General features: G+C 63.7%; 48 protein-coding genes, 1 tRNA gene and 1 pseudogene (1 of these 50 cut by a window edge). 25 read left to right on the forward strand and 25 right to left on the reverse strand.

Going from position 1 to position 57483, the window contains the following annotated elements:
• Nucleotides 1-863, forward strand: the 3' portion of a protein-coding gene (locus BLR13_RS13015) for an LLM class flavin-dependent oxidoreductase (protein WP_074823539.1). Its footprint begins 526 nt before the window's first position; only the last 863 of its 1389 coding nucleotides appear in the window; its start codon lies beyond the left edge, outside the window; its stop codon occupies nucleotides 861-863.
• An 878-nt stretch (nucleotides 864-1741) separates the two neighbouring features.
• On the opposite strand, the gene BLR13_RS13020 is transcribed toward BLR13_RS13015, so the two are convergent.
• The 3 genes from BLR13_RS13020 to BLR13_RS13030 all read right to left on the reverse strand — a co-directional run bounded on the left by BLR13_RS13020 (nucleotide 1742) and on the right by BLR13_RS13030 (nucleotide 5379).
• On the reverse strand, nucleotides 1742-3406 hold the full coding sequence (locus tag BLR13_RS13020) for a thiamine pyrophosphate-binding protein (RefSeq protein ID WP_074823536.1): 1665 nt from the start codon (nucleotides 3404-3406) through the stop codon (nucleotides 1742-1744).
• Nucleotides 3407-3543: 137 nt separating this feature from the next.
• The gene (locus tag BLR13_RS13025; RefSeq protein WP_074823533.1) at nucleotides 3544-4062 is read right to left on the reverse strand and encodes a GFA family protein; all 519 of its coding nucleotides are present in this window, start codon (nucleotides 4060-4062) and stop codon (nucleotides 3544-3546) included.
• A 192-nt stretch (nucleotides 4063-4254) separates the two neighbouring features.
• Nucleotides 4255-5379: an alkene reductase gene (locus BLR13_RS13030; protein ID WP_074823531.1), complete on the reverse strand. Its 1125-nt coding sequence runs from the start codon at nucleotides 5377-5379 to the stop codon at nucleotides 4255-4257.
• Between the two features lie 107 nt (nucleotides 5380-5486).
• Here BLR13_RS13030 and BLR13_RS13035 point away from each other — a divergent pair, with 107 nt between their 5' ends.
• Complete coding sequence (locus tag BLR13_RS13035; protein WP_074823529.1) at nucleotides 5487-5870, forward strand: winged helix-turn-helix domain-containing protein; 384 nt, start codon at nucleotides 5487-5489, stop codon at nucleotides 5868-5870.
• Between the two features lie 172 nt (nucleotides 5871-6042).
• Here BLR13_RS13035 and BLR13_RS13040 read toward each other — a convergent pair whose 3' ends face one another.
• The gene (locus tag BLR13_RS13040; protein WP_074823527.1) at nucleotides 6043-7515 is read right to left on the reverse strand and encodes an aldehyde dehydrogenase family protein; all 1473 of its coding nucleotides are present in this window, start codon (nucleotides 7513-7515) and stop codon (nucleotides 6043-6045) included.
• Nucleotides 7516-7720: 205 nt separating this feature from the next.
• Here BLR13_RS13040 and BLR13_RS13045 point away from each other — a divergent pair, with 205 nt between their 5' ends.
• The gene (locus BLR13_RS13045; RefSeq protein WP_074823524.1) at nucleotides 7721-8572 is read left to right on the forward strand and encodes an SDR family NAD(P)-dependent oxidoreductase; all 852 of its coding nucleotides are present in this window, start codon (nucleotides 7721-7723) and stop codon (nucleotides 8570-8572) included.
• 161 nt (nucleotides 8573-8733) lie between these two features.
• Here the strand turns inward: BLR13_RS13045 and BLR13_RS13050 are convergent, their stop codons facing one another.
• From BLR13_RS13050 to BLR13_RS13070, 5 genes are all read right to left on the reverse strand, one after another.
• On the reverse strand, nucleotides 8734-8940 hold the full coding sequence (locus BLR13_RS13050) for a hypothetical protein (RefSeq protein WP_074823522.1): 207 nt from the start codon (nucleotides 8938-8940) through the stop codon (nucleotides 8734-8736).
• Nucleotides 8941-9083: 143 nt separating this feature from the next.
• Nucleotides 9084-10058: a quinone oxidoreductase family protein gene (locus BLR13_RS13055; protein ID WP_074823518.1), complete on the reverse strand. Its 975-nt coding sequence runs from the start codon at nucleotides 10056-10058 to the stop codon at nucleotides 9084-9086.
• A 65-nt stretch (nucleotides 10059-10123) separates the two neighbouring features.
• The gene (locus BLR13_RS13060; RefSeq protein ID WP_074823515.1) at nucleotides 10124-10537 is read right to left on the reverse strand and encodes a Rieske (2Fe-2S) protein; all 414 of its coding nucleotides are present in this window, start codon (nucleotides 10535-10537) and stop codon (nucleotides 10124-10126) included.
• A 19-nt stretch (nucleotides 10538-10556) separates the two neighbouring features.
• A complete protein-coding gene (locus BLR13_RS13065; RefSeq protein WP_079586371.1) occupies nucleotides 10557-11669 on the reverse strand; it encodes an amidohydrolase family protein in 1113 nt (370 codons plus the stop codon).
• Between the two features lie 83 nt (nucleotides 11670-11752).
• Nucleotides 11753-12814 (reverse strand): amidohydrolase family protein, encoded by a 1062-nt coding sequence (locus BLR13_RS13070; protein ID WP_074823511.1) that lies wholly within the window; start codon nucleotides 12812-12814, stop codon nucleotides 11753-11755.
• A gap of 226 nt (nucleotides 12815-13040) precedes the next feature.
• Here BLR13_RS13070 and BLR13_RS13075 point away from each other — a divergent pair, with 226 nt between their 5' ends.
• The 6 genes from BLR13_RS13075 (at nucleotide 13041) to mmsB (ending at nucleotide 20557) form a co-directional block, all read left to right on the forward strand.
• Nucleotides 13041-13526 carry a hypothetical protein gene (locus tag BLR13_RS13075; RefSeq protein ID WP_074823507.1) on the forward strand — a complete coding sequence of 162 codons (486 nt, stop codon included), beginning with the start codon at nucleotides 13041-13043 and terminating at the stop codon, nucleotides 13524-13526.
• Between the two features lie 179 nt (nucleotides 13527-13705).
• Nucleotides 13706-14908, forward strand: a complete 1203-nt coding sequence (locus BLR13_RS13080; RefSeq protein WP_074823503.1) for an ABC transporter substrate-binding protein — start codon at nucleotides 13706-13708, stop codon at nucleotides 14906-14908.
• 9 nt (nucleotides 14909-14917) lie between these two features.
• A complete protein-coding gene (locus tag BLR13_RS13085) occupies nucleotides 14918-16624 on the forward strand; it encodes an FAD-dependent oxidoreductase (RefSeq protein WP_074823501.1) in 1707 nt (568 codons plus the stop codon).
• Between the two features lie 71 nt (nucleotides 16625-16695).
• Nucleotides 16696-17760 carry a multiple monosaccharide ABC transporter substrate-binding protein gene (gene chvE, locus BLR13_RS13090; RefSeq protein ID WP_074823497.1) on the forward strand — a complete coding sequence of 355 codons (1065 nt, stop codon included), beginning with the start codon at nucleotides 16696-16698 and terminating at the stop codon, nucleotides 17758-17760.
• A gap of 44 nt (nucleotides 17761-17804) precedes the next feature.
• The gene (gene mmsA, locus BLR13_RS13095) at nucleotides 17805-19340 is read left to right on the forward strand and encodes a multiple monosaccharide ABC transporter ATP-binding protein (protein ID WP_074823496.1); all 1536 of its coding nucleotides are present in this window, start codon (nucleotides 17805-17807) and stop codon (nucleotides 19338-19340) included.
• Nucleotides 19337-20557 (forward strand): multiple monosaccharide ABC transporter permease, encoded by a 1221-nt coding sequence (gene mmsB / locus BLR13_RS13100; RefSeq protein WP_074823492.1) that lies wholly within the window; start codon nucleotides 19337-19339, stop codon nucleotides 20555-20557. The genes mmsA and mmsB overlap by 4 nt, the downstream gene beginning before the upstream one ends.
• 277 nt (nucleotides 20558-20834) lie before the next feature.
• On the opposite strand, the gene BLR13_RS13105 is transcribed toward mmsB, so the two are convergent.
• Together BLR13_RS13105 and cpdR are read right to left on the reverse strand one after the other, a co-directional pair.
• A tRNA-Val gene (locus BLR13_RS13105) sits at nucleotides 20835-20909 on the reverse strand.
• A gap of 137 nt (nucleotides 20910-21046) precedes the next feature.
• A complete protein-coding gene (gene cpdR / locus BLR13_RS13110) occupies nucleotides 21047-21406 on the reverse strand; it encodes a cell cycle two-component system response regulator CpdR (RefSeq protein WP_074823489.1) in 360 nt (119 codons plus the stop codon).
• Between the two features lie 325 nt (nucleotides 21407-21731).
• Here cpdR and BLR13_RS13115 point away from each other — a divergent pair, with 325 nt between their 5' ends.
• The 3 genes from BLR13_RS13115 (at nucleotide 21732) to BLR13_RS13125 (ending at nucleotide 24997) form a co-directional block, all read left to right on the forward strand.
• The gene (locus BLR13_RS13115) at nucleotides 21732-22619 is read left to right on the forward strand and encodes an N-formylglutamate amidohydrolase (RefSeq protein ID WP_074823487.1); all 888 of its coding nucleotides are present in this window, start codon (nucleotides 21732-21734) and stop codon (nucleotides 22617-22619) included.
• 497 nt (nucleotides 22620-23116) lie between these two features.
• Nucleotides 23117-23905, forward strand: coding sequence for a histidinol-phosphatase (hisN, locus tag BLR13_RS13120; protein ID WP_074831573.1), 789 nt, complete (start codon nucleotides 23117-23119; stop codon nucleotides 23903-23905).
• Nucleotides 23906-24028: 123 nt separating this feature from the next.
• Entirely contained in the window at nucleotides 24029-24997 is a 969-nt protein-coding gene (locus BLR13_RS13125) for a Bug family tripartite tricarboxylate transporter substrate binding protein (RefSeq protein ID WP_074823484.1), read from the forward strand.
• 3 nt (nucleotides 24998-25000) lie between these two features.
• Here BLR13_RS13125 and BLR13_RS13130 read toward each other — a convergent pair whose 3' ends face one another.
• Nucleotides 25001-25891, reverse strand: coding sequence for a LysR family transcriptional regulator (locus BLR13_RS13130; RefSeq protein ID WP_074831571.1), 891 nt, complete (start codon nucleotides 25889-25891; stop codon nucleotides 25001-25003).
• 146 nt (nucleotides 25892-26037) lie between these two features.
• Here BLR13_RS13130 and BLR13_RS13135 point away from each other — a divergent pair, with 146 nt between their 5' ends.
• Nucleotides 26038-26790: a sulfite exporter TauE/SafE family protein gene (locus BLR13_RS13135; protein WP_074823481.1), complete on the forward strand. Its 753-nt coding sequence runs from the start codon at nucleotides 26038-26040 to the stop codon at nucleotides 26788-26790.
• Between the two features lie 35 nt (nucleotides 26791-26825).
• Here the strand turns inward: BLR13_RS13135 and BLR13_RS13140 are convergent, their stop codons facing one another.
• Nucleotides 26826-27470, reverse strand: coding sequence for a LysE family translocator (locus BLR13_RS13140; protein WP_074823476.1), 645 nt, complete (start codon nucleotides 27468-27470; stop codon nucleotides 26826-26828).
• 195 nt (nucleotides 27471-27665) lie between these two features.
• Here BLR13_RS13140 and BLR13_RS13145 point away from each other — a divergent pair, with 195 nt between their 5' ends.
• On the forward strand, nucleotides 27666-29477 hold the full coding sequence (locus BLR13_RS13145) for an adenylate/guanylate cyclase domain-containing protein (RefSeq protein ID WP_079586359.1): 1812 nt from the start codon (nucleotides 27666-27668) through the stop codon (nucleotides 29475-29477).
• Between the two features lie 221 nt (nucleotides 29478-29698).
• Nucleotides 29699-30313: pseudogene (locus BLR13_RS13150) on the forward strand (di-heme-cytochrome C peroxidase); the annotation flags it as partial.
• 62 nt (nucleotides 30314-30375) lie between these two features.
• On the opposite strand, the gene BLR13_RS13155 reads toward BLR13_RS13150, so the two are convergent.
• On the reverse strand, nucleotides 30376-31323 hold the full coding sequence (locus tag BLR13_RS13155; RefSeq protein WP_074823469.1) for an alpha/beta fold hydrolase: 948 nt from the start codon (nucleotides 31321-31323) through the stop codon (nucleotides 30376-30378).
• 219 nt (nucleotides 31324-31542) lie between these two features.
• Here BLR13_RS13155 and BLR13_RS13160 point away from each other — a divergent pair, with 219 nt between their 5' ends.
• On the forward strand, nucleotides 31543-32010 hold the full coding sequence (locus BLR13_RS13160) for an Hsp20 family protein (RefSeq protein WP_074823466.1): 468 nt from the start codon (nucleotides 31543-31545) through the stop codon (nucleotides 32008-32010).
• A gap of 200 nt (nucleotides 32011-32210) precedes the next feature.
• Here the strand turns inward: BLR13_RS13160 and BLR13_RS13165 are convergent, their stop codons facing one another.
• Nucleotides 32211-32879, reverse strand: a complete 669-nt coding sequence (locus BLR13_RS13165; RefSeq protein WP_074823463.1) for a hypothetical protein — start codon at nucleotides 32877-32879, stop codon at nucleotides 32211-32213.
• 501 nt (nucleotides 32880-33380) lie between these two features.
• On the opposite strand from BLR13_RS13165, the gene gltB reads away from it, so the two are divergent.
• From gltB to BLR13_RS13190, 5 genes are all read left to right on the forward strand, one after another.
• Nucleotides 33381-38129: a glutamate synthase large subunit gene (gene gltB, locus BLR13_RS13170; protein WP_074823457.1), complete on the forward strand. Its 4749-nt coding sequence runs from the start codon at nucleotides 33381-33383 to the stop codon at nucleotides 38127-38129.
• A 140-nt stretch (nucleotides 38130-38269) separates the two neighbouring features.
• A complete protein-coding gene (locus BLR13_RS13175; protein WP_074823454.1) occupies nucleotides 38270-39727 on the forward strand; it encodes a glutamate synthase subunit beta in 1458 nt (485 codons plus the stop codon).
• A gap of 219 nt (nucleotides 39728-39946) precedes the next feature.
• The gene (locus tag BLR13_RS13180; protein ID WP_074823451.1) at nucleotides 39947-40960 is read left to right on the forward strand and encodes an ABC transporter substrate-binding protein; all 1014 of its coding nucleotides are present in this window, start codon (nucleotides 39947-39949) and stop codon (nucleotides 40958-40960) included.
• A gap of 150 nt (nucleotides 40961-41110) precedes the next feature.
• Nucleotides 41111-41914: an ABC transporter ATP-binding protein gene (locus BLR13_RS13185; protein WP_074823447.1), complete on the forward strand. Its 804-nt coding sequence runs from the start codon at nucleotides 41111-41113 to the stop codon at nucleotides 41912-41914.
• Nucleotides 41915-41917: 3 nt separating this feature from the next.
• Nucleotides 41918-42769: an ABC transporter permease gene (locus BLR13_RS13190; RefSeq protein WP_074823444.1), complete on the forward strand. Its 852-nt coding sequence runs from the start codon at nucleotides 41918-41920 to the stop codon at nucleotides 42767-42769.
• Here the strand turns inward: BLR13_RS13190 and BLR13_RS13195 are convergent, their stop codons facing one another.
• Entirely contained in the window at nucleotides 42770-44485 is a 1716-nt protein-coding gene (locus BLR13_RS13195; protein WP_074823441.1) for an outer membrane beta-barrel protein, read from the reverse strand.
• A gap of 194 nt (nucleotides 44486-44679) precedes the next feature.
• Between BLR13_RS13195 and BLR13_RS13200 the strand changes: the two genes are divergently transcribed.
• Nucleotides 44680-45693: a KpsF/GutQ family sugar-phosphate isomerase gene (locus BLR13_RS13200; RefSeq protein WP_074823439.1), complete on the forward strand. Its 1014-nt coding sequence runs from the start codon at nucleotides 44680-44682 to the stop codon at nucleotides 45691-45693.
• A 95-nt stretch (nucleotides 45694-45788) separates the two neighbouring features.
• On the opposite strand, the gene BLR13_RS13205 is transcribed toward BLR13_RS13200, so the two are convergent.
• The gene (locus tag BLR13_RS13205; RefSeq protein WP_074823434.1) at nucleotides 45789-46349 is read right to left on the reverse strand and encodes a carboxymuconolactone decarboxylase family protein; all 561 of its coding nucleotides are present in this window, start codon (nucleotides 46347-46349) and stop codon (nucleotides 45789-45791) included.
• A gap of 72 nt (nucleotides 46350-46421) precedes the next feature.
• Between BLR13_RS13205 and BLR13_RS13210 the strand changes: the two genes are divergently transcribed.
• A complete protein-coding gene (locus BLR13_RS13210; RefSeq protein ID WP_074823431.1) occupies nucleotides 46422-46769 on the forward strand; it encodes a winged helix-turn-helix transcriptional regulator in 348 nt (115 codons plus the stop codon).
• Here BLR13_RS13210 and BLR13_RS13215 read toward each other — a convergent pair.
• The 3 genes from BLR13_RS13215 to hemH form a co-directional block, all read right to left on the reverse strand.
• The gene (locus tag BLR13_RS13215) at nucleotides 46766-47212 is read right to left on the reverse strand and encodes an NfeD family protein (protein ID WP_074823428.1); all 447 of its coding nucleotides are present in this window, start codon (nucleotides 47210-47212) and stop codon (nucleotides 46766-46768) included. The genes BLR13_RS13210 and BLR13_RS13215 overlap by 4 nt on opposite strands.
• Nucleotides 47213-47431: 219 nt before the next feature.
• On the reverse strand, nucleotides 47432-48433 hold the full coding sequence (locus BLR13_RS13220; protein ID WP_074823425.1) for an SPFH domain-containing protein: 1002 nt from the start codon (nucleotides 48431-48433) through the stop codon (nucleotides 47432-47434).
• Nucleotides 48434-48739: 306 nt separating this feature from the next.
• A complete protein-coding gene (gene hemH / locus BLR13_RS13225; RefSeq protein WP_074823423.1) occupies nucleotides 48740-49777 on the reverse strand; it encodes a ferrochelatase in 1038 nt (345 codons plus the stop codon).
• Between the two features lie 89 nt (nucleotides 49778-49866).
• On the opposite strand from hemH, the gene BLR13_RS13230 reads away from it, so the two are divergent.
• Nucleotides 49867-50265 carry an MAPEG family protein gene (locus BLR13_RS13230; protein ID WP_074823422.1) on the forward strand — a complete coding sequence of 133 codons (399 nt, stop codon included), beginning with the start codon at nucleotides 49867-49869 and terminating at the stop codon, nucleotides 50263-50265.
• Between the two features lie 780 nt (nucleotides 50266-51045).
• Here the strand turns inward: BLR13_RS13230 and tenA are convergent.
• The 5 genes from tenA to BLR13_RS13255 all read right to left on the reverse strand — a co-directional run bounded on the left by tenA (nucleotide 51046) and on the right by BLR13_RS13255 (nucleotide 56387).
• Entirely contained in the window at nucleotides 51046-51711 is a 666-nt protein-coding gene (gene tenA / locus BLR13_RS13235; protein WP_074823420.1) for a thiaminase II, read from the reverse strand.
• Nucleotides 51708-52139 (reverse strand): acyl-CoA thioesterase, encoded by a 432-nt coding sequence (locus BLR13_RS13240; protein ID WP_074823417.1) that lies wholly within the window; start codon nucleotides 52137-52139, stop codon nucleotides 51708-51710. The genes tenA and BLR13_RS13240 overlap by 4 nt, the downstream gene beginning before the upstream one ends.
• 254 nt (nucleotides 52140-52393) lie before the next feature.
• Nucleotides 52394-53527 (reverse strand): nickel/cobalt transporter, encoded by a 1134-nt coding sequence (locus BLR13_RS13245; protein ID WP_091976477.1) that lies wholly within the window; start codon nucleotides 53525-53527, stop codon nucleotides 52394-52396.
• Nucleotides 53524-54162, reverse strand: a complete 639-nt coding sequence (locus BLR13_RS13250; RefSeq protein ID WP_074831570.1) for a DUF1007 family protein — start codon at nucleotides 54160-54162, stop codon at nucleotides 53524-53526. The genes BLR13_RS13245 and BLR13_RS13250 overlap by 4 nt, the downstream gene beginning before the upstream one ends.
• A 140-nt stretch (nucleotides 54163-54302) precedes the next feature.
• Complete coding sequence (locus tag BLR13_RS13255) at nucleotides 54303-56387, reverse strand: M3 family metallopeptidase (RefSeq protein WP_074823412.1); 2085 nt, start codon at nucleotides 56385-56387, stop codon at nucleotides 54303-54305.
• Nucleotides 56388-56572: 185 nt separating this feature from the next.
• Between BLR13_RS13255 and BLR13_RS13260 the strand changes: the two genes are divergently transcribed.
• Entirely contained in the window at nucleotides 56573-56833 is a 261-nt protein-coding gene (locus BLR13_RS13260) for a hypothetical protein (RefSeq protein WP_074823409.1), read from the forward strand.
• The last annotated feature ends 650 nt before the right edge of the window (nucleotides 56834-57483 follow it).

Here is a 57483-nt window from a genome sequence, read left to right on the forward strand (position 1 = left end):
GGGAGGACGACGCCGTGCTGCGCGACCGCGCGCGCGGGATTTTCGCCGATCCGTCGAAGGTGCATCGCATCGAACACGAGGGCAATCATTACAAGCTCAATGCCATTCACCTGAGCGAGCCATCGCCGCAGCGGACGCCGGTGCTGTACCAGGCCGGAACTTCGCCGCGCGGGCGGCAATTCGCCGGCCAGCATGCCGAATGCGTGTTCATGTCGGGGCCGTCGGCCAAGATCATCGGCCCACGTGTCGCGGCGATCCGCGCGCAGGCCAAGGAGAACGGCCGGAATCCGGCCGAGATCCTGATGTTCAGCATGATGACGATCATTCTCGGCCGCACCGATGCCGAGGCAAAGGCGAAATACGCCGACTATCGCCGCCACATCAATCCCGAGGGCGCATTGGCGCTGATGTCGGGTTGGACCGGCGTCGATTTCTCCGGCTACGACCTCGACCAGGAGGTGCGTCACGTCCAGAACGACGCCGGCCGCAGCGCGATGGACAACGTCACCCGCGGCGATCCGGACCGGGTCTGGACCGTGCGCGAGGTCATCGAGCATGTCGGCATCGGCGGCGCCGGACCGGTCGTGGTCGGCACCCCCGAGAAGGTCGCCGACGATATCGAGGCCTGGTTCGAGCAGACCGACGTCGACGGCCTCAACGTGCCGTTCGCGGTCTCGCCCGGCGACTTCGAGGACATCACCGACATGCTGGTCCCGGAACTGACCCGGCGAGGAATCTACAAGGAGAACTACGCCAAGGGCACGCTGCGCGAGAAGCTGTTCGGTGCCGGACGGGCGAGGCTAACGGATCAACATCCGGCGAGCCGGTACCGGCCGCAGGTATCGGCGAAGGCGGCGGAGTGAGTTTTCGCACTTCGTAGGGTGGGCAAAGCGAAGCGTGCCCACCATTGGCATTATTGCGCGAGGATGGTGGGCACGGCGCAAACGCGCCTTTGCGCACCCTACGAAGCTGCCAAAGCCGTCATTGCGGGCGAAGCGAAGCAATCCATCTTGCAGCATCAAGAAAGAATGGATTGCTTCGTCGCCTCGCTCCTCGCAATGACGTTGATAGGTCTGAATACAGCTTCACGATCCCGCGGCGCGTTGCGCCCGAAGTTTTGCAAGAGAACCTTACCCTCCAAGTCAGAGGGCGCGGGGAAGACCGGGTGCGCGCTGCACCCGCGGTCTCGCGTGCGTAATGCACAAACAAATGCTGCACACGAGCATACAGGTTCAGCGGAGAACACCCGGCCTTCCCTGCGCAATGGCTTTACGGCTTATACGAGATCGTCCTGGTGACCGGCTTTCTTGCCACCATCATCAGCTTCAGCTTTCGCTTCCACCGACTTGACGCCAGCACCGGGGCCTCGGACCCAAACGATTTCGCCGTACGCAACGACAGCGTTCGTCTTCGCCGCCATCGCGTCCACCGCTACCCGCCCCAACGTCTGCGACGATGGCCTACGCCCCTCTGGTGGGACAGGATGGCGGGAGTTAGACTTCTGATTTGCCCGACGCTGCAACGGAAATATTTTTATCCGAAGGGCTGGACATACTTTTGGTGATTTGCCCGTCGGATCAGTTTGCCGCAGGCATTTTTGTTGCAAGCGCAGGCGAAGCAGTGCATGCGCGAAAAAGACCGTAGCCTTGTAGGATGGGTGGAGCGAAGCGATACCCATCACCTTCGTGCACCGGGATTTGATGGGTATCGCTTCGCTCCACCCATCCTACGAAAGCGGAGCTCAATTCACCGCGTTGTTCACCATGACCTCGATCAGCTTGGCGCCGGGGCGGCTGAAGGCTGATGACAGCACCGACTTGAGCTGCGTGGGATCGGTGACCCGTGTCGCCTCAAGTCCCATCGACTTCGCCAACGCGGTGAAATCGACCGGCGGGTCCTTGAAATCCATGCCGACGTAGTGATCGTCGCCGTGGAAGGCGAGCAGCCGCTGCTTGATGATGCGATAGCCGCCGTTGTTGACGATCACAAATGTCAGCGGCAGGTTTTGATTTGCCGCCGTCCACAGCGACTGGATCGAATACATCGAGGAGCCGTCGCCGGAATAGCACACCACCGGTCGGTCGGGGTTGGCGAGGCTGACGCCGACCGAGGCCGGCAATCCCCAGCCGATGCCGCCGGACGCCAGCGCGTGATAGCCGTAGCGGTCGCGGTGCGGGCGCAGCGCGATGATCTGCCGCGACGAGGTCAGGCCCTCGTCGACCAGGATGGCGTTGTCGGGCATTGACTCGATGACCTGCAGCGCCAGCCAGTCCGGATCGATCGGCGTGGTGGTGGCGGACTTCGAGATGTGATCGACCACCATCTTGCGCTTGGCGGTCCAATTTTTTGAGGCGAGCTCCGCCAATCCCTGCTTCGCGCGCTTCTCCAGCGCGCTGCCGCCGGCGGCCTTCAACGCCGGGATCAGCGCACGCAGGGTTTCCTTCACATCCGCCTTCAGCGCGATGTCGACACTGTAGTTCTTGGCCAGGTCGTGATCGACGAGACCGACCTGCACGATCGATAGGCCATCGGGCAACGGATCGACCTCGCTATAGACAGACATCCGCAAGGGATCGCCGCCAACGGCAATGATGAGGTCGTAAGGCGTCAGGGCATCGCGGGCCAGTTTCTGGATCCGCGCCAGCGCGCCCATGAAGCACGGGCTTTCGGACAGGAAATGCGCGCCGAACGGCGTCGACGACTGGTAGGCCGGGCAGCCCAGCGTTTCCGCAAACTCGGCGGCTTCCTTCAGCGCATCGCGTTTCACCACCTCGTCACCGACGATGATCACCGGCCGCTCGGCTTTCAGGATGCGCGCCGCGAACGCGTTGAGCGATTCGTCCGACGGTCGGACGCGGGTATCGATCCGGGTCGAACGGCCGAGTTCGATGCCGGCCTCGGCGTTGAGAATGTCGCCCGGCAGCGAGATGAACACCGGACCGGTCGGCGGCGTCATCGCGATCTTGGCGGCGCGGCGCACGATGCGCGGCAGATCCTCCAGCCGCGTCACCTCGACCGCCCATTTCACCAGCGGCTCGGCCATCTGCACCAGTGGCCCGTACAGCACCGGCTCCTGCAGGCCGTGGCCCTGCTCCTGCTGGCCCGCAGTGAGGATCATCGGCGTGCCCGTAAAACTCGCATTGAACAGCGAGCCCATCGCATTGCCGAGACCGGGCGCGACATGGACGTTGCAGGCGACGAGTTTTCCCGAGGCGCGGCTGAAACCGTCGGCCATCGCAACCACCAGGCTTTCCTGCATCGCCATCACATAGGTGAGGTCGGGATGGTCCTTCAGCGCGTGCATGATCGGCAGTTCGGTGGTGCCGGGGTTGCCGAACAGATGGGTAATGCCCTCGTCCTTCAGCAACGCAAGGAATGCCGAGCGCCCGGTGATCTTGTTTTTCATGTTTCCTCCAACCCGCCGATACGTTGACCTGCGGCACCCCGGCACATGACCAAACTTGAAGGGGATGCGCAATGGAGCCGGTCATGCCTGCCCTGCATGGGGGCACGCGTGTCCGGATGCGCTACGGAAACGAGCAGCTAGAACATGCCTTCGCGGTCGGCCGCCTTCTTCTTTTTCGAGCGCTGCCAGACCACGCCGGGAAAACCTTTCAGCGGCACCAGCGGTTCGCCGGTCCAGGCCCATTCCTGCAGTTGCTCGATCGCAATGTGATAGAGCGGCTGGCGGCCGGTGCGGCCGGAGAACAGCGCGCGGGGAATGTTGACCATGTGCGGTGAACGGCCGCGCTCGTAGATAACGGGCGTGCCGCACTGCGCGCAGAAACTGCGCGCGGTCTTGGTGGCCTTGTCCTCGTAACGTGTAAGGCTGTTTTCGCCCCTGGTGATGCGAAAGCGCTTGCGCCAGCTGCCGACATAGGTCGCGTAAACCGCACCGTGCGCACGGCGGCTCGACGGCGAGTGATCGTGCCAGGCCCAGCGCGCCGGCACGTCGATCTCGAAGACGACCTTGCCGCACAGGCATTGCCCGGCCGCGGGCTTGCCGGGGGAGACGGCCTTGGATTTCTTTTTGGCGGGTTCGTGTTCGTCTTCGGGAAACATGGTTGGACCTCACGTTTCGTCATTGCGAGCGAAGCAATCCAGCAGCCGCAGGGGAAGTCCGGATTGCTCCGTCGCTTCACTGCTCGCAATGACGCTGGGCGTAGCTTGTAGCCCGGATGAGCGAAGCGACATCCGGGAATACTGGTGAGATCGTTCCCGGATTTCGCTTCGCTCATCCGGGCTACGAATTAGTTACGCCTCCTCCAACTCGCCATGGTCGGGATAATCCGTATACCCCGCTACGTCGCCGCCATAGAACGTCGCGCGGTTATAGGGCGTCAGCGGGAAACCGCGCTGCAGCCGGCGCGGCAGATCGGGGTTGGAGATGAAGATGCGGCCGAACGCGATCGCATCGGCGTGTCCGTCGCGGATCGCAGCATCCGCGGTTTCGCCGGTGAAACCGCCGGCGGTGATCAGCACGCCTTTCCAGATCGGGCGGAACAGCACCATCGCCGACGGCACGTTCTGGTGATTGACCTCGGCGCGCCCGGCGCCGGAGGAGCGCGGCTCGATGAAATGCAGATACGCCAGACCGAGCGGATTGAGGCGCTCGACCACGTGCGTGTACAGCGGCATCGGATCGGGCTCGCCCGAGCCGTTCGCAACGCCATACGGCGACAGCCGCACGCCGACCTTATCGGCGCCCCAGACCTCGACCACGGCCTTCGTTACTTCCATCAAGAACCGCGCGCGGTTCTCGATCGAGCCGCCATATTGATCGGTGCGCAGGTTGGTGTGCGACTGCAGGAACTGCTCGATCAGGTAGCCGTTGGCGCCGTGAATCTCGACGCCGTCGAAGCCGGCTTTCAGCGCGTTCTTCGCCGCCTGCCGGTAGGCGTCGATCACGCCTGGAATTTCCGAGGTCTCCAGCGCGCGCGGGGTTTCGTAAGCCGCCGACTTGCCATCCGCGGTTCCGGTCTTGAGATCGGCAATCGCGACCGCCGAGGGCGCGACCGGCAGCACGCCGCCGGGCTGGAACGAGGAATGCGAAACGCGGCCGACATGCCAGAGCTGCAGGAAGATCACCCCGCCCTTGGCGTGAACGGCATCGACCACCTCGCGCCAGCCCGCGATCTGCGATTCCGTATAGATGCCGGGCACGCCGGGGCTGCCGAACCCGGTCGCCATGACCGGCGAGGCCTCGGCGATCAGCAAACCGCCCGGCGTCGCGCGCTGGGCGTAATATTCCGCGTTCAGCGGCCGCGGCGTCAGCGAAGGTTTTGCCGCCCGCATCCGCGTCAACGGCGCCAGCGCCAGACGATGCTGGAGCTGATAGGGACCGACCTTGAGTGGTGAAAACAACGCTGGAAAATTCATGACTGGCCCGGAACTCCCGTGATTGTACGGATATGTAACCGGTTCACCTTGTTCGTAAAAGGCGTGAGTGGCAATCTCGTATGCCAAGGCCAGAGAGCACGTCATCCATGCAGAAATCGAGCGCCCGACCGCTTCCCTCCCTCAGCGTCCGCATCGATCTCGATACCGAGGGCCGGATCGGGCCGGGCAAGATCGCGTTGCTGGAGAATATCCGCGAGCACGGCTCGATTTCTGCCGCGGGCCGCGCCATGGACATGTCCTACAAGCGGGCGTGGGACCTGGTCGATGAAATCAACCGCATCTGCCGGCAGGCCGCAGTGGAGCGGCAGACCGGCGGCAAGAACGGCGGCGGCGCGGTGCTGACACCGTTCGGCCTCTCGCTGGTCGCGCGCTATCGCAAGATCGAGCGTGATGCGGCCAGCGCCGTGCGCAAGGAATTGCAGGCGCTGCGCAGCGAGATCGGCGGCGCGAAGAAGCGGGCGAGAAGGTAAAACAATAGATCCAAACGGGCTGGGCTGCCCGGGGCTTCATCCTTCGAGACGGCGCTTCGCGCCTCCTCAGGATGAGGTCATTCTATACCGTAGGGTCGATCTGTCCCCTCATGGTGAGGAGCGCGGCAATGCCGCGCGTCTCGAACCATGAGGCCGCAGATGTATAGATCACCTAACCGGTCTTGATCCAGACCGCCTTGACGTTGAGATACTCTTCGACGTGCTGCTTGCCGGACTCGCGGCCATAGCCGCTCATCTTGTAGCCGCCGAACGGCACCGCCGGGTCCATCGCCTGGTAGCAATTGACCCAGACCGAGCCGGCGCGCAGCGATTTGGCGACCTGGTGCGCCTTGCTGACATTGGTGGTCCAGACGCCGCTGCCGAGCCCGAAGGTGGTGGCGTTGGCACGCTTGATCAGGTCGTCACTGTCCTTGAACGAGATCGCCGAGATCACCGGGCCGAAGATTTCCTCCTGCGCGATCCGCATATTGTCCTGCACGTTGGCGAACACCGTCGGCGCCACGAAGTAACCCTTCGACAGCGCGCCTTCGGTCAGCGGCGCACCGCCGGCCAGCGCCTTGGCGCCTTCCTTCTGGCCGATCGACAGGTAACCCGAGACGCGCTCCATCTGCTGCTGCGACACCAGCGGGCCGATCTGGGTGTTCGGATCGAGGCCGTTGCCGACCTGCAGCTTTTTGCCGAACTCCGCGACGCGGCCGACGAATTCGTCATAGATCTTGTGCTCGACGAACAGCCGCGTGCCGGCGCTGCAGATCTGCCCGGAATTGGCGAATACCGCCATCGCCGCCCCCGGCACCGCGGCATCGAGATCCGCATCGGCGAACACGATGTCGGGCGATTTGCCGCCGAGTTCGAGCGAGACGCGCTTGAGATTGCCGGCCGACGCCCGGACGATGGATTGCCCGGTCATATGCGAGCCGGTGAACGCGACCTTGTCGACATCCGGATGCGACGCCAGCGCGGCACCGGCGGTCTCGCCGTAGCCCGGCACCACGTTGACGACGCCGGGCGGGATGCCGGCTTCCATGCAGAGTTCCGCCAGCCGCAGCGAGGTCAGCGGCGCTTCTTCGGCGGGCTTCAGCACCACGGTGCAGCCGGTGGCAACGGCGGGGCCGATCTTCCAGACGCTGGCGCTGAGCGGGCCGTTCCACGGGATGATGGCGCCGACGACGCCGACCGGCTCCTTCAGCGTGTAGGAGAAGATTTCGCCGGGCAGCGAATTCTCGATGGTCTCGCCATGCAGCGCGGTCGCCTGGCCTGCGTAATAGCGCAGCATGCCGAGCACGCGCAGCTTGTTGCCGCGGGTGCGGCTGATCGGCGCGCCCATATCGAGCGTGTCGAGCTGCGACAATTCCTCAAAATTCTTTTCGACGATATCGGCCAGCCGCAGCAGCATGCCCTGCCGCTCGAACGGCTTGACCTTGCTCCACGGCCCTTCGAAGGCGCGGCGGGCGGCGGCGACGGCGCGGTTGATGTCCTCGGCGTCGCCTTCGGCGACGGTGGCGAGCAGTTCGCCGGTAGCCGGATTATGCGTCTCGAACTTCTTGCCGGAGGCGGCATCGACCCATTTGCCGTCGACCAGCATCTTCTTGTAGGAACCATCCGCATAAGGATGACGCGTCATCGGTATCGCTTGCGTTAACAGCCATGTTTGCACTCCCTGGGGTCGGCATCGTTATAGTTTGTACGATATAGCGTTGGGCAGGAATCGTAAAGCAGGCCGGCCGTTCGGCGCAAGCCGGAAACGGACACCTGCCATGCCGGTTCGCGCGTGGTAGGGTCGGCATATTACTTAAGAACACACCCAATATTTGTCAGGAGAAAGACCGATGCCCCATCCCGCCATGTCGCCGAATAACGTTGCCGTCATCACCGGAGGCGCGTCGGGGATCGGACTTGCCGCCGCCCTGCGCTTTGCCGGCCTCGGCATGCGGGTCTGCATTGCCGATATCGGCGCCGAGCGGCTCGCCGAGGCCGGCGCCAGGCTGGCCTCCGTTGCCAAGGGCGGCGCCGCTGATGTCATGACCGCCGTTGTGGATGTGAGCAAGTTCGAAGAGATCGCCGACCTGGAAGCCGCGGTAGGCAAGAAATTCGGCGGCACCGATATCCTGATAAACAATGCCGGCATCGGCCCCGACAGCACCAGCTTCGGCCCGCTGGAGAACTGGCAGCGCATCCTCAACGTCAACCTCTGGGGCGTCATTCACGGCACCCAGGCATTCGCGCCTGGTATGATCGAGCGCGGCCGCGCCGGGCTGATCATCAACACCGGCTCCAAGCAGGGCATCACGACGCCACCCGGCAATCCCGCCTACAACGTCTCCAAGGCCGGCGTGAAGGCGCTGACCGAGGCGTTGCAGCACGAATTGCGCAACAAGCCGGGCTGCCGTATCAACGCGCATCTGATGATCCCGGGCCATGTCTTTACGGGTCTTACCGCGCGCGGCCGCAGCGAAAAACCGCCGGGCGCCTGGACGCCGGAGCAGACCGTCGACTTCATGATCGAACGCATCGACGCCGGCGATTTCTACATTCTCTGCCCCGACAACGACGTGCCGCGGCACCTCGACGAACGCCGCATGGCCTGGGCCGCCGGCGACATCATCGAAAATCGCCCCGCGCTGTCGCGCTGGCATCCGGATTACGCGGAGGCTTTTGCGAAGTTCGTGAAGGGGGAGTAGACGCTCCCGTAGGGTGGGCAAAGCCAACGGGTCGCGCGAACGCGCGCCCGATGACAGGCTCCGCGTGCCCACCATTTCAAGATAACAGAGCGGATAGATGGTGGGCACGGCGCTCCGCGCCTTTGCCCCCTACGAAGCGGCCAACAGCGACGGCAAAATCTTCACAGCGTCTCTTGCTTGTGTCCGCACTGCTTGCAGGCGAACTTGACGCGGGTGGCGCCTTTTTCGGCCTGGACGCGGTTGGGCGCGCCGCATTTGCCGCAGGTGGTCTCGATCCTTGTATTGCCCTGTTTGACGACAAGGGCCTTTTTTTCCATGGTCTCGCGGATCAGGCGCTCCGCCTCCGCGCGCATCGCTTGCTTATCCATCGGCCGCACCTGTCATGAAAAATCGATGGCGCCGTCTATAGCATGCCCGCGACGGTTTGGCAGCGGCGAGCTGTCGCGCTCGCTGCGCATTTATGCGTCAAGCGGCCGTAAAAACGGCTGCCGGAACCGTCCGGCGGCCGGCATCACACCGTCAGCACCGTCGAGCCCGTGGTTTTGCGCGCGGCGAGATCGGCGTGGGCCTTGGCCGCGTCCTTCAGCGGATAGGTCTGGTGCACCTCGATCTTGACCGCGCCCGATTTCACCACCTCGAACAGCTCATTCGCCATCGCAACCAGGTTGGCGCGCTTGGCGGCGTAGGTATTGAGCGTCGGACGGGTGACGTAGAGCGATCCCTTCTGCGCCAGGAGGCCGAGGTTGAGCGGATCGACATTGCCGGAGGATGCGCCGAACAGGACGGCGAAGCCGAGCGGGGCCAGGCAATCGAGCGATTTCAGGAAGGTGTCCTTGCCAACGGAGTCATACACCACCGGCACCTTGGCGCCGCCGGTGATCTCGTCGACGCGTTTCACGAAATCCTCTTTGGTATAGATGATGGTGTGGGCGCAGCCGTGGGCTTTCGCGAGTTTTGCTTTCTCTTCGCTGCTGACGGTGCCGATCACGGTGGCGCCGAGATGTTTTGCCCACTGGCTCAGGATCAGCCCGACGCCGCCGGCCGCGGCATGCAGCAGAATGGTATCGCCGGATTTGACGCGATAGGTCTGGCGGATCAGGTACTGCGTGGTCAGGCCTTTCAGCATCATCGCCGCCGCGGTCTTGTCGTCGATACCCTCCGGAATTTTCAGCAGCCGGTCGGCCGGGATCAGCCGCGCCTCGGCATAGGCGCCGATCGGTGCTGCGCCATAGGCGACGCGGTCGCCGGGCTTGATGTCGGTAACGCCTGCGCCCACTTCCTCGACCACGCCGGCCGCCTCGCCGCCGAGCCCGCTCGGCAGTTGCACCGGATAGATGCCGGAACGGTTATAGATGTCGACGAAGTTCAGGCCCACGGCGGTATGGCGGATGCGCGCCTCGCCCGGACCGGGCTTGCCGACCTGCACCTCCTCCCAGACCAGAACTTCGGGACCGCCGGTCTTGTGATAGCGAATGGCATGCGTCATGGGAGGGCTCCTTGGGACGAGATAATGGGGATGGAGGGTGTAGCCGAGATTGACAGCGCCGTGCCTCACGTCTCGATGATGACGTAGCTGTCCTCGACATGAACAGGAAAAGTTTCGGCGACGTAAGGCCCCTTCTGCAGTTCCTCGCCGCTTTCAACCGCGACCGGATAGGAACGGATTTTCACGCGCTTGGGATCGAAATACGACTGGCCGTTGCGCATGTCGAATTCCCAGCCATGCCACGCACAGCGCAAGAGTTCGCCGACCCGCGAGCGTTGGTAGACGCCGGGCTCCGGCGAGGTCAGCCGCGCCACGCAGGCCGCCTTCTCCAGCGGCGCGCCGGCATGCGGACAGCGGTTGAGCAGCGCGAAGAACTCGCCGTTGACGTGGAACACGACGATGTCGCGGCCTTCGACGCCGACGACCTTGTTGCCGCCGGGCGGAATGTCTGACGTGCGGGCGACGATATGACGGGCCATGCGCTAGGTTCTTCTCCGGTCAGAACTTGTAGATCGAACGCGCGTTGCCGTTGAAGATCTTGGCCCGCTCGACCTCCGTCAGCGGCGTCCTGAAGGCATAGCGCGGGTCGTCGAAATCCCAATGCGGATAATCCGACGAGAACAGCAACCGGTCCGCGCCGACCCAATCGATCAGCGAACGCAGGTGCTTGGCTTCATCGGGTTCGTCGATCGGCTGGGTCGTGAACCAGAAATGCTGCTTCACATATTCCGACGGCTTTCGCTTCAGGTGCGGCACCTCGCTGCGGAAGGCCTCGAAGTGCCGGTCCATGCGCCAGGTCGCCGACGGGATCCAGCCGAAGCCGCCCTCGATGAACACGATCTTGAGGTTCGGAAAACGTTCGGGAACGCCTTCGAGCACCAGGCTCGTGAGCTGCGCCGCCATGGTGTGGGCGTTGCTCTGGTGTTCCTCGGCATAATAAGACGGCCAGCCGCCGCCGGTCGGCGCATGCCCGCCATAACCGCCGACGTGAATGCCGAGCGGCAGGCCGAGTTCCTGGGCGCGCGCATAGATCGGCCAGTAGCGGCGACGGCCCAACGGCTCGTTGGCGCGCGGGCAGACGTTGATCTGCACATAACGGCCTATTTTGGCGCAGCGCTCGATTTCGGCGATGGCAAGCTCGGTGTCGTCCTGGCCGGCGAGGATCGAAGCCTTCAGGCGCGGATCGCGGTCGGACCAGAATGCGAGCTGCCAGTCGTTGATGGCGCGCTGGATCGCGGCGCCGAATTCGAGGTTTTGCTGCGAGAAGATGAAGAGATCGAGCACCTGCAAAATGCCGTATTCGACATCGAGCGGATCGAGATGCTGCTTCTGCATAAAGGCGAGATCGGAGCCGGGCGGTCCGCCGGTCGGCGGCCAGGCGTCGCGGCGCGCGATCAGCGGCGAGGAACGCGGATACGGCGTGGTGCCGATATAGGGCGTGCGCAGATGGCTGCCATAGGTGCGCAAATGCTCCGCCCACCGCTTGGTCATGAACTGCTCGATATCGGCATGCGCATGAATGCTCGGATGCACGTCGCAGTCGATGATGCGCAGCCGGCTTGGGCTGGCTACTTCCTGTTCAAGAATCGGGCGGTCGATAATGTCGCTCATGCGATCCTCCTGGTGTAGACTCTTTGTTTGAGCATGATCTTATCGGAAAACCGGTTCCCACTTTTCCGGATCATGCTCGGTGTTCACGCCGCGAGCTTCAGCCGCGGAAAGGTTTCAAGCGGATTGTCTTCGCACATACGCGAGATCAGACTGGCCGGCAGATGCGCCGGCATCGGATCGTCGCCGTCGAACTGCCAGTGCGGATAATCCGACGCGAATAAAAACATCTTGTCGGAGCCGATCTGCTCGATGATGTCGGCAACCCCTGCCGCATCCGGCGGCCCGTCGAACGGCTGCATGGTAACGCGAAAGTGGTCGCGGATGATCGAGGCCGGCTCGCGCTCGACCCAGGGCACTTCGACGCGCACGCCGCGCCAGGTCTTGTTGGCGCGCCACATGAAGGCCGGCAGCCAGCTCACGCCGGATTCCATCAGCACCACCTTCAGCCCGGGAAATTTGCCGAACACGCCTTCGTAGACCAGGCTCAGGATCTGGGCCTGCATCGCCTGCGCTTCGGCCAGATAATATTCGTAGCGATAGGACGGCCAGCCGATCGAACTGGGCGAGCCCCGATACTGGCTGCCGGCGTGGATCGCGATCGGCAACTTGTGCTTTTCGGCCGCCTGCCAGACCGGCCAGAAGTGCCGCTTGCCCAAGAGGCTGTCGCCTTGCGCCAGCACCAGCACGGAGACGAACCTGTTGTCGCCGGCGAGCCGCTCGATCTCCTCCACGGCGAGGTCCGGCGCCTGCAGCGGCACCACGATCGATGCACGCAGTCTTGAATCCTTGGACAGCCATTCGGCCGCGATCCAGTCGTTGATCGCCTTGCAGAAGGCCGCCGCCATATAGGGATCGAACACCGCCTGCGCGCCGTACAGCACATTGCAGATGGCGTGGCTGGCGCCAAGCTGGTCGAACGCGCCGCGCTGCACCATCGCGAGGTCGCTGCCCGGCTTGCCATGGGCCGGCCGCCAGTCGGCGCGGCCGGAAAACGGCATGTTGGGCGGATAGGAATTGAGGTCGAGGCCGTCGATCGCCCGGCTCACCACCTGCTCTTTCCAGTGGTCGTCGAGATAGGGCAGCAGCGTGGTGCGGGTGCCGCCCACCGCCGGATGGATGTCGCAGTCGATCCGCGTCGCCACCATGGAGGTTCCTCGGGGCATATCGTTTTTGGCGATCTTGGTGTCGCGGTTGGAATGTGCAGCCGATGCTGGTCAGGCGCAAGGCTATAACTGCGTGGCCGCCCTGTCCGGAAAGCACAGCGGAAGGGGCTGGCGCTGGAACCATCGCGCGTGAAATATTCGTCACCGGCGCCGTTTTCCGGCCGTGCTACGGACGGCGGCGGCTGTGTCCAGCTTGAGGAGACCAAGAATGAATTCCGGCAGACTGGCGATCCTCGCCGCCTCGCTTCTCCTGACCGGTGCCGCCGCGGCTGACGCGGTCCCGGCAACCGTCAGCGGCCCCAATGCGCTGGCGCTGGCCGGTGTGGTCGCGCTGTATTCGCCGCTGTTGTCGGGCGACGAACGGGAAACCGCCGCCGCGTTGTTCGTCGGCGAGAAGGATGTGCCCTACGCCAAGAAGATTACGATATCAGCGGACAAGATCTCCTGCCGGGTCAGCAATGTCGACATCACCGCGCGCTCCTGCGAACTGACGTTCAGGGGCAAGAAGCAAACCATCAGCGGGCGCCGCGCCAGCGAAATCTTTGCCACCGAAGCGCTGGCCGGCGTCGCTTCCGACGGCGCCGCCGGATCGGTGTTCGCTGGCCTGTCGAACCTGAACTGCACGCTCGACCCCAAGGCGATCAAGCAGAAGGACGGCAGCGGTGCGAGCTGTTCGTTCGAGACCGGGAATTGAGTTCGTTCGTCATGCCCGGGCAACAGTGCGAAGCACGTCTTCGCACAGATATCCGGGGCATCCGGCTCGCCCCGCGCGATTGACACGCCTCTCCATCCTCACAACAATCAAATACCTCCGCGGGCGTTCCGCGGCGGCGATCTGCCAGCAAGGCGGACGGAAAAACAGGGAGAACGACCGTGAAAGTTTACCTCGTGGCCTGCGCCATCCTCGCAAGCCTTTCATCGGGAGCTTCGGCGCAGGTTTCAGACGACGCAGTCCGGATCGGCGTTCTGACCGACCTGTCGAGCTGGGGACGCGACAACAGCGGTCCGGGCTCGGTCGAAGCCGCCAGGATGGCCGTGGAGGAATTTGGCCCCACCGTGCTGGGGAAGCCGATCCAGATCATCAGCGCCGATCACCAGATGAAGACCGATGTCGGCGTCCAGATCGTCCGCGACTGGTTCGACAATGGCAAGGTCGACGCCGTCGTCGATATTCCGAACTCGGGAATCGCGATCGCGGTCCACAACATGGTCAAGGAGCGCAACAAGATCGCACTGCTTTCCGGCCCTGGCGCGAGTTCGCTGACCGATGAACTGTGCAGCCCCAATACCATTCACTTCACCTATGACACCTACGCGCTGTCCAAGGTGACGGCGTCCGCCGTCATCAAGGAAGGCGGCAAATCCTGGTTCTTCATCACCGCGGATTATGCCTTCGGCCAGCAGCTCGAGAAAGACGCCACGCGCTTCATCAAGGAACTGGGCGGGACCGTGCTCGGCGGCGTCCGGCATCCGACCAATACCGCCGACTTCTCGTCCTTTGCGCTGCAGGCGCAGAGCTCGAAAGCCGACGTCGTGGCTTTCGCCAATGCAGGCCAGGACACCGACAATTCGATCAAGCAATCCGGCGAGTTCGGGCTGGTCAAGGGCGGCCAGAAACTTGTCGGTCTCCTGATGTTCGACACCGACGTGCACGCGATTGGCCTCGATGCGGCCCAGGGCACCTATATGACCACCGCATCCTATTGGAACATGGATGATAACACCCGCGCCTGGTCGAAGAGGTTCTTTGCCAGGACCAACGTGATGCCGACGATGATCCAGACCGGCGTCTACGGCTCGGTGCTGCATTATCTCAAGGCCATCCAGGCCGCCGGCACCGACGATCCGACCAAGGTCATGGCGAAGATGCGGGAGATGCCGATCGAGGACGTTTTCGTGCACGGCGGAAAGCTGCGCGAAGACGGCCGCGTCATCCGCGATATGTATCTGGCGCGGGTAAAGAAACCCTCAGAGTCAAAGGAGCCGTGGGATTATCTGGAGATTGTCAAGACGGTGAAAGGCGAAGATGCCTATCGGCCGGTTGCCGAATCCAAATGTCCGCTGTTGAAGAAGTAAGGAAAGCGCGTGGCAGGCCAGCAGGACACACAAGAAACCTACGAATGCGACGCGCTGGTGGTTGGCTCCGGCTGTGCCGGGATGTCGGCGGCGGTGACCGCGGGACATCACGGGCTCAACGTGTTGATCGTGGAGAAGGAGCCGCGCTTCGGCGGCACCACCGCGCGTTCCGGCGGCTGGCTCTGGATTCCCGGCACCTCGCTGGCGCGCGACTGGGGCATTGCCGAAAGCCCGGACCAGGCGCGGACCTATCTGCGCCATGAGGCCGGCAACAGCTTTGACGCCGCCCGTGTCGATGCGTTCCTGACCAAGGGTCCCGAGGCGGTGGACTTTTTCACCAGCAAGACCGCGCTGCGCTTCGACATGCCGCTGACCTTTCCGGATTACCACGCCGAAGCCCCCGGCGGCGCACAGGGCGGGCGTTCGATGGTGACGCGGCCGTTCGACGGCCACGAGCTCGGCCCCAAGCTCAAGGACATCGGCAGTCCCCTGCCCGAGCTCACCGTGTTCGGCATGATGCTGGGCTCCGGCAAGGAGATCATCCACTTTATGCGCGCGACGAAGTCGCCCGTGTCGGCCTGGTATGTCGCCAAGCGCCTGAGCCGTCATGCGCTCGACGTGATGCGCTATGGCCGCGGCATGACGCTGACCAACGGCAACGCGCTGGCCGGGCGGCTGGCGAAATCGGCATTCGATCTCAACATTCCGCTGTGGCTGTCGTCGCCGGTGCGCGAATTGATCGTCGCGGACGGCGCGGTGCGCGGCGCCATCGTCGAGCGCGACGGCAAACCCGTGCGCGTCACCGCCAAACGCGGCGTGGTGCTCGCCTGCGGCGGCTTTCCGCACGACGTCGAACGACGCAAGACGATGTTCGCGCACGCACCAACGGGCGCCGAGCATTTCTCGCCCGGCCCGACCGGCAATACCGGCGACGGTTTGCGATTGGCGGAGGCCGCCGGCGGCAAGGTCGAGGATAACTTGCCGAATGCCGCGGCCTGGGTGCCGGTGTCGGTCACCACCCGCAAGGACGGCAGCAAGGGCGTGATGCCGCATTTCATCGACCGCGCCAAACCCGGCGTCATCGCCGTGACACGCGACGGCACGCGCTTTGCCAATGAAGGCAACTCCTATCATGACTTCGTGCAGGAGATGATGAAGGCCGCCAAACCCGGCGAGGAGATCACGGCGTTCCTGCTATGCGATCACCGCGCGCTTCGAAAGTATGGCCTCGGCTGCGTGCCGCCGTTCCCGATGCCGCTCGGGCATCATCTCAAGACCGGCTATCTCAAGCGCGGCGAGACCTTGGCCGAGCTCGCCGCCAATGCGGGGATCGACGCCAACGGACTTGAGGCAACGGTCGCTAAATTCAACGAGACCGCCGCCAGCGGGCAGGATCCCGCCTTCGGCAAGGGATCGCGCGCCTATAACCGCTACCAGGGCGACGCGCTGCATGGCCCGAACCCCTGCATCGCGCCGATCAAGGACGGCCCGTTCTACGCCATCAAGATGGTGATCGGCGATCTCGGCACCTATGCCGGCATCAGGACCGACGAGAACGCGCGCGCACTCGATGGCAGCGGCCAGCCGATCGCGGGCCTCTATGCCGCCGGCAACGACATGGCCAGCATCATGGGCGGGAACTATCCCGGCGCCGGCATCACGCTCGGCCCGGCGCTGACGTTCGGCTACATCGCGGGCCGGCATATCGCGGGGTGACGCCTGCCCGAAGATGCTATGTTGGCCCGACGGCCGCGCTAGAATAAAAGTTGCCGACAGGAGGAAATCCGATGCTCAACGTCAAGACCCTCGCCGCTGCCGTCGCGCTCGGATGGGCCGCGCTGGCCGGACCGGCGCAAGCCCAGGACAAAGGCACAATCGGGATCGCGATGCCGACCAAATCGTCGGCGCGCTGGATTGCGGACGGCGATAACATCGTCAGGGTGTTGCAGGCCAAGGGCTACAAGACCGACCTGCAATATGCCGACAACGACATTCCCAACCAGCTCGCGCAGATCGAGAACATGATCACCAAGAAGGAGAAAGCCCTGGTGATCGCCGCGATCGACGGCACCACTCTGTCCGACGTGCTGCAGCGCGCGGCCGACGCCGGCATCAAGGTGATTTCCTACGACCGCCTGATCCGCGGTTCGGCCAATGTCGACTACTACGCCACCTTCGACAATTTTCAGGTCGGGGTGCTGCAGGCCGGCAGCATCGAAAAGGGACTTGGCTTGAAGGAAGGCAAAGGCCCGTTCAACATCGAGCTGTTCGGCGGCTCGCCCGACGACAACAACGCGTTCTTCTTCTACGACGGCGCGATGTCGGTGCTGAAACCCTATATCGACAGCGGCAAGCTCGTGGTGCAGAGCCGGCAGGTCGGAATGGACAAGGTCTCGACCTTGCGCTGGGAAGCCTCCGTCGCCCAGGCCCGCATGGAAAACCTGCTCAGCGCCTTCTACACACGCAAGCATGTCGACGCGGTGCTGTCGCCCTATGACGGGCTGAGCATTGGCATCGTCGCGGCGCTGAAGGGCGTCGGCTACGGCTCCAAGGAAATGCCGATGCCTGTCATATCGGGCCAGGATGCCGAGGTCCCCTCGGTCAAATCGATCGTCAATCACGAACAATATTCGACGATCTTCAAGGACACCCGCGACCTTGCCAGGATCGCAGCCGGAATGGTCGACGCGGTGCTGTCCGGCGGCCAGCCAGAGATCAACGACACCAAGACCTATAACAATGGCGTCAAGGTGGTTCCGTCCTATCTCTTGAAGCCGGTCGCGGTGGATCTCGACAACTGGAAGACCGCGCTGATCGACACCGGCTACTACAAGGCCGAACAGTTCAAGTGAGCGGCAGCGAAGCCGGAATGCGGCCGGAGGTGAGTGAGCCTGCAATGACCGCCATTCTGGAAATGCGAGGCATATCCAAGAGCTTTCCCGGCGTGAAAGCGCTGCGCAATGTCAATCTCAGGGTTGAGGCCGGGGAAATTCACGCGATCTGCGGCGAGAACGGCGCCGGCAAATCGACGCTGATGAAAATCCTCAGCGGGGTCTATCCGCACGGCGCCTACGAGGGCGACATTTTCTATGATGGCGAGAAGCGGCAGTTCGCCGATATCTCCGACAGCGAACGGCTCGGCATCATCATCATCCACCAGGAACTGGCGCTGGTGCCGCTGCTGTCGATCGCGGAGAACATTTTTCTCGGCCATGAGCCGGCGACGATGGGCGTCATCGACTGGGACGAGGCCTTCCGCCGCACCCGCGAGTTGCTCGCCAAGGTCGGCTTGAACGAAGCGCCTGATACGCTGATCACCCATCTCGGCGTCGGCAAGCAGCAACTGGTCGAAATCGCCAAGGCGCTGGCCAAGAAGGTTCGCCTGCTGATCCTGGACGAGCCGACCGCCAGCCTGAACGACAGCGACAGCGAAGCGCTGCTCGAGCTGCTGAAGGAATTTCGGAGCCAGGGCATCGCCTCGATCCTGATTTCCCACAAGCTCAACGAACTCGCCGAAGTCGCCGACTCCATCACCGTGATGCGCGACGGCACCACGGTGGAGACCATCGACGCCCGTACCGAGGAGATCAGCGAGGCGCGCATCATCAAGAGCATGGTCGGCCGCGAATTGTCGGAACGTTATCCGCACCGCGAACCCAGGATCGGCGACACGCTGTTCGAGATCCGGGACTGGCGTGTCGAGCATCCGCTGCATGCCGGCCGCGAGGTGATCAAGGGCGTCAGCCTTCGTGTCAGGCAGGGCGAGGTGGTCGGCATCGCCGGCCTGATGGGCGCCGGGCGCACTGAGCTGGCGATGAGCGTGTTCGGCCGCGCCTATGGCCGCAACGTCACCGGGCAGGCTTTCATGCAAGGCCGCGAGATCGATCTGAGCTCGATTCAGAAGGCCGTTGCCGGCGGCGTTGCCTACCTCACGGAAGACCGCAAGGGCCTCGGGCTGGTCCTGGGCGAGGACATCAAGAGCAACATCACGCTCGCCAATCTCGCCGGTGTCGCCTGGCACGGCGTGATCGACGACGACAGGGAAACCGATGTTGCCGAGCAATACCGTTCCAAGCTGAACATCCGCTCGTCCGGCATCCTGCAGAAGGCGCTCAACCTGTCCGGCGGCAACCAGCAGAAGGTGGTGCTGAGCAAGTGGCTGTTCGCCGATCCCAAGGTGCTGATTCTCGACGAACCGACGCGCGGCATCGATATCGGCGCCAAATACGAGATCTACACCATCATCAACGACCTCGCGGCGTCAGGCAAAGCCGTGATCGTCATTTCGTCGGAAATGCCCGAACTGCTCGGCATCTGCGACCGCCTCTATGTCATGAACGAAGGCCGCCTGATCGACGAGATGCCGGTTCGTGAAGCCAGCCAGGAAAAAATCATGGCCGCGATCATGCGACAACACGGAACCGCGCCATGAAACACGAGGCGGTCGAGACTCCGAACAAGGACCAAACCGGATTCTGGAAAAGCAACCTGCGCGACTACGGCCTGCTGGGCTCGTTGCTGGTGATCATTGCGCTGTTTGAATACCTGACCGGCGGCGTGCTGCTGGCGCCGGTCAACATCACCAACCTGATCCTGCAGAACAGCTATATCGTCATCATGGCGCTCGGCATGCTCTTGATCATCGTCGGCGGCAACATCGATCTTTCCGTCGGCTCTATCGTGGGCTTCATCGGCGCTATCGCCGCGACCATGATGGTCGACTACAAGATGCCGTGGGTTCCGGTGGTCGGCATCTCGCTCGTGGCCGGCGGCCTGATCGGCGCTGCGCAGGGCTATTTCGTCGCCTACGCCAAGATTCCGTCCTTCATCGTGACGCTCGGCGGCATGCTGGTGTTTCGCGGGCTGACCGGCAACATCCTGCTCGGCCAGTTCGTCGGGCCGTTCCCGAAGGATTTCCAGAGCATCAGCTCCGGGTTCATCCCCGACGTCGTCAGCGCGCCGCTGCTGGCGCTGTTCGGCGACGGCATCGGTACCAGCTTCCGCTGGACCTCGATGCTGGTCGGCCTCGTCGGCGCCGCCCTGCTGATCTTCACCAGCGCCCGCCGCTGGCGCCGCGCCAAGGCCCATACGATGGAGACGGAACCGCTGGCGCTGTTCATCGGCAAGAACGCCGTGTTCGCCATCCTCATCGTCGGATTTTGCTATCTGCTGGCTTCCTATCGCGGCCTGCCCAATGTGCTGATCATCATGGGCGCCCTGATCCTGCTCTACATGTTCGTGACGCAGCGCATGACGATCGGGCGCCGCATCTATGCGCTCGGCGGCAACCGGCTGGCGGCGCAGCTCTCCGGCATCCGGACCGAGCGGCTGATCTTCCTGACCTTCGTCAACATGGGCGCGCTGGCCGGCCTTGCCGGGCTGATCGTCGCGGCGCGGCTGAATTCGGCAACGCCGAGCGCCGGCAACTCCTTCGAGCTCGACGTCATCGCCGCCTGCTTCATCGGCGGCGCCTCCGCCTCCGGCGGCGTCGGCAAGGTGATGGGCGTCGTGATCGGCGCCTTCGTCATGGGCGTGATGAACAACGGCATGTCGATCCTCGGCATCGGGATCTACTGGCAATACGTCGTCAAGGGCCTGGTGCTGCTGGCGGCGGTCTATGTCGACGGCTACCAGAAGAATAAGGGATAAAGCGCGACCCGCGCCGCGGCGTCGATCGCCTCGACGTTACATGCGCTCGCGTGCTGCTTACGCGGCAACGCCTATCAGGAAATGAGCTTTGAGGAGACAGTCCGTCTACACTTTCGCTTCGCTCAAGCTTCGCCGGACACGCTTCGTCCTGACGGTTCTACCACACGTAGCCTTGGTGGGGAGAACGTGGCTTGCCGAGCCGTAGCTCGCGGCGCAGCAGCCCGCCTTCGCGAAGTGGCTTCGGCGTGGCATCCTTGCTCGCTTCGCGAGCAAAGGATGGTGGGCGCGACAGGGATCGAACCTGTGACCCCTACCATGTCAAGGTAGTGCTCTCCCGCTGAGCTACGCGCCCTAGACCGGGATGACCTGGTCATCCTGCTCTAGCTTATAAGTCGTATTGGGTGGGGTCCGTATATCGGCTCCAAAGCGCCCCGGCAAGGATGCTTGGGAGTAATTTCTGGGGTGTTTTCGACCCAAAATGGTGCCGAATCAGGCCGCCAGCATCTTGTTCACTTCGCTGACCAATTCGCGGAGGTGAACCGGCTTGGCCAGCACCTTGGCGTTCTTCGGCGCTTCCGAATCGGAATTCAGGGCGACCGCGGCAAAGCCGGTGATGAACATGATCTTGATGTCGGGGTCGAGTTCCGAGGCGCGGCGCGCCAGCTCGATGCCGTCCATTTCCGGCATCACGATATCGGTCAGCAGCATCTCGAACGGCTCCTCGCGCAGCCGTTGATAGGCCGACAGGCCGTTGTCGTGGGGCGAGACCTGAAATCCGGCGTTTTCCAGCGCCTTCACCAGGAAGCGGCGCATGTCGTTGTCGTCTTCGGCGAGAAGGATCTTATGCATGGTTACTCTGACTGTCGTCGAATCCGGCTGGAAGGATCACTCCGCCCACTAAGCCCGACAGACGGTAAATATCGGGTGAAGGGGAAGCCACACAGAGGATGGCGCGAGCGGCTATTTCTGTACCCTAATGCACCTGAGATCAACAATGGCGGACGGTTTTGGCAGGTTTGAGACCTGTTCCAACAGCTTTGCGGCTTTTTTCGCTTGGCAGAATGATTGCGATTACCGACAATGCCGCCCACATAAAACTTCCGTTTTCCGGCAGAATCGGTTGGCTTGTCGATTAAGCGCGGGGAAATGCGGATCTCAGGGATAACGCCCGGCGATGACCCAGTTTGAAGGTGAATTATCGCCTCCGTTCGAGATCGCGGAGCCGGCCGACTGGCGGGCGCCGATCATCTTCAACTCGCCGCACTCCGGCTCGGTCTATCCGCCGGATTTTCTCGACGCTTCCCGCATCGACCTCGTGAGCCTGCGCCGCTCCGAGGATTCCTTCATGGACGAATTGATCGCCGATCTCTCCGGCCGCGGTTTTCCGACCGTGCGGGTCAATTTCCCGCGATCCTATGTCGACGTGAACCGCGAGCCTTACGAGCTCGACCCGCGCATGTTCAACGGCCGGCTGCCGAGCTTTGCCAACACCCGCTCGATGCGGGTCGCCGGCGGCCTCGGCACGATCCCGCGCGTGGTCGGCGACGGCCAGGAAATCTATCGCGAGCGGATCAATGTCGACGAGGCGCTGGGACGGATCGAGGCGCTTTACAAGCCCTATCACCGCGCATTGCGGCGGCTGATCAACAAGGCCCACCAGGCGTTCGGCACCGTGATCCTGGTGGATTGTCATTCGATGCCGTCGGTCGGCGTGTCGCGCGACGAGCCGCGGCGGCCCGACATCGTGATCGGCGACCGCTACGGCACCAGTTGCGCCAGCCTGCTGCCCGACCTTGTCGAGGAAATCATGAGCGGGCTCGGCTATTCGATCGGTCGCAACAAACCCTATGCCGGCGGCTTCATCACCGAGCATTACGGCAACCCGGCGAGCGGCTTGCATACCGTGCAGCTCGAACTCAACCGCGCGATCTATATGGATGAGCGACGCCGCGAACGCTCGCCGCGCTTTGCGCAGGTGGCGGCCGATTTCACCACGCTGGCCGACGCGCTGGCGCAGGTTCCGCTCGGCGATCTCGGGCCGTTCCAGGCGGCGGCGGAGTAATCGCCGCTTCGCGTTGTCCGGAATGAAGAAGTCCTCAAAAGAAAAAAGGGCCGCTTGAATGAACAAGCGGCCCAAGTCTAGGGAGGAAACGCCCAAGGAGGGCAGCGATAGCGCGAGGCGCTACCGCACCGCAACAATATGCGACCGCGCTGCACAAAACGCAAGAGAATTCGAAACACTTCCTGCGTAATCCTGGCTGGGCTTGCAGATTTGCCACAGCCCCGCCAAATGCGATTTTCTTTATTATTTTCAGTCGCTTAGGTGACCATTAACCGGCCCGGCGGGTGTTGCAGATCAGCCATGATCCACAGACATCTCGCTTTCGTGATTGACGGAGTCACTGAAAATACACGCCTAAGCGAAGCTGATTCGAAAGCCTGACGTCACCGATGAGGTGGGAGTAACGCTGCGTTATTCGTGCGCACGCCGCGGGATTGAGCTAGGCAAGAACCAGAATTCTCGCGCGCATGCACGCCGCGCCTTTCCAGGGATCAGCCGTGACGGTCATCGATTTTACAGCCTTTATCGGCCGCCTTGCGACCTCCTCCGGCGAAACCATCCTGCCGTTCTTCCGGACCTCGCTCTTGGTCGACAACAAGAGCACCAGCGATTTCGACCCCGTCACCGAGGCCGACCGCGCCGCCGAAGCCGTCATGCGCCGCCTGATCAAGGCCAACTTTCCCCAGCACGGCATCGTCGGCGAGGAATTCGGCAGCGAGCGCGAGGACGCCGAATATGTCTGGGTGCTCGATCCGATCGACGGCACCAAGTCCTTCATCGCGGGTTTTCCGATCTGGGGCACCCTGATCGCGCTGCTGCACAAGGGCACGCCGGTGTTCGGCATGATGCACCAGCCCTATATCGGCGAGCGCTTTTCCGGCGATAGCGGCTCGGCACATTATTCAGGTCCCTCGGGCGAACGAAAACTTTCGGTGCGGCGCTGCGCCTCGCTGCAGGAGGCGACCTCCTACACCACCAGCCCGCTGTTGATGAAGGCCGGCGACCGCGAGATTTTCGGCCGGATCGAAAAGGAAGTACGACTGTCGCGCTATGGCGGCGATTGCTACTCCTACTGCATGCTGGCGGCCGGCCATCTCGACCTCGTGGTCGAGACCGAGCTGAAGCCCTATGACATCGCCGCATTGATCCCGATCATCACCGGCGCCGGCGGCGTCGTCACCAACTGGGAAGGCAAGCCGGCCCAGAGCGGCGGCCGCATCGTCGCCGCCGGCGACGCCCGCGTGCACGAGGCGGCGCTGAAACTGCTCAACAGCCAGGACGCCTGATCGATCGCGCGGCGGCCCGCGTTTTCTTTCTGCGAACCGGTATCCACTTCGCTCGAAAACACTATAGAATTGCTGCCAGCGGCGTGAACGCGCAGGAGATGCGGAGCCGCGCGGGAGGCGTTGATGAAAATCCTGGGCCGGTTGCTCGCGGGACTGACGTTGTTGCTGTTGCCGACGTTGGCCGCAGCGCAGGATTTTCCGAACAAGCCGATCAAGCTGATCGTGCCGTTCCCGGCCGGCGGCCCCAACGACATCATCGCGCGCGTGGTCGGCCAGCGCATGTCTGAGATCACCAAGCAACCGGTCATCATCGACAACCGCGGAGGCCAGGGCGGCGTGCTCGGCACCGATGCGGTCGCGAAGGCGCCACCTGACGGCTACACGATCGGAATCGTGAGCGCGAGTTCGCTCGTCATCAACCCGACCATGGAAAGGGTGCCCTACGATGTAGCCAGGGATTTCGCGCCGATTACCCTGGTGACGACGGTGCCGGAGATGCTGGTCGTTGCCAGCAACGTTCCCGCCAAAAACATGGACGAGCTTGTCGCGCTCGCCAAAGCCCAGCCCGGAAAACTCAACTTTGCTTCTGCCGGCGTCGGCGGCCTGCCGCATCTGGCCGGCGAATTGCTCAAGCTCACGGCCAACATCGACATCGTTCACATCCCCTACCGGGGGGCTGCGCCCGCCATCAACGATCTGCTCGGCCAGCAGGTGCAGATGGCGTTCCTCGATCTGCCGGTGATCTTGCCGCACATCAAGGCAGGCAGCCTGCGCCCCATTGCGCTCGGCGCGCGCGAACGCGCGCCGACGGCGCCTGACGTGCCGACCACCGCCGAGGTCGGCATGCCGGATCTCCTGATCCAGAACTGGTACGGCATGATTGCGCCGGGCGGGACGCCTGAAAATATCGTCAACATCCTCAATGCCGTCACCAACCAGGCCATGGACGATCCGCAAGTGAAGCAGAAACTCGCCGATCAGGGCCTCACGGTGGCCGGCGACAGGCCGAAACATTTTCGCGACTACATTACCGCCGAGTCCCAAAAGTGGGCGCGCGTCATCAAGGCTGCGGGCCTCGAGACGACGAAGTGAACGTTACGGCGCGACGGTACGCAGATGGTCGGCGAGCTGTTTCGCCGGCCGCGGCAGCGACTTGAAGCTGCGGGCGCAGATCGCGAGCCGCCGGTTGGCCCAGGGATCCCTGATCCTGACGACGCTGATCTTCATCGCACGCGCGCAGCGCTTCGCGGCGACCTCCGGCATCACGGCGACGCCGATGCCGGCGGCGACCATCTCGCCGATGGCGTCGAAATTGTTCAGCCGGGCACGAAACCGGAGCCGGGCGCCGAGCCGCGCCGCATGTCCGGTGACATGGGCGTGCAGCGCGCTCGAGGTGATCAATCCAACGAAATCCCGCTCGACGACCTCGCTCAAATCGACCTGCCGCCGGCCGGCCAGTTCGTCGCCGCGCGCCGCGATCAGCACCAGGCGGTCTTCGCTGAACGGGATGCGCTCGATACTGTCCGGCAACGCATGTTCGGCGGCGAGGCCCAGATCGGCTGCGCCGGTCAGGATGGCATGGGCGATATCGCCGCTTTCGCGCTCCTCGACGTCAACAGAGATGTGGGGATGCTGGCCGAGAAAGGCTGCCAGCACCTTCGGCAGATATTCCGACAGGCCCGAGGTGTTGGCCAGGAAGCGCACCGTGGCCTTGACGCCGCGGGAAAAGGCCAGGAGATCGCCGCGCAGCGCCTCGACATTGTGGATGACGATCCGGGCGTGATCGAGCAGGCTTTCGCCGGCCGGCGTCAGTTCGACGCCGCGGCGGCCGCGCACCAGCAGCACGACGCCGAGCGCCTGTTCCAGTCCCTTGATCCGCGCACTGGCGGACGCCAGCGCCAGATGAAGCCGTTGCGCGCCGTTGGTGATGCTGCGCGTCTCCGCCACCGCGATAAAGAGCTGAAGGTCGACCAGATCGAAACGCATGGCCATTTCCTCACGACATGATTGACGTTGGAGCCTGTCATTGCGAGCCAACGGGTCGCAATGACAGGCAGACTTCGACACAGACGAAGGCTGTCTCCGTAATCTCCAGATTGTGCCGTCCGCGTCGATCGGTCAATGTGCGCGTCATGTTCGATTCCTTGCTCCTCCTCATCGCCGTCGCCTTCCTGCTTGCGGGATTTGTCAAAGGCGCCCTCGGGCTTGGCCTGCCGACGGTGTCGATGGGCCTGCTCGCGGTGTCGATGCCGCCGGCCCAGGCGATTGCCATCGTCATCGTGCCGGCGATCGTCACCAACATCTGGCAGACCTTCGGCGGCCCCTATCTGCGCGACATTCTGCGGCGACTCTGGCCGCTCTTGATCGGAACCGCCGCCGGAATCTGGCTCAACGGCGGCGCGCTGACCGGTCCCTATGCACGCTACACAGCGATCGTGCTCGGCCTGTTACTGGCGATCAACGCCATCATCGCCCTCAGCAAATTCAGTTTCTCGGTCGCGCCCCAAAGCGAGAAATGGGTCGGCGGGATCGTCGGCGTCGTCACCGGGATGATTTCGGCGGCGAGCGGCGTGCAGGTCATTCCCTCGGTGCCATACCTGCAGGCGATCGGCATGGAGAAAGAAGAGCTGATCCAGGCGCTCGGCGTCTTCTTCACGGTCGCGACGCTGGCGCTCGGCTTCAACCTGACCAGCGAGGGCCTGCTGACGGCGGCGACCGCGGTGCCGGGCGCGGTCGCGATGGTGTGCTCATTCGCCGGCATGTTCGTCGGCCAGGCCGTCCGCACGCGGCTGCGGCCGGATATTTTCCGCATCTGGTTCCAGGTCGCGATGATCCTGCTCGGGGTCTATCTCGCCGGCAATGCCTTGCTGAAAATCCAAAGCTGAAACGTGACGCCTGAAACGAACAGTGAGGGCTGACCTCAGCGCGTATCCATCATGGCGACGCGGACGCCGAGATAGACAAACATCCCGCCGAGCAGGCGGTTGACCCAGGCGATCGCGCCCGCCGATTGCCGGATACGGCCGGCAGCCTTCGCCGCGAACGCCGCGACGCCGAAGCACCAGAGCGTTCCGCTGCAAATGAAGATCAGTCCAAGCGTCAGAAATGCGAGCGCCTTGTGCGGCGAGTCCACCGCCACGAATTGCGGCAGGAATGCCAGAAAAAACAGCGCCACCTTCGGGTTGAGCACGTTGGTCAGGGCGCCCTGCCAGAACACCCGGCGCAGCGAGGTGCCGCCGGCTTCCGCAGCCGCCTCCGCGACGGGACGGGGCCGCGACAGCAACATCTGGACACCGGAGAACAGCAGATAGGCCGCACCGGCCATTTTTACGACGGCGAATGCCGCCGAAGACGCCATCAGCAGCGCCGACAGGCCGATGGCGGCGCCAAACACATGAACCAGGCAGCCGCAGCTTATCCCCAGCGCCGCAGCCGCCCCGCCGCGCCAGCCGAGCTGGACACTGCGGCCGATAATATAGGCGGTGTCCGGCCCCGGTGTGACATTGAGCAGCAATCCGGAGAGGATAAAGAGCCAAAGTTCGTGAATGCCGAGCGTCCCGCCCATGGTCTGACCGTTGTCCTACTGTTTCTTGGAGCTTTCCGCCCGGTTGCCCCATGCCATTTTCCGGCGGATTGCATTACTATCATGATCGGATCGGGCTTCCGCCAGACGAAGCGCCCTTTATAAACATTGGAATCAGTCAACCGACCACGTACTGGTATCTGCCGGTTCTGGAGCCTTCTGGGATATCTTGAGGACATGGAAAGACGCCTAGCTGCCATCGTCTGTGCTGACGTCGCCGGCTACTCCCGCATGATGGGAGCCGACGAGGCAGGTACGCACGCCACGTTCAAGGCCCATCGCGGCGCGATCTACCCGGTCATTCTCAACCATGGCGGCCGGCTGGTGAAGAATACCGGCGACGGCTTCCTGCTGGAATTTCCGAGCATCGTCGGCGCCATCGAGGCGGCGATTGCGATGCAGGGGCTGATGGCCGAACGCAACAACCATATCCCCGGCGATCGCGTCATGCAGTTCCGCATGGGCATCCACATGGGCGATGTGATGGCCGACGAGGACGAGGTGTTCGGCGACGATGTCAACATCGCCGTCCGCCTCGAATCGGTCGCCCCCCCCGGCGGCATCGCCGTTTCCGGCAAGGCCTGCCATGAGGCTGGCAAGCGTCTCAGCGTCCACCTGGTCGATGCCGGCCCCCACCGGTTCAAGAACATCGAGGAGCCGATCGATGTCTGGACCTGGCAACCCGAAGGTACCGACAGCGCCGGTCGCGGATCCAGGTTGGTTCCAAGCGAGACCTCGAATCTCGCCGCGCAGTATCGGACCGCAATCGTGGGCGTGCTGCCGTTTGCGAATCTCAGCGACGGCGCCGACGAATATTTTTCCGACGGCCTGACCGAGGACCTGATCCACGCGCTCTCGCTGCAATCGTTTTACCGGGTGCTCAGCCGCAACTCGACCTTCGCGTTCAAGGGCAACAACCAGAGCACGCGGCTGATCGCGCGCGAAATCGACGCCACCTACCTGATCCAGGGATCGGTGCGGCGGGCCGGAACCAAGATTCGCGTCACCTCGGAGCTGATCGCGCCGGAGACCGGCGAGCAATTGTGGACCGGCCGGTTTGACCGCGACATCGGCGACCTGTTCGCGATGCAGGACGAAATCACCACCAGTCTGTCGGCGGCGATCGCGGCCGAGATCTACCGGGCGGAAGCCTCGGCGCCGCCGCGGCCGTCGTCGAACGACCTGACCGCGTGGGACCGCTTCCTGAAAGGCTTGTCCTACTATTATCTGCAGACCAAGGACGACTGGGAAACCTCGATCGGCCTTTTCCGCGAAGCCATCGCGCTCGATCCGACGCTGTCGATCGCGCGCGCCTATCTCGCCACCATTCAGATCCAGGGCATCCAGTTCGGATGGATCGCCAGCACGCGCGAATTGTGGGACTCCGCGATGTCGCTGGCGCAGAGCAGCGTCCGGCTCGATCCGCGTTCGTCCTTTGCGTTTCAGATCCTGGCTTATGTGAGCGCGGTGCAGGGGCATTACGAAGCGGCGATGGACGCCGCCAAGCGGGCGGTCGCCCTCAACCCATACGACATGGGCGCCCGTGGCGTGCTCGGCATGTGCCATCTCGTGATCGGCGAACACCGGCACGCCATCGAACTGTTCTCGATGGCAGCGCAGCGCGGCAACTCCGACCCCCGGTATCAATGGGCCGCCGTGAACGCGTTCAGTCACTATCTGCTCGGGCAATATGATGCCGCTTTGTCGTGGGCGCGCGAAGAACTGTATCTCAATCCCAACCAGCTGCAGGCGCTCGCGATCCGCACGGCGGCCCTCGCGCAATTGGGGCGGACTGCGGAAGCGAAAAACGCGGCCGAGGCGCTGCTGAGCAACTATCCGAATCTAACCGTCGAGCGGATGTTGCGGCATCTGCACTGGAAAGCCCCGGGTGACGTCACCCATTACCGCGAGGGGCTTTTGAAGGCCGGCATCCCGTTCGGTAAAGTGGCGCTGATCGAGTCTTCACCCAAGCTCGCCGCGGATTCCTGATCCCGGATCGTCCTGCCGGGCTCGCGCCCAAGCTTTGAGCTGAGACGGCCGTCAGTTGAAACGGCTTGAGTTGACACCGCGCCGAATTCCGCGAAAACTCGATTGCATCCATAAGTAGTGCAACGACCATAAATTCGCCTTTCAACACCTTCCATCATGCAAGACCTTCCGTCATGTCAGACGGACATTCTTCATCCGCTGCTTTCGAGGGATTTGGAGCCATGACAGACGCCGCACCTGCCGCTGCCGTTTCGCCCAACAATCCCTGCCCGTTCCTGCGCGCGCTGGTCGCGAACGGCTATGTCGGCGGCCACATCGTCCCGCTTTCGACGATCGCCGAAACGATCGACCTCGCCAGCGGCGAGACCGGCGCCAGCAAGATCAAGGTCTGGCTGGAGACCTACGGCGTCGCGCTGACGGCGAACGGCAATCCGTTGCGAAGCTTCATCTCCGGCGCGGTGCTGGACGAGTTGCGCAACGGCCCGCTCGACAAGCATGGCGCCGGCTCGCGCATTCTCGATGTCGATGCGCACGTGCATGAGGACGAAATCATCCGCCTCGCCTCCTTCGGCAAGGACCGGCCGAACGGCGCCGGCGGCGTCGAGCGCGGACTCGATGCCAAAGAGATCGAGACCTACATGGCCGCCAATCTCGCGCGCGCCGGCGATGCGGCCCGCTTCTACTATCCCATTCTGATGAAGGGCGAATGGCCGGTCCTGCTGCGCATCATGGGCAAGGGCAGTGGCGACGATCGCTACCTCAGCGTCGACGAGGTCAGGACGCTGTTCGTCGAGCGGCGCTTCCCCGACCGGATCGTCGCGCGGCTGCCGAAGCCTTAATCTTTTGACGCGTTTTCTTTACGCGAACCGGTACCACTTCGCTCGAAAACGCTTTGCCATCACTTGAACAGCGGCGTGCCGGGCACGAAGGCGTCGAACGCCGCCCAGAATTGCGTGCGGTAGCGGTCCTGCTCCTGCAGAATCTCGTGCTTGGAGCCCGCGATCACCAGATGCGAACCGGCGCGCAGGTGATAGGCGAACTCCTCGATCGCCGCCGTTGAGACGATGCTGTCGTTGCTGGCGGCCAGCATCAGGATCGGCTGGCGGATTTCGGAAGGGTAGTTGGCGCCGCGAAAGGTATGCATCGCCCGGAAGGCGGTATCGGCCCAGGCCACCGTCGGGGAGCCGATGCCGAGCGTCGGGTCTTCTTCCAGGATCGCGGCGTTGCGGGCGAAGCGCACGGGATCGCTGGTGAAGGGATTGTTGATGAAGGATTCCGAACCGGTCAGCGCGTCGCTGCCGCCGGGCACGTAGCGGCCGCCCTGGCCGGCGAACCGCATGATCCGCAGCAGCGCCCGCGCCGGAAACGAGGTGGCGCGCCCCGGCAGGTCGATCATCGGCGCCGACAGCACCATGCGATCGAACCAGCGCTTGCCGGCATGGGCGATCCGCAGCATGACGGCGCCACCCATCGAATGCGCCAGCGCGAAATAGGGCGGCGGGCAATCCGGCAACACCACCTGCTGCACGAAGGTTTCGACGTCGACCTCGAAATCGGAGAAGTCGCGGACATAGCCCTTGCGCGGATCGCGCAACCGCCGCGACGAATGCCCCTGGCCGCGCCAGTCGACCATCGCCACCGCGAAACCGCGATCGCGCAGGTCCCGCACCGTCTCGAAATATTTCTCGATCGATTCGCTGCGCCCGGTGAAGACGCAGACCGTGCCCTTGCGCCCCGCAGGCGGCGCCCAGCGCGCGAAGCGCAATTCGGCGCCGTCGGGCGTCTTGATGGTGCCCGAGACGACATCCTCCGGAACCGGATTGGCGGGAATCGAGACAAGCGTCATGACCGGAACCGGATAGGTGAAAAGGGCTGAAAATCAAGGCGGGAGCGCAAAAAAGGGCGGCATTTGCGGCCCTCTTGAACGCCGTTTCTCCCCTCCCATATCACTTCTGTGCAGGCCGCTACCAGTGTTTCGGGTCGAAACACCAAGGCTGCACAAGACGAAAGCCCGGCCCGATGGCGGGCGGGTTAATTGCAACAGTCGCTCAATGGAGGACTACCTATGCGTACCTACGATCTCGCCCCGTTCTATCGTTCCACCGTCGGCTTCGACCGTTTCTTCAGCCTGCTCGATCAGGCGACTGCCGACGGCAGCCCCGGCTATCCCCCCTACAATATCGAGCGCACCGGTGAGAATGCCTACCGCATCAGTGTCGCGGTTTCCGGCTTCTCGCAGGGCGAACTTTCGATCGTCGCCAAGGAAAACACCCTGACGATCAAGGGTGAGAAAACCGCCAACGAGAACACCGCCGAGAAAGCCGAGGTGCTCTACCGCGGCATCGCCGCGCGCGCCTTCGAACGTGCCTTCCAGCTCGCCGACTTCGTGCAGGTGAAAAACGCCTCGCTCGAGAACGGCCTGCTTCACGTCGATCTCGTCCGCGAGATTCCCGAGGCCAAGAAGCCGCGCAGCATTCCGATCACGTCCGGCGTAAAGGCCCCGCAGGTGGTCGACGCTTCGGTAGCCGCGTAACAGCGTCCCGGCTTTCAGCAGATATTGGCCGAAACGAAAACGCCCCGGGAAACCGGGGCGTTTTTTGTTGCAGCCGTCGTCCCTGCGAAAGCAGGGACCCATAGCCACCGGCGGCCATTTTGCGAAAGGCCGCTGACACACCGCTTCATCGGTAGATCACGCGGTATGGGTCCTTGCGTTCGCAGGGACGACGATAAGGGCTATTCCAGCCCCTGCACCTTCGGCAGGTCTTTTGTCGGCGCGATCTCGACGACGGGCTTCGCCGAAGCCTGGCCGGTCGTAACGGCCGGCGGAGCCGCTGGCGCCTCCGCCGGCTTCGACTGCGTCGCCGCCGATTGCTGCTGTTGTGGTTCGGGCTGGGCTTCGGGCCTGGCGGCGAGCGGGCTCGCCTTCGGCACCGGCACGGTACGGCTGGCCACATGCGGGATCGACCGCGGCGGCCGCGGCTCACCCCGGACAGGGGTACTTGGCGGCAGCGCCCCGGGCTGGCCATAGACCACCGCCGGCTCCTCGCCGAAATTGGTCCCGACCCGGTAACCCGGCCTGAAGCGGACGATCCGCCCGTCACGGGCATCGACAATCAGCCGGCCGCTTTCACCACTGCGATCGATCACCTCGATCGCGTAGACGAAGCCGCGCTGCCGGGGGATGCCGAGCGGCGAAAACCCGTTCTCGCGCACCACCGTATAGACTTCCTCCGGCGGCAGCAGCCGCGGGCCGTAGCCGTAATGCGCTCCCGGGGCATCCGGTACCGCCGCATAGGGACCGCCAAAATCGGAGACGGGTGTGTAAGGCGCCAGCATCTGCGCTTGCGCGCCGGCCGCGAACAGAACCACGCTCGCCGCCAAACATCCGGTGAACAACTTCATCGTTGTAAGCTCCTGTAAGTCCCAACGCCTCTGAACGCCAAGGCCGGAGCGTTTTCGCCCTCTCGCCTGCCGTACCCCGGGCGAATTTATTCGTCCCGTGTCGCGAATTTCGCCGTAAAATCCGGCGGTCCTTGGGCCGGATCGCGGCGCGTTTGCTTCAAATCCGGGGCGGAGGTTTCAGCCCGCGAAAGGCACGGATCAGCCATGCGGGCGAGGACTCTCACATGCTTGTGTGATAGACAAAAGTTTGGCATGGTCGGAGTTAGGACAGTATCGCTGTCTCAATTTCGGAGCGGTCCCGGCACGGGGATTGCAACGAAATCTGGGTGCTTCGAGCTCCAGGGAAGTGCAGGCAAGGCCGTTCCTCAGGGACGTTGAACGCCCAAGCCTGAATTTAGGAAATTGCGGCTCGCGGAGGACGAGCGGTGGCCCGGTGGGTGCCGCAAACGCCCAAGGTGTGCCGATGATGCGGTGGCCCTTAGCCTAGTTAAGAGGATTGAGATGAGCGGGTCGGAATTCGAGCGCGAAAATATCGGGACAGCAGCACTGTCGGCGACCGCGGCTTCGAAACCGGCCGACCCCGTCGCGATCGATCCCCCGCGCGAGTTCAGCTGGCGTCCGCCGGCCGAAGGACTGTACGACCCGAGCCTGGAAAAGGATTCCTGCGGCGTCGGCTTCATCGCCAACATCAAGGGCGTGAAGTCGCATCAGATCGTCTCCGACGCGATCAACATTCTGTGCAACCTCGAACATCGCGGCGCTGTTGGCGCCGACCCGCGCGCCGGCGACGGCGCCGGCATCCTGGTGCAGATCCCGCACGCCTTTTTCAAGCGCAAGGCCGCCGAGATCGGCTTCCAGTTGCCCGAGCCCGGCGACTATGCGATCGGCGCTTTGTTCCTGCCGAAGGAAACCGCGTGGCGCAAAGTCATCCAGAGCATCGTCGCCGAACAGATCAAGGCCGAAGGCCTGATGCTGCTCGGCTGGCGCGACGTGCCGTCCGACAACTCTTCGCTGGGTGAAACCGTCAAGCCGACCGAACCCTACCACATGCAGGTGTTCATCGGCCGCAACGGCGCGGCCAAGACCGAGGACGAATTCGAACGCCGGCTTTACATTCTGCGCAAGTCGATCTCGCAGGCGATCTACCAGCGCCGCGAACGCGGCCTCGCCGGCTACTATCCGGCGTCGATGTCGTGCCGCACCGTGATCTACAAGGGCATGTTCCTGGCCGACCAGCTCGGCAAGTATTATCCCGACCTGCACGAAGCGGATTTCGAGAGCGCGCTGGCGCTGGTGCATCAGCGCTTCTCGACCAACACCTTCCCGGCCTGGTCGCTGGCGCATCCGTACCGAATGGTGGCGCACAACGGCGAAATCAACACGCTGCGCGGCAACGTCAACTGGATGGCGGCGCGGCAGGCTTCGGTGCATTCCGAACTCTACGGCAAGGACATCAGCCGGCTGTGGCCGATCTCCTACGAAGGGCAAAGCGACACCGCCTGCTTCGACAACGGCCTCGAATTCCTGGTGCAGGGCGGCTACTCGCTGCCGCACGCCGTGATGATGATGATTCCGGAAGCGTGGGCCGGCAATCCCTTGATGGATGAGCAGCGCCGCGCGTTCTACGAATATCACGCCGCCCTGATGGAGCCGTGGGACGGCCCCGCCGCGATCGCCTTCACCGACGGCCGCCAGATCGGCGCCACGCTGGACCGCAACGGCCTGCGCCCGGCGCGCTATCTCGTCACCAGGGACGACCGCATCGTGATGGCGTCCGAAATGGGCGTGCTGAAGATCCCCGAGGACCAGATCATCACCAAGTGGCGGCTGCAGCCCGGCAAGATGCTGCTGGTCGACCTCGAACAGGGACGCCTGATTCCCGACGACGAGATCAAGGCGGAGCTGGCCAAGAGCCATCCTTACGCCGACTGGCTGCACCGCACCCAGATCCAGCTCGAGGAACTGCCGGACGCAGCCACCAAGGGCATTCGCTCCAACCTGCCGCTGCTCGACCGCCAGCAGGCGTTCGGCTATTCGCAGGAAGACATCACCATCCTGATGACGCCGATGGCAGCCACCGGTGAGGAAGCCGCGGGCTCGATGGGTAACGACACGCCGATCTCGGCGCTGTCGGACCGGCCGAAGCCGCTGTTCACCTACTTCAAGCAGAATTTTGCGCAGGTCACCAACCCGCCGATCGACCCGATCCGCGAAGAGCTGGTGATGAGCCTCGTCTCCATCATCGGACCGCGGCCGAACCTGTTCGACCTGCAGGGCCTTGCCTCGACCAAGCGGCTCGAAGTGCGCCAGCCGATCCTGACCGACGCCGATCTGGAAAAGATCCGCTCGATCACCGATGTCGCCGACAGCCATTTCAAGTCGCGCACGCTCGACACCACCTTCCATGCCGGGTTCGGCGCGGCGGGCCTCGAACAGGTGCTCGACGAACTCTGCGCGCGCGCCGAAGGCGCGGTGCGCGAGGGCGTCAACATCATCATCCTGTCCGACCGCATGGCGGGCTCGGACCGGATTCCGATCCCGTCGCTCCTGGCCTGCGCCGCCGTGCATCATCATCTGATCCGCACGGGTCTTCGTACGTCGGTCGGCCTGGTGATGGAAACCGGCGAACCGCGCGAAGTGCATCACTTTGCCTGTCTGGCCGGCTACGGCGCCGAAGCGATCAACCCCTATCTGGCGTTCGAATCCATCATCGCGATGAAGGACCGTCTGCCGGGCGCGCTCGACGACTATGAAATCGTCAAGCGCTACATCAAGTCGATCGGCAAGGGCCTGCTCAAGGTGATGTCCAAGATGGGCATCTCGACCTATCAGTCCTATTGCGGCGCGCAGATCTTCGACGCGGTGGGCCTCAAGGCCGATTTCGTCGCCAAGTACTTTGCCGGCACCCACACCCGCATCGAGGGCGTGGGCCTCGCCGAAATCGCCGAGGAAACCGTGCGGCGCCATAACGATGCGTTCGGCGACGCGCAGGTCTACAAGACCGCGCTCGATGTCGGCGGCGAATATGCCTACCGCACCCGCGGCGAGGATCACGCCTGGACCGCGGAAACGGTCGGCCTGCTGCAGCATGCCGCGCGCGGCAATTCGCTGGAGCGTTACCAGGCGTTCGCCAAGGTTCTCAACGAGCAGTCCGAGCGGCTGGTGACCTTGCGCGGCCTGTTCCGGATCAAGACCGCCGAGGACGAGAAGCGCAAGCCGATCAAGCTCGACCAGGTCGAGCCGGCCAAGGAGATCGTCAAGCGTTTTGCCACTGGCGCGATGAGCTTCGGCTCGATCTCGCGCGAGGCGCACACGACGCTGGCAATCGCCATGAACCGGATCGGCGGCAAGTCCAACACCGGCGAAGGCGGCGAAGAGTCGGATCGCTTCAAGCCGATGCCGAACGGCGACAGCATGCGTTCAGCGATCAAGCAGGTCGCCTCGGGCCGCTTCGGCGTGACGACGGAATATCTCGTCAACTCCGACATGATGCAGATCAAGATGGCGCAGGGCGCCAAGCCCGGCGAAGGCGGACAACTGCCCGGCCACAAGGTCGACGCGGTCATTGCGCGCGTGCGGCATTCGACGCCGGGCGTCGGCCTGATCTCGCCGCCGCCGCATCACGACATCTATTCGATCGAGGATCTGGCGCAGCTGATCTACGACCTCAAGAACGTCAATCCGGACGGTCAGGTCTCGGTCAAGCTGGTCTCTGAAATCGGTGTCGGCACCGTGGCCGCGGGCGTCGCCAAGGCGCGCGCCGACCATGTCACCATCGCAGGCTTCGAAGGCGGCACCGGCGCGTCTCCCCTGACCTCGATCAAGCATGCGGGGTCGCCGTGGGAAATCGGCCTTGCCGAAACCCACCAGACGCTGGTGCGCGAACGGCTGCGCAGCCGCATCGTGGTCCAGGTCGACGGTGGCTTCCGCACCGGACGCGACGTCGTGATCGGCGCGCTGCTCGGCGCCGACGAGTTCGGCTTCGCCACCGCGCCCCTGATCGCGGCCGGCTGCATCATGATGCGCAAGTGCCATCTCAACACCTGCCCGGTCGGCGTCGCGACCCAGGATCCGGTGTTGCGCAAGCGCTTCACCGGCCAACCCGAGCACGTCATCAACTACTTCTTCTTCGTCGCCGAGGAAGTCCGCGAGATCATGGCGCAGCTCGGCTACCGCACCTTCAACGAGATGATCGGCCAGACCCAGATGCTCGACCAGTCCACCCTGGTGGCGCACTGGAAGGCGAAGGGGCTCGATTTCTCAAAGCTGTTCGTGCGGCAGAAGGAACTGCCCGGCCAGAAGATCTATCACGCCGAGAACCAGAACCATCATCTGGAAGCCGTGCTCGACCGCCGGCTGATCGAAAAGGCGAGAGCCGCGATCGACCGCGGCGCGCCGGTCAAGATCGAGGAAGAGATCAACAACACCGACCGTTCCGCCGGCGCGATGCTGTCGGGAACGATCGCGAAGATCTACGGCAATGCCGGGCTGCCGCATGACACCATTCAGGTCAGCCTGAAGGGCACCGCGGGCCAGGCCTTCGGCGCTTGGCTGGCGCGCGGCGTCACCTTCGAGCTCGAAGGCGAAGGTAACGACTATGTCGGCAAGGGCCTGTCCGGCGGCCGCATCATCGTCAAGCCGCCGCGCGATTCCGGCATCGTGCCGGAAGAATCGATCATCGTCGGCAACACCGTGATGTACGGCGCGATCGAGGGCGAATGCTATTTCCGCGGCATCGCCGGCGAGCGCTTCGCAGTGCGTAACTCCGGCGCGATCGCGGTCGTCGAAGGCGCCGGCGACCATTGCTGCGAATACATGACCGGCGGCATCGTCGTGGTGCTGGGCAAGACCGGGCGCAACTTCGCGGCCGGCATGTCCGGCGGCATCGCCTATGTGCTGGACGAGGCCGGCGACTTCGCCAGGCTGTGCAACATGGCGATGGTCGAGCTCGAACCAGTGCTCTCGGAAGAGATGATCAACCAGAATACCTACAACCACTCTGGCGATCTCGAGGCGCATGGCCGGGTCGACGTGTTCCAGAACCTGCTCGAATCCGACATCGAGCGGCTGCACATCTTGATCACGCGTCACGCCAAGCTGACTGGCTCGAAGAAGGCCGCCGAGATTCTCGCGGACTGGAAGACCTGGCTGCCGAAATTCCGCAAGGTGATGCCGGTCGAATACCGCCGCGCCCTGAAGGAAATGAAGGCCAACGCCGACGCCGAGCCGAAGATCGCGATCGGCGCATAGAAAACGACGTCATCCTGAGGTGCGAGCCGCCTTTGGCGAGCCTCGAAGGATGATCAACGGAAGTGTTTGTGGCTCATCCTTCGAGGCGCGCAAGAGCGCGCTCCTCAGGATGACGAAGAGGTGGAAGTCACAGGGGCGTTATGGGCAAGATCACAGGTTTTCTCGAAATCGACCGGCATGATCGCAAGTATGAGCCGGTCGCTGAGCGTTTGAAGAACTATCGCGAATTCGTCATTCCCCTGAGCGAGAAAGACACCCGCGACCAGGCCGCGCGCTGCATGAACTGCGGCATCCCCTATTGCCACGGCACCGGTTCGGTTCAGCCGGGCACGCCGGGCTGTCCGGTCAACAACCAGATCCCCGATTTCAACGACCTCGTCTACCAGAACAATTGGGAAGAGGCCTCGCGCAACCTGCACTCGACCAACAATTTTCCGGAGTTCACCGGCCGCATCTGCCCGGCACCGTGCGAAGCGTCCTGCACGCTCAACATCGACGACAACCCGGTCACCATCAAGACCATCGAATGCGCCATCGTCGATCGCGCCTGGGACAATGGCTGGCTGCCCCCCGAGATCGCGCCCAACAAGTCCGGCAAGAAGGTCGCGATCGTCGGCTCCGGGCCCGCCGGCCTTGCCGCAGCCCAGCAGCTCGCGCGCGCCGGTCATGACGTCCATGTCTACGAGAAGTTCGCCAAGGCCGGCGGCCTGCTGCGTTACGGCATTCCCGACTTCAAGATGGAAAAGCACATCATCGACCGCCGCGTGGCGCAGATGGAAGCCGAGGGCGTCACGTTCCATTACGGCGTCCATGTCGGCGGCGGCGCTGCGGGCGCGCTCGATCCGCAGCAACTGCTCAAGCAGTACGACGCGGTGGCGCTGACCGGCGGGGCCGAAGCCGGCCGCGACCTGCCGATCCCCGGCCGCGACCTCGACGGCATTCACTTCGCGATGGACTTCCTGCCGCAGCAAAACCGCCGCGTCTCCTCGGAACCGGTGAGCGGCGTCAAGGACATCCTCGCCGGCGGCAAGCATGTCGTCGTGATCGGCGGCGGCGACACCGGCTCGGACTGCATCGGCACGTCTTTCCGGCAGGGCGCCAAGTCCGTGACCCAGCTCGAAATCATGCCGGCGCCGCCCGAGCACGAGAACAAGGGCCTGACCTGGCCGAACTGGCCCTTGAAGATGCGGACCTCGTCGAGCCAGGCCGAAGGCGCGCGCCGCGAATTCGCGGTGCTGACGCAGAAGTTTTCGGGCGTGGACGGCAAGGTGCAGAAGCTGCATTGCGTACAGGTCGACGACAAGTTCAAGCCGATCGCAGGCACCGAATTCGACCTCGACGCGCAGCTCGTGCTGCTGGCGATGGGCTTCGTGCATCCGGTGCACGAGGGCATGCTGAAGACGCTCGGCCTCGACCTCGACCAGCGCGGCAACGTCCGCGCCAATCTCACGGACTACAAGACCTCGCTGCCAAAGGTGTTCACCGCAGGCGACATGCGCCGCGGCCAGTCGCTGGTGGTGTGGGCGATCCGCGAGGGCCGCCTGTGCGCCCGCGCGATCGATCAGTTCCTGATGGGATCGACGACGCTGCCGAGGTAAACCCGCCGCGGCCTCGCGACTTGTCACTCTCGCTTTTCGGAATACCGGATCACCCGCTTCGCGGGTGATGATGGCGTGTCAAAGCGTCCAAATGCCTAATTGACTCGACCAGCTCCCCTTGATCCAGATGGCCGCTCATACCGGTCACGGCGCGCCCTCCCGAGGGAACCGCGGCCCCATAAAAGCATCCCTCCGCAGGAAACTTCCGAAGGAAACGCCATGCGCAAACTTCTCGCCGCCGCCGCTGTTGCGGCGATTTCGGTTCTCTCGCTTTCCGCCGCGCCGGCGCTGGCGCAGACCCCGATCAAGATCATGGTCGGCGGCATCGACAAGCAGATCTACCTGCCGGCGAAACTCGCGGCCCAGCTCGGCTTCTTCAAGGAGCAGGGCCTCGATGTCGAACTGTTCAACTCGACCTCCGGCTCGCAGGCCGCGACCGCGCTGCTGGCGCGCGAGGTCCAGGGCGTGGTCGGGTTCTACGATCACACCATCGACCTGCAATCCAAGGGCAAGTTCATCACCTCGGTCGTGCAGTTCGCGGTGGCGCCGGGCGAAGTCGTGCTGGTGAAGGCCGCCGACGCCGACAAGCTGAAGGACCCCGCCAACTGGAAAGGTCAGGCGCTCGGCGTGACCGGCCTCGGCTCGGCGACGGATTTCCTGACCCGTGCGCTGGCGGCGAAGGCCGGACTGAAGCCCCAGGACTACACGCTGGTGCCGGTCGGTGCCGGTGACACGTTTCTGGCGGGCATGCAGCAGGGCAAGATCGTTTCCGGCATGACCACCGAGCCGACGGTGGCGCGCGCGGTGAAGACCGGCACCGCCAAGGTCGGCATCGACTTGCGCACGCCGGAAGCGACCCGCGCCGCCCTCGGCGGCGATTATCCCGCCGCCTGCCTCTACATGGACCGCGCCTGGATGGAAGCCAACAAGGAGACCGCACAGAAGGTGGTCAACGTGATGGTCAAGACGCTGAAATGGATGAACTCGCATTCGCCGGAGGAAATCGCGGCGCAGATGCCGAAGGACTACTACGCCGGCGACCTCGAGCTTTATGTGCAGGGCCTTAGGGAAGGCCGCGCGCAATATTCGCCCGATGGCATGATGCCGCAAGGCGCACCGGAATCCGTGCTCAAGGTGCTGTCGAGCTTCTCGCCGAACGTGCAGGGCAAGACGATCGACCTCTCCAAGACCTACACCACGGAATTCGTGGTCAAGGCCAACGCCACGCATTGAGCTACGCCGTCATTGCGAGGAGCGCAGCGACGACTTGTCCGCCGTAGCTCAACGAGCGAAGGCGGAAGCCATCCATACTTGCCTTGAGGCTCGATGGATTGCTTCGCTCGCAATGACCTCTGTGGCGCAGAACCGAATCTGGAATTACCCATGATGGACGTTAAATCACCCTCCGCCGTCGAACTGAAAAACGTCGCCCGGCGGTTCGTGACGCCGACCGGCGATATCCTGTCGGCGCTGGAGGATTTCGATCTCACCATCGCGCCCGGCGAATTCTTCGCCATCGTCGGCCCGACCGGCTGCGGCAAGTCGACGACGCTCGGGCTGATCGCGGGGTTGGCCAAGCCACAGGCCGGCGAGGTGACGCTGTTCGACGTGCCGGTCGAGGGCGTCGACAGCCGCGTCGGCTTCGTGTTCCAGCAGGATGCGGTGTTTCCCTGGCGCAACGTGCTCGGCAATGTCATGGCCGGGCCGCTGTTCCGGGGCGTGCCGCGCGCGCAGGCCGAGGCGACGGCGCGCGACTGGATCGCCCGCGTCGGGCTGAAGGGTTTTGAGGACCATCATCCGCACCAGCTCTCCGGCGGCATGCGCAAGCGCGTCGCGCTGGCGCAGACCTTCATCAACAATCCGCAGGTGCTGCTGATGGACGAGCCGTTCTCGGCACTCGACGTCCAGACCCGCGAACTGATGCAGGAAGAGCTGCTGCAACTATGGGCACAGGCGAAGTCGGCCGTGCTGTTCGTGACCCACGACCTCGACGAGGCGATCCTGCTGGCCGACCGCGTCGCAGTGCTGACCACGCGCCCGGCGCGGGTCAAATCCGTGCACACCATCGACCTGCCACGCCCGCGCGACGTCGCCAAATTGCGTTACGACGAACGCTTTATCGCGATCGCGCGCAACATTTCCGACGATCTGCGCGAGGAAGTGTTGCGCGCAAGAGCGGGGCATTGAGCCATGGCTGAAACCAGCATCGATACATCAGCCCCTGCCGTCCGCATGGAAACCCTGGTCGAACGGCAGCGCCGCCGCGCGCGGCTGGTGCTGGCGTTGCGGCTCGCCGTCCTGGTGGTACTGGTCGGCGGTTGGGAACTCGGCGTGCGCCTTGGCTTGATCGATCCGTTCTTCTTCGGCCAGCCCAGCGGCATCGTCGCCAAACTGATCGACTGGTCGGAGAACGGAACCTCGATCGGCCCGCTCTGGAAGCAGGTCTGGGTGACGATCTACGAGGCCGGCGCCGGTTTCCTGATCGGCGCCGTGATGGGCATCCTGTGCGGCATCGCGCTCGGCCGCAATCAACTGCTGTCGGACGTGTTCTCGATCTACATCAAGGTCGCCAACTCGATCCCGCGCGTGGTGCTGGGTTCGATTTTCATCGTAGCCCTGGGCCTCGGCGCCGCTTCCAAGATCGCGCTGGCAGTCGTGATGGTGTTCTTCGTGGTTTTCGCCAACGCCTTCCAGGGCGTGCGCGAGGCCGACAAGAACCTGATTGCCAACGCCCGCATCCTCGGCGCCAGCGACTGGCAGATGACCCGCGCCGTCGTGATCCCCTCGGCGCTGTCGTGGATCCTCGCCAGCCTTCATGTCTCCTTCGGCTTCGCGCTGGTCGGCGCCATCGTCGGTGAATTTTTGGGCGCACGCGAAGGCATGGGCCTGTTGATCGCCACCGCCCAGGGATCGTTCGATTCCAACGGCGTGTTCGCCGCAATGATCGTGATCGCCGTCGTCGCCCTGATTGCCGAATGGCTGCTGACCATGGTCGAGGATAGATTGCTGACCTGGCGTCCCGAGACCACGGCGAACGAGTGATCAGTTCTGCAATCTGACGCCCATCATCACCACCGTGGACGCCGTGCTGTTGCCCGGCAGATTCGAATCCAGCCAGTCGCGGCGCAGCGTGCCCTTGAGCCAGATGTTGCGGCTCATCTTGTAGATCGCGTCGCTGGACAGCGAGTAGAACTTGTCGTGGCGGCTGTCGCCCTGATAGTCGAGCGAACCCCAGGTGAACCTGCCGATCCCGGTCAACCAGCGGCGGAAATCATGATCGACCTCGACGGTGTAGGTATGCGTCAGCACGCCCGAGGTGCCGGGCAGCGTGGTCTCCGAGATCGCGGTATCGGAATAGAATTTGGCGGTCGTCAGCGGCGTCACGGTCCAGGTCAGCGAGGATGACACCAGCAAGCCCTCGAGCCGGTTGAGCCTGGTGTCGACATAGTCGCGCGCGGCGTAGCCGACGCCGATTTCGCCGGTCAAGAGCCGCGAGAACTCGAAGCTGGTGCCGCCCTTGATGTAACCGCCCGAAGAGTCGCGCGCATAACCGTTGCGATCGAGCCTGAGGTCATGGACGCGGCTGTCGCCCTCGACTTCCATGAACGGCTTGAGGCCGGGCATCAGGTCGTAGCTGACGCGGCCGATGCCGCCGAACTGGTTGAAGTTGCGGTCGTCGTTGCTCGAGTAAGTGCCGTCGGTCAGCTTGGAGTCGGTATAGGCGGTGCGGTCGACGGTGGCGCCGGCGGAAATCTGCAGCCGGTTGAAATTCTGGTCGACGCCGAAGGTGCCGCCGAACGACGCATAGACCGGATATCTGGCGAGGCCGGCCTGGATGTTCGGACTGCCGGGATTGTCGGTCGCGACCCGCAGCCGCGTCTGCGCCAACAGACGTGTGTCGCTGGTGACGTCGAGTCGCCCATCGACATGGCCGGTAAAATCCGGACGATCGACATTGACCGGCGCCGACGAAACCGTGCCGTCGGTCGGCGGCGGAAAGGTGTTGCCGTAGCCGGTGAACGATCCGCGCAAGTCGGCGACCAGCGCGTGGCGCTCCCAGTCGGAGACGGCGAGGAATTCGGGTGCGACCACATAGAACGGCGATCCGCGGGGCACCGCCGTGCGGCGCGGGTTGGTGTCGTAGCCGGCCGAGAGTTCGAGCGCCGATTTGATCAGGAAGCTGCCGGCGTAATCGCCGACCGCGCCGAACGGATCGTCGTCGACCTTGAGCCGCTTGCGCAGGGGTTGCCCGACCACGGTGCTGGCCATCGCGGGGGCGATCGGCGTCTTGTTGGCGGATTGCGACGGCGGGACTGAAAGGCGTTGCGGCCCGCCTGATGCCAGCGGTGGCGGCGGATTGCCGGGACCGACCGGAGGCTTCGGCCTGGCCTGCCCCGGATAATATTTCGTCTGCTTGCGTTTGCGGTTCAGCGAATCGTAGCCCCAGTCCGATGCGCCGCTGGCGGCGGCGGTGCCGTAGCGCGGGATCTGTCCGATCCGCGACGGCGCCGGCGCGTCCTGACCGCGTAAGCGGGGGTCACTCGTGGCATCAGCGGTGCGGTCGATGATATCCGCGGTGGTCCGCCGCAACGGCGAATCCGCAGATGTCACCTGACTGGAGCGAGTCGGGCTGAACAGGTCCGGAGTGACGGTCTGGGCCCCGGCTCCAGTGCCGCTCAGGGCGATCACCACAAGGCACGACAAGGCCGCGCCGACGGGGTGCGCGCAGAGGCCTCGGACCCTTGCTGGACCCGCCATCACGATAAGAAAATACCCCAACAACGTCAGACACTTGAATGACGCGCTCCGAATGCAGCGGAAAACGTCGTTAATGGGAGTTAAAACAATTATGGTTAATGAGCCGTTGAGAGCCGGAGGGCGCGCGTCGCATCACCGCGCGGCCCATGCTAAGGAGGGGCCCGGGGCTGTGACCCCTCTCCCTGGAAGCAGACATGGCCAATCCGAATCCGCTGATGGCAAAATCATCCGGCACCGACCCCGCTGACGCCGCTATCGAGTCGGCCCTGCGCACCCTCGATGCAGAAGGCAGCGGCATCGCCGCGATCACGGCGGCGTTGCAGTCCGACCTGCGGGCGCCCTTCATCGCGGCGACCGATCTGATCAAAAACGCCAAGGGCCGGCTGATCGTCACCGGGCTCGGCAAATCAGGCCATATCGGCCGCAAGGTTGCCGCCACGTTCGCCTCGACCGGCACGCCGGCGTTTTTCGTCCACGCCGCGGAAGCGAGCCACGGCGATCTCGGCATGATCACCGCCGACGACGTCATCCTGGCGCTGTCATGGTCCGGCGAGCAGCCGGAGATGAAGAATCTCATCACCTACGCCAAGCGGTTCCGGATTCACGTGATCGCGATCAGCGCGGAGCGGGAATCCTCGCTCGCCAAGGCGGCCGACGTGGCGCTGACGCTGCCGAAGGCCCGCGAGGCCTGCCCGCATAATCTCGCACCCACCACCTCCTCGCTGATGATGCTGGCGCTCGGCGATGCGCTGGCGATCGCGCTGCTGGAAGGCCGCGGCTTCACCTCGGTCGATTTCAGCGTGCTGCATCCCGGCGGCAAGCTCGGCGCGCTCTTGAAATACACCCGAGACCTCATGCATGCGGGCGATAGCGTGCCGCTAAAACCGCTCGGCACCAAGATGTCGGATGCGCTGGTCGAGATGACGTCGAAGGGCTTTGGCTGCGTCGGCATCACGGATACGCGCGGCCATATCGTCGGCATCGTCACCGACGGCGACCTGCGCCGTCACATGCGCTCCGACCTGATGACCGCCAGCGTCGACGACGTCATGACCAAGAATCCGAAGACGATCGGCCGCGACCTGCTCGCCGGCGAGGCGCTGGAGATTCTCAACTCCTCGAAGATCACCGCACTGATCGTCACCGACGCCGGCAAGCCGGTCGGCATCGTGCACCTGCACGATCTGCTGCGGGCGGGCGTGGCGTAGAGCGCTCTCCACGTCATTGCGAGGAGCGCAGCGACGAAGCAATCCATTCTTCCTTCGCGGCGAAATGGATTGCTTCGCTTCGCTCGCAATGACGGTTAGTTCGTCCAATCCGGAAACCGCGCCGCGCTCGCCTCTAGCGGCAACGCCAGCGTATTCGCCAGATACGACACGGTGCGATAGAATCCGCACAGCATGATGATTTCGAGAATCTGCGCCTCGTCGTAATGCGCCGACAGCGCCTTGAATTCGGCATCGGTCAGCGTCGCGCGGTCATGCAGCGCATCCACCGCCGCGATCAGGGCCTGCTCGGCGGCCGACCAGCAGGCGGCATCGGCTTTATCCCGCACGGTGCCGCGGACCTGTTCGTCGGTGAGATGGGCGGTTTCCGCAAACGTCGCGACGTGCACGCCCCATTCATATTCGCAACCCGTTCGCGCGCAGGTGCGGTCGATGACGATCTCGCGCTGCCGCAAGGTGAGCGGACCGCGGTCCAGCAGGCTGCCGGCGCGGAATTTCTCCCAGGCCCGGGGATGGCCGGCCATGACGCGAAACAGCATCAGCGGCGGCGCGCCGCGCATGATGCGGTCGAACTGCGCCTGGATCTCCGGTTGATAAGGCGGCGCCAGCGGCGCGATGCGCGGGCTCGTTTGGGACATCGCCAACTCCTATGCTACACTAAACGTAGCATCACGCTACAATATCTGTAGCAATCCGCAAGAGGGCTTTCGATGGCAAAACCGGTCGCAATCCCGAAAAAACAAGCCGTCCGCGGCTCGCGATCGGGCCGGCCGATCATGGCGCTGCTCGATCTGCTGGGCCGGCGCTGGACCTTGCGGATCGTCTGGGAGCTGCGCGACGCTCCCCTGACCTCCCGCGCGCTGCGCACCGCCTGCGACGACGCCTCGCCGACCATCGTGCAGGCGCGGCTGACCGAACTGCGCGAAGCGGGCCTCGTCGAACTCGAACAAGGCGACGGCTACCGCCTCACCGCGCTGGGCCGCGAACTCGAGCAGACGCTCCTTCCCCTCCACCGTTTCGCCGAGCGCTGGAGCAAGCATATCAACAGTTCGACCTAGGCCGCAGCCACCGTCAGGCTGGCGCCGTCGGCCTGCACGATTCGTACCCGGCTGCCGGCCGGCGTGTCGGGACCGGCAACGCGCCAGATGGTGTCGTCGATCCGCACCGTGCCTGATCCGTCGACGATCGGCTTTTCCAGCGTGAACTCCCGGCCGATCATCGCTTCGGTCCGCTTGTTGAGAAAGGGATTGCTGACGCTGTGGCTGGAGGCGCTGCGCGCGAAGTAGCGCCAGGCCGGCACGGCGGCGGCCGCAAACACTGCAAACATCAGGAGCTGCGTCTGCCACGCCGGATTGATCGCGAACGACAACAACCCGACCAGCAGGGCGGCGAGCCCGAGCCAGAACAGGAACACACCCGGCGCCAGCAACTCCAGCGCCATCAGGATGAAGCCGAAGATCAACCAGTTCCAGGTGCCTAAGGTAACAAACATCTCGGCCATGACACGACCTTTCAATTCTCTTGTCAGTCGATCTCGATAACAAACAGGCAGTAAGCTCCCTCTCCCGCTTGCGGGGGAGGGTTGGGGTGGGGGTGCTTCCGCACAGCATGCTGGTGGATAGATTTCCCCCACCCGCCGCACGCTATCGCGTGCGTCGACCTCCCCCGCAAGCGGGAGAGGTGCATGGAGTGCGGAGCTGCACCCAACATAAGAAGCCTCCTACCGCTGCGGCGTGAACGGCGGCGGCGGGGTCGGGCCGGCTGGCGGCACTGAACCGCGCCGGGCGGCGGCTGTGGCCGAGGCTGCGCTTTCGCCGAAGGTGGCCTTGGCGATTTCGCCGATGCCGGCGAGCGAGCCGAGAAGGCTGGTCGCCTCGATCGGCAGCATGATGATCTTCTGGTTCGGCGAATCCGCGAACTGCCCGAACGCCTTGATGTATTTGTCGGCGATGAAATAGTTCAGCGCGGCGACGTCGCCCTTGGCGATGGCGTCGGAGACCATCTGCGTCGCCTTGGCTTCGGCCTCGGCCGAACGCTCGCGCGCCTCGGCGTCGCGGAACGCGGCTTCCTTGCGGCCTTCGGCCTGCAGGATCTGGCCCTGCTTGGCGCCTTCGGCGCGAAGAATCTCGGATTGCCGCTGGCCTTCGGCCTGGAGGATGTCGGCGCGCTTGACGCGCTCGGCCTTCATCTGGCGTCCCATCGCCTCGACCAGATCGGCCGGCGGCACGATATCCTTGATCTCGATGCGATTGACCTTGAGACCCCACGGCGACACGGCGGCGTCGACCACGCGCAGCAGGCGCTCGTTGATCTCGTCGCGATGCGACAGCACCTGGTCGAGATCCATCGAGCCCATCACCGAACGGATGTTGGTCATGGTCAGCACGATGATCGCCTGATCGAGATTGGAGACCTCGTAGCTCGCCTTCGCGGCGTCGAACACCTGGAAGAAGGCGACGCCGTCCACCGTCACGGTGGCGTTGTCCTTGGTGATGACTTCCTGCTCGGGGATGGAGATCACCTGCTCCATCATGTTCATCTTGCGGCCGACGCGGTCGAAATAGGGAACGATGATGTTCAGGCCCGGCGACAGCGTACGGGTGTATTTGCCGAAGCGTTCGATGGTCCAGTCGTAGCCCTGCCCCACCGTCTTCACGCCGGCGAACAGTGTCACGATGACGAGCAGTACAAATGCAATCGCGAAAATGTCGAAACCAGTCATAAAGTCCTCCAAAGCCGCATCACCAATATCCGCGGACGTATTATTATTTGGTCTGAATGCCGGCCGCGCCGGTTCAGTGCAACTTCGTTAGAGCCTTATTCGTTAGAGCCTTATCGGTTCGGATTGAATCGAAACTGGCTCTACTCTTTTGTTTTGACGCCTTTTCTTTACGCGAACCGGCGCCCACTTCGCTCGAAAACGCTATAGTATAGGTAAGGGGGAGTTTCGGGGCCGCCAGATGTACCCGCCCTGAACGGCGGCCAAGTGCCTCGTTTCGCTCGTGAAGCAGCCGGCTTCACATAATCGTCAAATCCATCCCTGCAGCTCGCGCAACACGAGCTGGCGGATGACGTCCATGCCGGGATCGCTGTCGTTGAGGCAGGGGATCGCGGCGAAGTGCTCGCCGCCATTGTGCTTGAATATCTCGGCGTTTTCCTGCGCGATCTCTTCCAGTGTCTCGAGGCAATCGGCGGAGAAGCCGGGGGTCACGACCGCAATGCGCCGCACGCCGTCCTTGGCAAGCTGTTCGATGGTCTTGTCCGTATAGGGCTGCAGCCACGCGTCGAAGCCGAAGCGCGACTGGAACGTAAGCAAAAGTTTGGAGGCATCAAGCCCCATGCGCTTCCGCAACGCGTCCGTTGTTGCAACGCACTGCGCGTAATAGGGATCGCCCTTGTCGACATATATCTGCGGCATGCCGTGATACGACGCCACGATCAGTTCGGGCTGAAACGGCAGCGTCGCCAGATGCGCGTTGATCGATACCGCGAGCGCATCGATATAATCAGGGTCGTCGTAGTAAGGCGGCGTCACCCGCAGCGTCGGCTGCGCGCGCATGCCGGCCAGCACCTTGAACACCTCATCGCAGACGGTTGCCGAGGTCGCGGCCGAATATTGCGGATAGAGCGGCACCACCAGCAGGCGGTTGCAGCCCTGCGCGGTCAAGGCGTCGATGCGCGAGCGGATCGACGGATTGCCGTAGCGCATCGCCCAGTCGACGATGACATGGTCATGGTCGGCGATCCCGGCCGCGAGCTTCTCGGCCTGTGCGCGCGTGATCGTCTTGAGCGGGGACTCGTTCTTCTCGGTGTTCCAGATCTTCCGGTAGTCGCGGGCCTTGCGGCCAGGGCGCACACGCAGGATGACGCCGTTGAGGATCAGCTTCCACTTCAGGCCCTGGTCCTCGATCACGCGCGGGTCGGAGAGGAACTCCTTCAGGTAGACCCGCACGCCCCTGGCATCCGCCGTATCGGGCGTGCCGAGATTGACCAGCAGCACGCCGACCCGCTCCGGCTGGGCAGCCGGTTCAGGCTTCGCGCTTCCAAGGGGAACGACCACGGTCATGATTTCGTTGGCTTCGCGCGTTGCACCATCCTTGTCAAGATTGGCCTCCGTTCGCTACGCTTGATCCATTGCCGTGGGCGGGAGGAACCATGACGGTCGCCGAATTCTGCGTTTTCGGGGTGGTGGCGCTCTATCTTTTGACCATCGTGCCGGTCAAATGGATCGGCTATCGAAAATATGACAACGCCAAGCCGCGCGACCCCGCGTTCTACGAAGACGCCATCCGGGCCCGCGCGCTGGGCGCCCACCTCAACGGGATCGAGGCGTTTCCGTTCTTTGCGGCCGCCGTGCTGCTCGCGGAGTTTCGCCTCGGGCCACAGCACCTGATCGATGAACTGGCGGTGCTGTTTCTGATCGTGCGGATCGCCTATGTTTTCACCTATCTCGGCAACCGCCCGCGGCTGCGATCGATCCTGTGGAACATCGGATTCACGATCAATGTCGCGATTTTCTTCCTGCCGGCGATCAGGGGGTATTTGCCGGGGTGATTCCTCATGGTGAGGAGGCGCGCAGCGCCGTCTCGAACCATGTCGCCCGTAGCCCATCCTTCGAGACGCCGCTTCGCGGCTCCTCAGAATGAGGGTTGGAGTCGCGTCACGCGCCGCTGTCATCCTCCGCGCATGCGGGGGATCCAGTACGCTGCAGCTTATCGGTTCAATCACTGGCGCCTCTGGAATACTGGGTCGCCCGGTCAAGCCGGGCGATGACAACTGCATATGCGGAAACATTCTCGCGACACACTGTGCCCGAAGTTTTGCTCGTATCCTCACCCTCTCAAGATCAGAGGGCGCAGGGAAGACCGGGTGCGCGCCGCACCCGCGGTCTCATGTGCGTGTTGCACAAGAATAGGCTGCACATGAGCATACAGGTTTGGCGGAAGCCTCCGGCCTTCCCTGCGCAATGGCTTTACGGCTTATACGAGATCGTCCTGGTGACCCTGCTTTTTGTGACACCATCGCTCTTGGGCAGCGTTGGCCGCCTTCGAACTTGACGCCTGCATCGGGGCGTCGGACCCAAACGATTTCACCGTACGCAACGGATGCGCTCGTCTCTCGCACCATCGCGTCCACCGCTCCCTGCCCCTCGTTTGCGACGATGGCCTACGCCCCTCTGGTGGGACAGGATGGCCGGAGTTGTGGAGTTGATTTGCCCGACGCTGCAACGGAAATATTTTTGCGCGAAGGGCTGGACAGACTTTTTATGATTTGCCCGTCGGGTCGTTTTGTCGCACCCGCTCGCTCAACATCATCCTTGCGCGCAGCAGCGACTCACGGCCTCGCGCGCCAGCCCATTTCCCAGAAATCGGCCTCAAGCCGGGTGGCTTCCCGAAAGATCGCGATCAATTCGGCCTCGCGGGCCGGCGTGGCGTAGCGACTGGCGAGTCGCTCGAGTTGCGCGCGCGCATTGGCCGCGACCTCCTGATAAAGCGCGCCGGCATATTCCGAGATCCAGACGCTGTACGGATTCGTTGCCGCGCGTGCGCCGGGCCGCGAGGCGAGCCGCGTTGCAATCTCTGCATAGCCGATCACGCAAGGCGCCAGCGCCACCTTGAGCGCCAGCAGATCGCCGCGCATTCCCGCATCCAGCACATAGCGCGTGTAGGCCAGCATCTCGACCGCGGGAGGCGCGCGTTCGAGATCGCCCGGCGACAGCCCCCAGCCGGCGCAGAGTTTGATGTGAAGGTCCATCTCGACGTCGAGGATGGCCGAAAGACCCGCCGCCGACTCGCGCATATCGGCGAGACTGGGCGACTTGTAGATCGCGAGCGCGTAGGCCCGGGCAAACTCGATCAGGAACAGATAATCCTGAACGAGGTAGTGACGAAACGCCGCCTCAGGGAGCGAACCATCAGCCATCGCGTCGGTGAAGGGATGCCCGGTGTAGGCCCGCCATTCGGCACTTGCTGCTGTCTTGAGACGCTCGAAGAAACTCACGGTTGTTGCTCCCGCGTCGCAATGAGGTCCCGGATCGGCTTCGAGATCGGCACCGGACGATGGCTCTGCTGATCAGTGTAGACCCAGACGATCTCGCCGGTCACCAGCGCTTCATCGCCGCCTTTCAGAAAGATCGCGAGTTCGAAGGTCAGGCTTGAATTGCCGATCCGCGCCACCCTGGCGCCGACGTCCAGCTCCTGGTCGAACAGCACCGGCGCCTTGTACTCGATCACGGATTTGACGACGTGGAAATCGATGCCGGTCGCCTTGGCATCGGCAAACTGGTCGTAGCCCAGCGCGCGAAAATACTCGGTGATGGTCGTGTCGAAGTAGGTCAGGTAATGCGCGTTGAAGACGACGCCCTGGCCATCGATCTCGGAATAGCGGACGCGAAAGGGATGGAAGAACCAGAATTGCTCGCGTGACATGGGGGCTCCGGTTGCGGGTTTGCGCTTGCATATCCGATCAGGCCGGCACCTCAAAGCCCGCAGCAACGATCGACTCCTCATGGTGAGGAGGCGCGCAGCGCCGTCTCGAACCATGTGGCCCGTGGCCATCCTTCGAGACGCCGCTTCGCGGCTCCTCAGGATGAGGACCGTAGCCTCGTAGCCCGCATGAGCGAAGCGATATGCGGGGACAGGGCCCCGGATGTCGCTTCGCTCATCCGGGCTACATTGCAGCCTTATAAACACGTCACCCGCTCGGCCGCGAGATAGCCGAACAGCAGGCCGATCCCGAACAGCAGCACCAGACCCGCCGCGGCGAATTCGATGCCGCGCATGACAAGCGTGCCGCGGCCGTCGCTGCCGCCGCTGAGGCGCTGGGCGAGGCCTCGCGCGGAGACCGCGAGCACGGCGATGGTCGCGACCGTGATCGCGGTGCCCAGCCCCATCACGAAGGTTGCGGCGATGCCGGCCCAGAACAGGCCCTGCGCCAGCGCGAATACCAGCACCAGGATCGCACCCGAACAGGGCCGCAGGCCGACCGCGAAGATCGCACCGAGGCCGCGCTGCCAGCCGCCGGGGCCGGCGAGCTGATCCGGCGTCGGGCCGTGCGAGTGGCCGCAATGCTCGTCATGGACGTGACCGTGATCATGATGATGGCCCTGGTCATGATCATGATCGGCATGCGCGTGACGATGGTGATGGCCGTGATCGTGAACATGGTCATGGTGATCGTGATCGCTGTGCGCATGGTTGTGGTCGTGATGATGCACGGCTGCCATCGCCATCGCCGGCACCAGTACCGGCTTCACCTGCAATGCGCGTATAAAACCACCGCCCTTGGTCCAGACCAGGCGGATGCCGAACGCCGCGATCAGAATGTAGCTGGCGATCTCGATCGCCCGCTCCGCCCCACACATCGTTTTCGCGGTCGCATTCAATAGCCACGCACAAATGCCGACCACCACCACCGCGACCAGCGCCTGCAGCAGCGCCGAGGCGAACGCGAGAGCGATGCCGCGCCGCGCGGTCTCGCGGTTGGCGACGAGGTAGGACGAAATGACAGCCTTGCCGTGGCCGGGGCCGGCGGCGTGGAAAATCCCATAAGCAAACGAGATCGCGAGCAGGGTCCAGACCGCGGAGCCGTCCGACTTGGCGGCACGGATCGTCACCGACATCTCGCGATAGAATTCCGACTGCTTGGCCAAGAGCCATCCGACGATGCCACCGACCTGCGGCTCGGCGGCCGGCCGTGGACCGCCAAAGGGGTTCTGCGCCGCGAGCACGTGCAGCGCGCCGTCGACAAGCAGGATGGCCGCGAGGGCCGCGACACCGATCGCGAGGCAGCGGGTGAAGGGGGTGCGTGACGTCATGGGCAATCCACCGTGATCTTGTTGGCGAACATCATGCCGAAATTTCCGCCTTCGCCGGAGAGAAAATTCTGCTCGCCGAGCTTTTGCGCGGCCGCAGAGCCGTCATTGGGCCGCTGGAATTGCATCCTGCAATCGGCGGGCGCGCCGACCAGCGTCACCGGGTCCTTCTCGGCATATTGGAAGTCGATGAAGAAGGCGCGGTCGAACACCTCCAGCACCAGTTGCTTCGCCTTGAACGGCGTCTTTGCCGGCAGCGTGAAATGCAGGGTCAGGAGACTGTCCTTGAATTCGAGGAAGTAATCGACCGGCTCGAGGAATCGCTGCTTGGCCCCGTCGGCACGCGCGAAGGTGAAGAAGCCGTATTCCTTCAGCGACTCCACATTGGTCTGCGCCAGCGGCGCCAGCTCCTCGCGGCTGTAGGCGCCTTTGGTTTTGGGCTCGAGGCCCTGCAGCGCATAGGTCGAGAACATGTCGTCAAAGGTCCAGGCATGGCGGACGCCCGAGACCGAACCGTCGGGCGCGTACATCACCTCGCTTTTGGCGGTGATCCAGACATGGGGGTGGGCCTGCGCGGAGGATGGGAAGGCTAGCGCCGCGAAGATCAAAGCCAACAGTCCGAACAAAACGCGCAGCATGTCGTCCCCGCGAAGGCGGGGACCCATACGCCGTGCCGTCGCTTTTGGGCAATGTGGCAGACGCGTTCCTTCACCATGAACATCGGTGGCTATGGGTCCCGGCCTTCGCCGGGACGACACGTTGAGAGAGCTCGGCTCGCTCACGCGGCCTCTGGCGTTTCGAGCAGCCCGCGGCGGCGCAGCAGCGCATCGGGCTCGGGCTCGCGGCCGCGGAAGGCGACATAGGCATCTTCAGGGTCGACCGAACCGCCCGACGAATAGATGTCGTCGAGCAGCCGCTTGGCGGTGGCGGGATCGAAGATGTTGCCGGCCTCCTCGAAGGCGCCGAACGCGTCGGCGTCCATCACCTCGGACCACATGTAGCTGTAATAGCCCGACGCATAGTGATCGCCGGAGAAGATGTGGCCGAACTGGGTGGGCCGGTGCCGCAGCGCGATTTCAGCGGGCATGCCGATCTTTTCCAGCTCGGCCTTCTCGAACGCCCGCACGTCGCGGCTGGCGGCGGCCGGCTGGGTGTGGAATTCCAGGTCGATCAGCGCCGAGGAGACGAACTCCACGGTGGCAAAGCCCTGGTTGAATTTTCGCGCGGCGAGGAAGCGCTTGAGCAGGTCGTCCGGCAGCGGCTCGCCGGTCTGGTAGTGTTTTGCGAACTGCCTGAGCACCTGAGGCTGTTCCTGCCAGTGCTCGTAGAGCTGCGAGGGCAGTTCGACGAAGTCGGTGAATACTGATGTCCCCGACAGCGAGGGATAGGTGACGTCAGACATCATGCCGTGCAGGCCGTGGCCGAACTCGTGGAACAGCGTCCGCGCGTCGTCGGGCGACAATAGCGACGGCTCGCTGCCGGCGCCCTTGGAGAAGTTGCAGACATTGATCACCAGCGGCGCAATCTCGCCGTCGAGCTTCTGCTGGTCGCGCAGCGAGGTCATCCAGGCGCCGGAACGTTTTGAGGGCCGTGCGAAGTAGTCGCCATAGAACAGCGCCTTGTGCTTGCCGCCGGCATCCTTGACCTCCCAGACCCGGACATCGGGATGCCAGACCGGGATATCCTTGCGCTCGGAGAACGTGACGCCGAACAGGCGGGTAGCGCAGTCGAAGGCGGCGTCGATCATGTGGTCGAGCACCAGATAGGGTTTGATGGCGGCGTCGTCGAAATTGGCGCGGCGCTGCCTGAGCTTCTCCGCGTAGTAGCGCCAGTCCCACGGGGCCAGCGCAAAATTGCCGCCCTCCTCCGCGACCAGCGCCTGCAGGGCGTCGCGGTCCGCCATCGCCCGGGCCCGCGCCGGCTTCCAGACCCGCTCCAGGAGGCTGCGCACGGCGTCCGGCGTCTTGGCCATGGAATCCTCCAGCCGATAGGCGGCATAGGTCGGATAACCCATGATCTTCGCGGCCTCTTCACGCAGGCTGAGAATTTCGACGATGGTCGCGTTGTTGTCGTTGGCGTTGCCGTTGTCGCCGCGCGCGGTAAAGGCGCGGAACGCCTTCTCGCGCAGGTCGCGGCGGGACGAGCCTTTCAGGAACGGCTCGACCGAGGAGCGCGACAACGTCACGATCGCCTTGCCGGCGAGCCCGCGCTCTTCCGCCGCAGCCTTCGCCGATGCGACGAACGCCTCCGACAGGCCGCCGAAATCGTCCTCGCCGAGTTCCATGAACCAGTCCTGTTCGTCGCCGAGCAGATGGTGGCTGAAGGAGGTCCCGAGCTCCGCCAGCCGCTCGTTGATCGCGGCGCGGCGCGCCTTGGCGGCCTCGTCGAGGCCGGCGCCGGCACGGTGGAAGTTGTTGTAGGTGCGCTCCAGCAGCCGCATCTGCTCGCCCGATAGCCCCAGCGTGGCGCGGTTGTTGTGGATCAGCGCGATCCGGCCGAACAGCACCGCGTTCATCATGATCGGGTTCCAGTGCCGCGCCATCCGTGGCGAGACCTCCTTGTCGATGGCGAGGATTTCCGGGTTGGAGTTGGCCGAGACCAGGTCGTAGAACACCGCCGAGACCTTCGCGAGCAGCTTTCCGGAGCGCTCCAGCGCCGTGATGGTGTTGGCGAAGTCGGGCGCCGACGGGTCGTGGGTGATCGCCGCGACTTCGGCCGAATGGTCGGCAAAGGCCCGCTCGAAGGCCGGCAGGAAGTGTCCCGGGAGAATCTCGGCAAAGGGCGGCGTCTCGAACGGCGTCTGCCACGCTTGCAGCAGCGGATTGGCTTCCGGATTGTCCGTAGTTTGCAGGGGTTCTGACATCTCAATTCCCATTCTGGCCCTCAAGCCCGTTCGGGCTTCCGCCTTTGTTTTGACGCGTTTGCCTTCGCGAAAACGCCCTGAAATCTGCGGCAATCTATATCACGCGATGCGGCATTTTTGGGCCTTTTACGCTTGATAGCGAGGGCCTTTTCGGAGAGATTGCGGCCTCAAACAGGACCCGATCCATGAGCCAACTGCCCGCCTCCAAGCCCACCCGCGAGATCGTCTGGCCGAGCGTCGTCACGGTGATTTCGGCGGCGATCCTGATCGGCGCGGAGGTGTTCGGCGCGGCGTTTGCCGGTGGCTGGGCGCTCGCGATTCTGTTCGGGCTCGACGACACCGGCGCGCACATCCTGCAGGCCGTGCTGTTTGCGCTCGGCGTGCTGATCATGGTGGCCTTCATCCGCGCAGCCCAGCGCATCGAGCCGTTTTTCAAGCGGGCCTGAAGCGCTTCACGCGCGCATGATTTCTCGAATCCGAGAAACCGCTGCGGCACAGGCACAAACGCAAACGCGCTGGCCGGCAAAATCTTAATATCCATTCATGTTTGACGTCGCGCGCACAGGAGCGCGCGCGGCGCTGTAAGCAGGTGTTAGGTAAATTTGGTATCAACCTAAAAAAAATGTTGCGAAGCGGATTCAAATACCTTATTTGCACTTTTGCCCAATTTCGCACGTGCCTGTGGTCGTGTGTCAGTCGGTAGGTATCCGGACAAGAGGCCGGACAGCCGCCAAGGGATGAAGAACCGAGGGTCATTCAAGCTTGAGCTAGTCAAGTTCGAGTGGCCAGCATCTCTCTCAAGAGATGCCGTTGAAGGTCTCTGCATCCTTTGCAACCGTGACTGGCAGCCGGAGGCGAACCGGCGCACCCCGCTCTCAACGGGGGACGCGACTTAAAGCAACGACGGATCGGGCTTTTTTGGTCTCTACCGGCATTCCAACGCCGGCGCGGGCTACTGAAAAGGCTTGTCCTTCATTGCCAGGTGTGCGGGCGGGAAATTTCCCAACCAATCCACGGCAGCACAGTCTGGTCTGAGTATTTTGGCTTCGTTGCGCCTCCATCGCGCAATTGGGCCGGGCACTCATATCCGACATCA

The sequence above is a fragment of the Bradyrhizobium ottawaense genome, assembly GCF_900099825.1.
GTDB lineage: Bacteria > Pseudomonadota > Alphaproteobacteria > Rhizobiales > Xanthobacteraceae > Bradyrhizobium > Bradyrhizobium ottawaense_A.

Coding starts and splice junctions, on each gene's coding strand:
- BLR13_RS13020 (WP_074823536.1), bottom strand. CDS start 3,406: ATGAAAAACAAGATCACCGGGCGCTCGGCATTCCTTGCGTTGCTGAAG.
- BLR13_RS13025 (WP_074823533.1), bottom strand. CDS start 4,062: ATGTTTCCCGAAGACGAACACGAACCCGCCAAAAAGAAATCCAAGGCC.
- BLR13_RS13030 (WP_074823531.1), bottom strand. CDS start 5,379: ATGAATTTTCCAGCGTTGTTTTCACCACTCAAGGTCGGTCCCTATCAG.
- BLR13_RS13035 (WP_074823529.1), top strand. CDS start 5,487: ATGCAGAAATCGAGCGCCCGACCGCTTCCCTCCCTCAGCGTCCGCATC.
- BLR13_RS13040 (WP_074823527.1), bottom strand. CDS start 7,515: ATGACGCGTCATCCTTATGCGGATGGTTCCTACAAGAAGATGCTGGTC.
- BLR13_RS13045 (WP_074823524.1), top strand. CDS start 7,721: ATGCCCCATCCCGCCATGTCGCCGAATAACGTTGCCGTCATCACCGGA.
- BLR13_RS13050 (WP_074823522.1), bottom strand. CDS start 8,940: ATGGATAAGCAAGCGATGCGCGCGGAGGCGGAGCGCCTGATCCGCGAG.
- BLR13_RS13055 (WP_074823518.1), bottom strand. CDS start 10,058: ATGACGCATGCCATTCGCTATCACAAGACCGGCGGTCCCGAAGTTCTG.
- BLR13_RS13060 (WP_074823515.1), bottom strand. CDS start 10,537: ATGGCCCGTCATATCGTCGCCCGCACGTCAGACATTCCGCCCGGCGGC.
- BLR13_RS13065 (WP_079586371.1), bottom strand. CDS start 11,669: ATGAGCGACATTATCGACCGCCCGATTCTTGAACAGGAAGTAGCCAGC.
- BLR13_RS13070 (WP_074823511.1), bottom strand. CDS start 12,814: ATGGTGGCGACGCGGATCGACTGCGACATCCATCCGGCGGTGGGCGGC.
- BLR13_RS13075 (WP_074823507.1), top strand. CDS start 13,041: ATGAATTCCGGCAGACTGGCGATCCTCGCCGCCTCGCTTCTCCTGACC.
- chvE (WP_074823497.1), top strand. CDS start 16,696: ATGCTCAACGTCAAGACCCTCGCCGCTGCCGTCGCGCTCGGATGGGCC.
- mmsA (WP_074823496.1), top strand. CDS start 17,805: ATGACCGCCATTCTGGAAATGCGAGGCATATCCAAGAGCTTTCCCGGC.
- mmsB (WP_074823492.1), top strand. CDS start 19,337: ATGAAACACGAGGCGGTCGAGACTCCGAACAAGGACCAAACCGGATTC.
- cpdR (WP_074823489.1), bottom strand. CDS start 21,406: ATGCATAAGATCCTTCTCGCCGAAGACGACAACGACATGCGCCGCTTC.
- BLR13_RS13115 (WP_074823487.1), top strand. CDS start 21,732: ATGACCCAGTTTGAAGGTGAATTATCGCCTCCGTTCGAGATCGCGGAG.
- BLR13_RS13125 (WP_074823484.1), top strand. CDS start 24,029: ATGAAAATCCTGGGCCGGTTGCTCGCGGGACTGACGTTGTTGCTGTTG.
- BLR13_RS13130 (WP_074831571.1), bottom strand. CDS start 25,891: ATGCGTTTCGATCTGGTCGACCTTCAGCTCTTTATCGCGGTGGCGGAG.
- BLR13_RS13135 (WP_074823481.1), top strand. CDS start 26,038: ATGTTCGATTCCTTGCTCCTCCTCATCGCCGTCGCCTTCCTGCTTGCG.
- BLR13_RS13140 (WP_074823476.1), bottom strand. CDS start 27,470: ATGGGCGGGACGCTCGGCATTCACGAACTTTGGCTCTTTATCCTCTCC.
- BLR13_RS13145 (WP_079586359.1), top strand. CDS start 27,666: ATGGAAAGACGCCTAGCTGCCATCGTCTGTGCTGACGTCGCCGGCTAC.
- BLR13_RS13155 (WP_074823469.1), bottom strand. CDS start 31,323: ATGACGCTTGTCTCGATTCCCGCCAATCCGGTTCCGGAGGATGTCGTC.
- BLR13_RS13160 (WP_074823466.1), top strand. CDS start 31,543: ATGCGTACCTACGATCTCGCCCCGTTCTATCGTTCCACCGTCGGCTTC.
- BLR13_RS13165 (WP_074823463.1), bottom strand. CDS start 32,879: ATGAAGTTGTTCACCGGATGTTTGGCGGCGAGCGTGGTTCTGTTCGCG.
- gltB (WP_074823457.1), top strand. CDS start 33,381: ATGAGCGGGTCGGAATTCGAGCGCGAAAATATCGGGACAGCAGCACTG.
- BLR13_RS13175 (WP_074823454.1), top strand. CDS start 38,270: ATGGGCAAGATCACAGGTTTTCTCGAAATCGACCGGCATGATCGCAAG.
- BLR13_RS13180 (WP_074823451.1), top strand. CDS start 39,947: ATGCGCAAACTTCTCGCCGCCGCCGCTGTTGCGGCGATTTCGGTTCTC.
- BLR13_RS13185 (WP_074823447.1), top strand. CDS start 41,111: ATGATGGACGTTAAATCACCCTCCGCCGTCGAACTGAAAAACGTCGCC.
- BLR13_RS13190 (WP_074823444.1), top strand. CDS start 41,918: ATGGCTGAAACCAGCATCGATACATCAGCCCCTGCCGTCCGCATGGAA.
- BLR13_RS13195 (WP_074823441.1), bottom strand. CDS start 44,485: ATGGCGGGTCCAGCAAGGGTCCGAGGCCTCTGCGCGCACCCCGTCGGC.
- BLR13_RS13200 (WP_074823439.1), top strand. CDS start 44,680: ATGGCCAATCCGAATCCGCTGATGGCAAAATCATCCGGCACCGACCCC.
- BLR13_RS13205 (WP_074823434.1), bottom strand. CDS start 46,349: ATGTCCCAAACGAGCCCGCGCATCGCGCCGCTGGCGCCGCCTTATCAA.
- BLR13_RS13210 (WP_074823431.1), top strand. CDS start 46,422: ATGGCAAAACCGGTCGCAATCCCGAAAAAACAAGCCGTCCGCGGCTCG.
- BLR13_RS13215 (WP_074823428.1), bottom strand. CDS start 47,212: ATGGCCGAGATGTTTGTTACCTTAGGCACCTGGAACTGGTTGATCTTC.
- BLR13_RS13220 (WP_074823425.1), bottom strand. CDS start 48,433: ATGACTGGTTTCGACATTTTCGCGATTGCATTTGTACTGCTCGTCATC.
- hemH (WP_074823423.1), bottom strand. CDS start 49,777: ATGACCGTGGTCGTTCCCCTTGGAAGCGCGAAGCCTGAACCGGCTGCC.
- BLR13_RS13230 (WP_074823422.1), top strand. CDS start 49,867: ATGACGGTCGCCGAATTCTGCGTTTTCGGGGTGGTGGCGCTCTATCTT.
- BLR13_RS13240 (WP_074823417.1), bottom strand. CDS start 52,139: ATGTCACGCGAGCAATTCTGGTTCTTCCATCCCTTTCGCGTCCGCTAT.
- BLR13_RS13245 (WP_091976477.1), bottom strand. CDS start 53,527: ATGACGTCACGCACCCCCTTCACCCGCTGCCTCGCGATCGGTGTCGCG.
- BLR13_RS13250 (WP_074831570.1), bottom strand. CDS start 54,162: ATGCTGCGCGTTTTGTTCGGACTGTTGGCTTTGATCTTCGCGGCGCTA.
- BLR13_RS13255 (WP_074823412.1), bottom strand. CDS start 56,387: ATGTCAGAACCCCTGCAAACTACGGACAATCCGGAAGCCAATCCGCTG.
- BLR13_RS13260 (WP_074823409.1), top strand. CDS start 56,573: ATGAGCCAACTGCCCGCCTCCAAGCCCACCCGCGAGATCGTCTGGCCG.